The following is a 56,124-nucleotide window of genomic DNA, read 5'->3' on the forward strand; positions in this document are numbered from 1 at the left end:
TTTAAAAATAGAATCTTATCAAAGATCACAGCAATGACCATTATTCAATATATCAATAGGTTTGAATTCAACAGAAATATAAACAACCTAAAAATTAATATTAACTAAATGCACAACGGGTTATAATAATATTTTCTTAGTGAATAATTGTACTCGTAAATATTATCAAGTAAACAGCTAGATAATATTGTTCAAGAAGGTTTGTTCTAAAAAAATAAAAACTAATTCAATAAAAAAGATTCTAGTTTTTTATAATCATCTTTACCATAGTAGATGTTTTTTGGCAAAAGAGTAAAATTACTCAGTATTTCTTTTTGATTATCAATTAAAAACCTGACTCCCTCTTCAATTTCAGATTTAATTCTATAATCCACAGAAAAGCCAATACAATTTTTTTTTACAATTTCTTCTAAATAAGTATTTGAGCTGCATAATATTGGAACTTTGAACGCCATACATTCATAAAGTTTATTTGGTAAAGCAAGACGATTATTTAAAGATACCTGATTACTATCATAAACCAGATACATAATATCCAGTGATTTATATATTTTATGGATATCGGTAAAAGCATTGTAAGGGCCAAAATATTTTATATTATCATATTTTTTAGCATATTCCTCAACTAAGTTCTGATACAATCCTTTGCCATAAATATGAATTTCAATTTTTGGATCTTCCTTATATATCTCGAAGAGTTTAAAATACTCGTTTTTTCTTAGTAGCAATCCCACAATACCAATTACGGTTTTATTGTCTTTTGAGTAAATCTCAGATGTATTTGTTTCTACAAATGGATGCATTAATTTATTTTCTAACACAAAAACATCCTTTTTAAAAAAATCGTTAAAATGATAATTGAGGTATTTCTTAGAACTTACTATCAATTTGTCTAAATAATTTATATACAACCATTTTTCAAAACGACAAATCATCCGATCTTTTAAGTTAGATTTAAAAACATACTCTCGAAGATCAGAAATATCTGCAATGATCTTACAGTCTTTATTTTTTTTCAAAAAAAACCTTGAAAAAACAAAAAGAAACAAAATGTCAAAATTGTTAACTAGAACTATATCATAGCATGTCTTATGAATTCTCATTAATCCGTTGGTAGCTAATATGTATTTAATTAGACGCTTTAAAGGTTGAGAAGCATTTGGGATTATTCCCAAGTTAATTTTATTAAGTATTGATTTTTCAATAGAAGAATCAATATTAGGAAGTGTTTTTCTTTGAAAATAAACTAAATCTACCTTATTATTTTTTGCTAAAAAATTAATGTATTTTATAAATCTAGCATCTGGTTGATGAGATGTAAAAATTAAGATTTTCACTTCGTTTGGTTTTAAGATCTTGTATGATTTATTTCATCTTGATTATAAGTAGTCTTTTCAAAGATTTTGGCAAAATAACTGTCTAATCAAATAAATTAACCTGTTTCTTGCTATAATTTTACATTTGTTTAGTGAAGTTACCCTAAACTATATTTGAAAAGAGGGCCAACTTAAATAAAGTTAGGCCCTCGGTATATTTATTTACTTTTTAAGCTAATATTATACATTAGTTATAGATCACATCAACAAATTACTCTTTATAAAAATATTCATAAACAGCTGTTCCATTTTGAGAAGTTCTTTCTAACTTTGACGGTAGGCCAAATGAAGAAAATTCATAATCAAAAACGATTTCTTCTCCACTAGAATAAATGATCTTTTCTAAAAAAGGATTTCCTTTTCTGTTCATTACTTTTTCTATGTTAAAATCATGTACTAGTAAATAATTATTAATATCATCTCCCACATAAAAACCGTTATCTCCTTCACTATAAAAAAATTGCTTCTTATAATTATCATAATAAACGTATTCTAAATAAGATCCATCATTCTTATAACATTTTATAGGTTGTGAATTACTGTTATAAATTATAGAATCAGTTATGATGTCGTCTTCTACTCTTTTATAAATAATATGTTCTTCATTAAGATAATATTTTACTATACCTTTTAATGTTGGTTCATGATTATCACCAGTAAAATCACCTAATATAGAATCAATAATAACATCTCTATTAAAATAAAAATAGTTATGAGAATTATCAATACTCCCATCGCCAGTATCAAAAGAATCCTCAAATCTTATTATTTTATTATCTATATCATAATCGAAATAATAAGTTCTACCATCATTTGGTCGACGATTAGATTTCAACAAACCATTATCACCATAAGAATAAGAATGTGTACTTATTACACCTAGATTACTACTTTTATAAACTATACTATCCATACGTGGAATATTTTGATTATAAAACCTAAACCATTTACGAGGATTGGATATAGGTACATCCCAAGTTATTTTTTCAATCGAGGTGTAATTCGTAACTGGTGCATCATCGCTAGAACAACCTATAAATATGAAGATTAAGAAAAGTAAACCTATTATTGTTTTCATTATTATCTTTTTAAGATCATTTGTTATACACAAGTGTATGTAATATTATCACAATATGTTACTCTAAAAAGACTCTATTTAGCTTATTTTAACAATTCTTTAATCTCAGAACGGTTGGGATAATTTATCAAAACGGCTTTATACTTGCCTTTAAAAACAAATATACTCCCTGCAGCTACACCTATAACTTTATATTTTTTAATAATCTCTTTGATATGGGTCAGTTCTCCTGCACCTCCCAAAACAGTCATAGGAATATTGATGGCAGATCTCACCAAGTCTATCAATTTTAAATCGTATCCTTTCATCATTCCATCATTATCGATAGAATTAATCACGATCTCGCCTACTCCTAATTTTTCAAATTGTAACGCCAATTCTTTTGGATCTTTACCCGTGGTTTTTGTTCCGTTATGTGTATACACTTGATATTTTCCGAAAAGGCCTTTCTTCTTAACATCTAAGACTACTATTACACTTTGTACACCAACGGCCTTTGCAATATCAATAACCAGATTCGGATCATCTATTACTGCAGAGCTCAAAGCCACCTTTTCTGCCCCTAAATGAATAATTTTTTTGGCTTGTTCTACTGTTTTTACTCCTCCTCCATAGCAAAGCGGCATTCTAGATTCATTGGCCAAATTCTGAATCATTTGAAAATCAGGTTCTCGACCTTCTTTTGTAGCGTCAATATCGAGAACAATTAATTCATCTACTTCTTTTTCATTAAATATCTTTACAGCATTTATGGGGTCTCCCACATATTTTGAATCTTTAAACTGAACTGTCTTTACCAACCCTTTATTTCTGACTAATAAACAGGGGATTATTCGAGATCTTAACATAGTTTATAAGTTAGCAAAGTTTTTAAATAGCTGGATTCCGTTACTATGGCTTTTCTCCGGATGAAATTGCATCCCAAAAACATTATCATGATTAACAGCTGATGAGAATTCATCTCCATATTGAGTACTGGCAAGTCTATCTTCTATTGAATTGCAAGAAAAATAATACGTATGTAAAAAATAGAACCCATAATCAAAATCTATACCTTCAAAAATTTTATTTTCTTCAGTAGGCTCTATACTATTCCACCCCAAATGCGGCAGATATGGTTTTTGAGTAAATTTACTACTATCAAATTTTTTCACTTCTCCATCAATATACCCTAACCCAGCTAATTGTCCTTCTTCGCTTTTTTTTGCCAAAATCTGCATCCCAACACAAATTCCCATCACAGGAATCTTTTCTTCTAAGACCAAACGATCCAATTCTTTTTTAAAACCAGATTTAATTAACTGATCCATGGTTTCATCAAAAGCGCCAACTCCAGGTAAAATTAATTTAGTAGCATCTAGAAGCTCCTCTGGAGTATTAGCCACAAGACATTCTATATTTAATTGCTTATAGATATTTAATATAGCCTGGATATTACCTGACCCATAATTAACTATTTTAATCATCTTTTACCTCCTCTTTCTAATCCAATTAGACGCATCACTTTTGCTCCAATATTATAAATACTTTCTTGTGATTTATAATCTTTATATGTTTTATTAGGAGCATCCATATAACCTTGTAGTTCTTCTATAGATATTCCTAATTTGTTTGCTATAAATTCAAAATCTTGTTTAATTGTTTCTGGATCATAAGCTGGATTCTTTAACTCTTCCAAAGCATCTTCTCTTGTCATTTGCCCAGTAAGTATTAAACTAGAAAACTGAACTTTACGTGTATCATACCCAAATTTTTTGGGTAACCAGTATGCTTCATAAAATCTAGTAAAACGAGATTCGAAATGTTTCTGTGGATATTTCTGATATCCAAATTTATCGACTAACTCTTGCATAGCATCATCCTTATGATAAGGAATGTAGTCTAAGGGCCTTATTAACTTTATTCCTTTTAAATATGGAAGATATACCTTATGCCATAAAATATTAGTTACTGGATAATCTTTTAATTTACCAGTACCATGCTTTTTAAAGATATCTTTTAATTGAATGGAATCTGATTGATAATACATCCACTCTAATGGGTTTCTAACACATTCTGTCGAATAATTTCCTCCTGTTAAAATATGTTTGATCTTATGCTTCGAAGCAAACTTATACATTGTTGCAAAAAAAGCATGATCCTGAGGAGTATCTATATGTGGAACACCTGATTTAAAATAAGCTAACTGTAAATCCTTTATTTCTTCCCAATTGATTACTTCGGTATATAAATCCAACCCTAATCCATCAACCAAGCGTTCTATGTTATTGACTGCAATTTGAGAATTCCAACCGGCATCAACGTGAAAAACCAAAGGGCGAAGGCCATATTTTTCTTTCATCATATACAAAAGATAAGAACTATCAATACCACCGCTCATACCCATCAAACAATCAAAATCTTTTCCTTCTCCCTCTTTTTTAATTTTAGAGACGATTTCTTTTAGTGCATTATGACCTCTTTCATCGGTATGCCAATTGGGTAAAATGTCTTTATAATAGGTGTTGCAATGGTCACAAACTCCCTTTTCGTCAAAAAGAATTTTTGAATCTGTAGTATCCATCACACAGTTTGTGCAGATTTGATATTCTATTTCTGTCATTACCCTTATTTTATTTTTTTCAATATCTTTTGTTACATTAGGCAAAAATCAACAAATTAATATATTCTAACAAAGATATTTTATATATTATTTATTCAATTAATTCTGAATTCAATTGATTGTTATTCAAAACATTAATCCACTGGAAAACCATATAAAAAAACATCATTCCTGTCACACTTATAAATAATGCTCCGGAAAAAAAACTAGTGATCAAAATATTCATTAATAAACATACTGATAATCTATTTGATCTATTATAAAAGTACTTTTTAAAAAGTAACCAAAAAACAAATACGCCTATTAGACCAAAAAACATAAATACATCAAAAAATTCAAATTCAATTTTATGTTTTTCGTACTCTCCTATACCAAAAAGATAATTAAGTGTATTCCATTCATGAATCATATAATCTATAAAATCAGTCAGCATTGTGCTTCTTTTAGAAGTTAACGTTCCTAATAAACCATAGCGATTATATACATTCTCCCAAAAAGGGAACATTTTAAAAATAAGTCTCCCTATATTATTTTTAAAAAAAATAAGTCCTATTATTGCCGAAATCACGCTAAAAAATAAGATCTTTTTTTTCTTCATCACAAATATTACATGAGTGATTGATAATAAAAACAAAAATAGCAATATCGATTTTTTTCCTATTAATAACGATATTGAACTTATTATAATTAGTTTTATTAAATACCTCTTCTTTTTATTTAATACGTATTCATAATATAAAATTGAAATACAAAAAATATAGTAATATGCTGCTTCTCCATTTTTGGAAAATATACCATCATATCCAAAGCGAAGAGAATAAGGATATGATCTAAAAAATTCGATCTCGAAAAGGTATCCGATCAGTATTAAAACAGAATTAACATATATTACATTTTTAAATATTTTTACAAAATCTTGAAAATCTTGAAAATTAATTTTTGCAGATTTTATAAAGACAATAAATAAATAGATAAATATATATCTGTTAAAGTAGTAAATATTTGTTATAACGACAGTGTAATCAAAATAGCTTTTGCTTATTATATTACTAATTAAAAAAGCAAAAAACAGAATCAATCCTAACAATAACGCATAATGTTTTTCTTTTTTTTTAATAATATAATAAAGCATTATACATTCAAAAATTAATTTAATAATTCCAGCAAACCTATTTAAAGATGCATCAAAATAAATGAAAATCTTGGTAATAAGATCTGATATAAAAAACATTAGCACAAAAAGCATTAATACTTTTTGTGCTAATGTTTTATTTCTATTAATTATTTTTGAAAAACTAAGATCACCTATCATAATTCTTTATCAAAAATTATTTTTTGAATCTATAGTAATATCAATTATTACTCAGTTTATGGATCAATATTTGTATCCATTTAATTTTTCTTGTCAGTAGCATTTAATACATAAGTAAAATCGGCTAAACCATCATAATAAATCAATTCATAACCATTTGATCGTAACATATTATCTATTCTTTCAAAATCAAATTTTGCTCGTTTAGAGGGTACGTTTAAGCCATCAAACTCTACACAAACTTGTTTTGGAAAAATTTTGTCATCAAGCATCTTTTTAATTACCTCGATTTCGGCTCCTTCTATGTCAAGTTTTAATAGTTCTATTTGATTGATTTTATATTTATTTATAATATCACTTAAAGTTAAAGCATTAACCTTAATGTGTTCATACTCATCACCTTGTTTATAATCGTTTTGAAAATTAACCAATGAATGCGATACATTAGCTTTATTTACTGGTAAATAAAAATTTAATGTAGTATTCTCTGTCCATAAAGCAAACTTTTCTAAAACCAATTGATCCTTGTTAACCCCAGTAAGATCATACATTTCTAGTAGGTGGTCATTTTCCTTATTTACTTGATCAACACCACTGTTACCATTTTCAATTTGTTCAATAATTTTATCATAATGATCAATTGCTCTTGGCGTAGGATCTAACATGATAATAGTTGCATTATATTTTTTAGCAAATTCAATATCAAATGAAATATCTTCACCAACACCACAACTTATTATTGTTGAATTCTTAAGGGTTGGTCTATCAATAAATACCTTTTCTCCATAGTCGGTACCTAATTTTATTGTTGTATGCTTATTATTTAGCACAATTTTTGGTCGGTAGTACTTATATTTTATTTTACCAACTATTGCCCTAAACACACCGTTTATTCCTTTGTTTTTAATTCTTAATACAATGTTTTTCAAGTTCATAATTAGTTAGTTATTCATTGATATAGTTAAAATAAAATTAAGCTCTAATTAAATTTATAATTTGGTAATACAGTATTATATAAAATAAAATAATGGTAGTAATAATGTTCTTTTTTAAAAAAACAAATTTTAAAAAATTAAATGATTTGTGATTTTTAAACATTAGATTGAAATTTTCTTCGAGATTTGGGTCATTTTTCAACATATTAATCCTCATTTTAAAGATATATTTAGGATAATATTCATACATCATAATCTTTTCAACGTCCTCATTATTTTTACTCGAAACTTTTTTATCTAAATATTTTCTATACAATTCAAAAAACTCTTTCATGTATATATCACTGAAATTTGTTTTTTGATCAAAATCTGAATTATCCTTTTTGCATGCTATAATTTTTTCATTTATGATTGAAAAATTATTTCCTTTAAGCAATACATTAAAAACTACATGAAGATGCGCAAAATTTCCTGTAAAACTTCCACTGGATTCAATATATTCTGATTTGATAACATAAGAAGATAAAAGTCTAAACTGTAAAATTGTCTTCTTCAAAAAAACCTCTAAACTATAATCTTTGGCTGTTGATCTAAACTTTTTTGTGTTTTCTGGCGGAAGCTTATCAAAACCAAAAGCTTTACAAAAAAGCAAATCTGTTTTTTTATCTTCAATGGAATCTAAAATTAAATCCAAACCGTGTTCTATAATAAAATCGTCATCACCTATTAGCATTGTATATTTCCCAATAGTTCTTTTGAAACACAACTCAAAATTTCTCTCCCACCCTAAATTTTCCGAATTTTTATAATACCGAATTGGTAACCCTTGGTTTATATATTTTTCTACAACCTCAGAGGTTTGATCAGTACTTGCATTATCACAAATTAAAATATCAATTTTTTCAGTATACTGATTTTTCAATCTTTTTAGATTTTCATCAAGAAAAGTACATCTATTAAATGTTGGAATTGCAATTGTTAAGATTTTATCTTGCAAAGGTGCTTTTATATCATCCATATTTACTAATATAAAATTTAAATGATTTGTTTTAAATACTCGGTAATCCCGTTAATTGGTTCTCTAAAAGAGGCAGTGTTCAAATCATCATTTTTTAAGTAATCATTCTGAAATTTATCCTTGTAATCTATATTCTTTAAGCCAATTTTTAACAATTGGTTCATTTCAAAAAAACTAAATATTTGAGTAGCTAAATCCTTTAACCTCATCCCATTTCCATAAGTCATTTCAAAAACCCCATTAGTATCTTTAATTAAAAGATCATAAATCGAAGCAGTTACATCATCATAGTGATGATATTCTCGAATTTGCTCTCCAGATGTCATCTGAAATTCTGTTTTATTCTTAATTGCAGAAAAAATTTGTCCTAAAAACATAAACTCATTAGGGTAATCTTTACCATACAAAGTATGCAGTCTAAAATGAGTTATCCTATGTTTATCCTGAACTAGCTCTTCAATTCTACTTGATAGCTTTATTTTACTATTAACATAATTATTATTAGAAGAACCCATCTTCTCAAATATAGTTCCGAAAGTTACAATTCTAGCATTGTATTTTTTAAGAGCTTCAATAATGTTTAATGGCAAATCATAATTTATTTTTAGTATTTGTTCATTTGAAATATTTGGATTTAAAATTGCCGCTGGAATGAATATTATAGAATTTTCAGAAATTTCTTTTTCAAAAAAATCATGTATTAATTCTTGCGCATCAACCCCAACCCAATATTTATACGTTTCCCTATATATATCAATTATATTATGATTTACATATTTTTCTTTTATAGATTGCGATAATTTTGATGAGGCTCCAACAATAAATATATTTCTCTTCAATTTCGAATTATCAATTTTCATTAACCAACTTTATAGCTTAATATTTTTTTCACAAAGCCCTTTCTCTAAACTTATACAACCAGAACTTATTTTAAATTTGTTCTATATTTTTCTTGAGATATAGTTTTATTGCTGACGTTTTTAGTCTGCTAAAAAATATTCTTCTATTTGTTTAAAAGAAATCTCTCTTGCATCTTCACCATTCATAAAAGCCTTATTCCATTGAACTGTCTTTTCTAAGGTTGTAGAGATATCCCATCTTGGGAACCATTTTAATTCGTTTTTTGCTTTTGAACAATCTAACTTTAAATAATTTGCTTCATGGAAGTCATTACTAGGAGTAATAGAATATGAGGCTTGATCACCCCACATACCACATAGTTCACTAACAATCCATTCTACATTTCTTGAATTTGATTCATCTGGTCCAAAATTCCAGGCGTCACAATATTTTTTTTCGCCTCTAGATGCTTTCTCAATTAAAGTTAAATACCCGTACAAACATTCTAAAACATGTTGCCAAGGTCTTATTGCTTTAGGGTTTCTAATTTCTATTTTTTTATTATCAATAATAGACCTTATAAAGTCTGGTATTAATCTATCATCTGACCAATCTCCGCCACCAATAACATTTCCAGCTCTAGCTGATGCTAGTGCCATTTTATGGCTCTCAAAATTTTCAGGATTAAAGAAGGAGCTTCTATACGATGATGTAACTAATTCTGAACACGCCTTACTGCTTGAATAAGGATCCTTACCTCCCATCGCTTCATTTTCTCTATAACCCCAATGCCACTCTCTATTTTCATAGCACTTATCTGTAGTTACATTAACAGTAACTTTAACACCACCGACCTCTCTAATAACTTCGAGTAGATTAATGGTTCCCATCACATTTACTTCATAGGTTTCCATTGGTTTTCTATATGATTCTCTAACCAATGGTTGTGCGGCCATGTGTATTACGATATCCGGTTTTATTTTATTTACTACATCAAATAATTTTGAATGATCTCGAATATCTCCTATATACGATGTTACTAGTTCATTAATTTTAGCACTTTCAAATAAATTTGGTTTTGTATAAGGGTCCAATGCGTATCCATACACATCTGCTCCTAATTTACTAAGAATTAAACTCATCCAAGACCCCTTAAATCCAGTATGTCCTGTGATTAGAATTTTTTTTCCTTTGTAATAGCCTTTAAAAAGGTCCTGATATGTTACCATTTTTTCCAAGGAGCATTATTTGTTGAAACCATCTTTTCTAATTGATTTTTATCTCTTAACGTATCCATTGGTTTCCAAAAACCTTTATGTTTATAAGCAAATAACTCTCCGTCCTTTGCCAAATTTTCAAGAGGTTTTCTTTCAAAAATAGATTCATCATCATCTATGTAATCAAGAACTTCTGGGTTACAAACAAAAAAGCCTCCATTTATCCATGCTCCATCTCCTTTTGGTTTTTCTAAAAATTGTGTAACCTCATTATTATCTTTAATAATTAAAGCACCAAACCTACCTTCTGGTTGAACTGAAGTCATGGTAATAGCTCCCGAGTGGGATTTATGGTAGGAAACTAATTCTTTAATATTTACATCAGACACACCATCACCGTATGTTAACATAAAAGGTTCGTTTCCTATATAATCTTTAGCTCTTAAAACTCGACCTCCAGTTAAGGTGTTTAGTCCTGTGTCTAATAATGTTATTTTCCATGGCTCTGCATTAATTTTATGTATCTCAGTCTTATTCTCTGATAAATCAACTGTAATATCAGATTGATGAATAAAATAGTTCATAAAATATTCCTTAACGATATACCCTTTATATCCTAATAGAATAACAAAATCATTATAGCCATGATGAGAATAACTTTTCATAATATGCCATAAAATTGGCTTCCCTCCAATTTCAACCATTGGTTTAGGTTTAAGATGGGTTTCTTCAGAAATCCTTGTTCCTAAACCTCCTGCTAATATTAGTACTTTCATTCTAAAAGCTTTTTTAAGTTTTATCTGTATTGTAAAAAAATATTTTTGTTATTTTTCAATGGCTTTTGCCATGTTTTTTGCCATGTTTTCAATAGTACAAAAATTTGTATAATATTCATATGCAAATTCTCCTAATTTTCTAGTATACTCAATATCATTACTTGTTTTAAGTAAGATTTGTTCTAATGATTTTACATTATCATCGCAAAAAAAACCATTTTTTTCATGCTTAATATTTGTTTTCTCGCCTCCACTTATGGCATTTCTTTTAGTAACAAAAGGAACACCAAACCCAAAACTTTGGAGTACTGCTAAACCTGCTTGACCATAGGACACAGAAACTATAGCCTTTTTGTAAAAATCAATTAACTTATCTGTATCATCTACTCTTCCGACAAAAACAACTCTTTTATCCAAATGCAAATCACTTACTAAGTTTTTTAAATACCCTTCCTCTTCTCCATCGCCCACAAAAACCAAGCTAATATCTTTTGCTATATTGTTTTTTATATTATCAAAAGCCTTTATTAAAACATCATTTTGTTTTCTTTTGTTTAGACTTCCCACAAACAATATCATGTTTTTATTTTCATGTAAATAACATTTTTCTCGCTTTCCTACATCAAAAGTATTATTTGCTACAAATAGTTTATTCTTATCAACACCAAGCTTAACAAAGCTTTCTTTTGCATCTTCTGTGTACAGAATGCTACTGTATTTTTTATTGGTTAAATATAATCTTATTTTATTAGCTATTTTATTGTCTGTAACCCATGCTCCCCACCAGATAAACTTTGTTCTTCTTTTATGAATATACATTGTGATTAAATTATTTATCCAACGAATATCAAACATTGAAATAATTGCATCATAATGATCTTTTCTAACTTCAGAAAGAACTTTTGGTTGAATATAAAAAGGCCCTATCTTTCTCTTTTTACATATGATTTCATTGTAACGATCATCTTCAGTAACAGTATGTGTTCCGGAATGCAAAATTGTTACCTCATAATCTTTAGATAGTTCGTTATACAATGCTTTTCTATAATGTAAAATGGTGTTTTGTAGTATTAGAACCTTTTTCACTTATTTATTTTTTTGCTTACAAGAATTACAGAGTCAATAATTTGGCAAAGATAATTATTCGTATGTTTAATAATAGGGTTTATTAATTCAACTTTAAGATTCTTTTTTTGAATAAATATAATATCATAATTAATGCTGTAATTATATATCCAACCAACCAAGATATTGATAAAGAACTCGCCTCTTTATAAAAAGAGAACATTATCCAAGCAATCAAAAGCAAAATCGATTGTCGAATAAGTTTAAATATAAAAATCATTCCCGTTTTTGACTTTGAGATATAAACATGTTCTAGCACACCTATAACACTCATTGGTATACAAGAAAAAACTAAGATAGTCAACACCTTTTCTCCTCCCTCAAAACTTTCTCCATACAATCTGAAAACAAAGGAAGAGAAAACAGAAATCAAAATAGAAAATACTAGTGTTATCCCAATATTGAATATCAAATTGAGTTTTAATATCTTATTATAATTTTTGACATCATTCTCTTGATTAGATAAAAAAGAAAGAAGTACATTAGAAATAGCTCCTGGTAGAAAAAGAATCATTTGGGCCCATTGATTAGCTGAGTTAAATATTCCTACTTCTCCATAATTTGTTTTATACAGCAAAAGATAAATTAATAGCCAATTAGTAACGGAATATACCCCTTCACTTAATGCCAATGGATAACTGAATTTTAGCATTTTCTTTATATAATCAATTGACACTTTACTATCTCTTTGATCAATTCCTAGTTTAAGAACTTCTTTATTAATTAATTTTCTATTCAGAAACCAATTAAAGATAAGACCAAGTGTTAATCCAACAAGAGCACCATTCAAACCTCCAAAATACGTTGTTATAATCATTACCGGAAATGAAAACAGGCCAACGATAACATTAACTCTTGCCATTTTTTTAAATGCTTCTAAACCGCCCAAAACGCCAATTTGGTATACATTCATTGCATTAAAAAATAGAAAAACCCCAGATATTCTCAAAGGAATTATTAAATTCTCAGATTCAAGAATATATTTAGAAATTAATGGGGAAAAAATAATAATCAGTATTCCCAAAAAAGAACCTGTAAACAAGGTTATTTTATTTGCCGCCAAAATGACCTTTCCTATTTCAGGCAAATTATTTTTCTTTTTATCGGCTATGTATTTAGTTACTGTTAAGCCTAGTCCAAAAGTCGCCATTAGGCTAAATACAGATAATGTAGTTTTGATAACAGATAACTCTCCAAAACTAAAATTTCCTAAAAATCTAGCAATAAATATAGAAGACAACAGGGATAAGCCTTTTACAACAACATTTCCAAAAACCGCCCAAAAAGCTCCCTTTACAAACCTGTTTATAATAGAATCATCAAAACGAAACTTTGATATTATGGATTTAATTTTCAATGTAAGTTCTTAAAACGTTATTTTTTAGTATCATAATTCAAGAGTTTGAAAATTTTTAAATTTCCTTTTCTATCAGAGAATGTTATTTTAGAATCTAATAAGGTTGAATGAAGAATATAACTTTTGCTTTTCACCTTAATAGAACTACTTGTATTACTATCTATTTCCACAATCTTTAGAGTACCATCATAACTAGAAGTCAGTATTCTATTTTTAGAAACTTTAGAAATTGATGAAATAATATTATCATGAATTTTTATTGAATTTATAAAAGACAAGTCCTTTAGGTTTAAGAATAGAATATTTCCGTCAATATCACCAACAACTATTTTATCATCCAAAATTTTTATAGAACTTAGATTATTTGCCTTTATTCTTATTTCTTTTCTCTTTTCTCTTTTATTAATATTCCAAACTATTACTTTGTTATCATTACCAATTGTAACTACATATTTTCCATCCAGAGTAATATCAAAAGACCTTATAATGTCATTATGACTTCCCAAAAGAGTGGGTTTGCAAAATTCATCTTTTATATCCATCAGCATTATCTTACCGTCATGACCAACACTTATCAGCAATGACGTATTGGGCACAAATTTAACTTTATTAACATCATCAACATGCAGCTTTATAGTTTTAAGTAAATTTCTATTATTAATATCCCAAATATCTACATCTCCAGAATAAGAAGCAGTGGCTAAAAAATGTTCATTACTATCAAAATCCATAGATTTAATTCCACCATTTTTTCTTGAAAAAATAAGAGTTCTCTTTTGAGGATTTAATAAGTTCTCCAGGTATATAGTTTGATTATTATAACTCAATCTTGCAAAATAGTGATTCTTACTATAGCTGAATGTTCTAATACTAAAATTTTCTTTATATTTTTTTATTAATTCAACCTCTATACTTTCTTGAGAAAAAAGAAAAGTAGATAAGCAGATAAGTAATATAGTTAGTTTATATTTTTCCAACTCAAACCCTTATTAATTAAACAAAAAAAGAAGCAAAAAAAGACAATTCCGTGTTGTCTAACTAAAATTGATTCAAATGACATAGCAGAAATTAAGCATATAATAAAGACCACTATACTTTTATTATATGTTTTTTTATACTGAATAAACAATTTTCTAATTAACAAAAATAGAATAGAGAACAGAAGTAAGCCACCTGTTAATAACGATTCCAAAAATTGATTGTGAGCATTATAGCCTTCATCAATTCCTTCGTCAAATCCATTAATATAATATGAACGCTCCAACTCAATTTGTTTATCTCCTATACCATGTCCAAAATAAGGAGACTCCAATACTGCATATAAGGTAGATTTCCATATTTCAAATCGAACTCCTAATGATTCTAAACTATTTCTATTAATCAACTTTTCAAATACATCATTTATTGTAAAGATCAAATCAAATCTTATAAAAAAAATTATAAAAAGTATTGCAATAACACTAGCATAAATTATTAGACTTCTATTTTTTCTTAATTTAAAAAACCTTAAAACAAAAGAGAATAAATAGAAAAGAATGGTTACACATAAAGATAATATTGCTGATCTACTTTTTAGGAAAAAAACAGATAAAACAAAAATCAATAATAAAGTAGTTTTGACAACAGTTTTTAATATGTAATACTTTCCTTTAACATTAAAATATTCTATTAATAGTACAAAAGAAAAGACTAAATACATCGCAAAATAAGTTGGATGAATATCAATTATTTCTGTAAAATAAAAAGACCCTTTTGTAAGAGGTAAAGGATCCTTTGTATAAATAGCAAATAAATAACAGATGAATAGTGCAACAATATTTGATATTACAAAACTATATATTACCGATTTTAAAACCTTAATAGTTATTTCCTTTGATAACTGCATAAATATTAAAGGAAATAGAATGAATGCTAACAGACTTCCTATCTTTTTAAAACCAACATATGCGTTTTCTGAATATAATATTGATATTGAAAGAAAAAGAAAATATAAAATTAATAATCCTCCTTCTTGCCAAATAAACGAAAAACCTCTTCTTTCAATTATAGAAAAAAAAAGAGTAAATATTGCCAAAACCATTATTGAAATGGAATTAACATTGAAAACAAAAGCAAATGGAATAGTTGCAGATACTACAGAAAATAATATATATATAATTTTATCCAATTTCATCAACCTTTATTTAGCAAGATTTTGGTTGTTAACTTTATAAATACCGAAAATACTGTTGCCAGAATTATAAATACAGTGAACATATCTAATCCTGATCCTCTAAATAGTACTAGAGTTGTTTGATAAAAATATAATAAAGGAATGAAGTTTATTATATCTCCATCTACGATTAGTGATCTTATATTTAAATAGACTGAATTAAGAATTATAAAAAATAGAAAGCCTACAAAAATTCCAAAAAAATGGAAATTCCAAAACATTTCAGATTGAAAACTGATAGGCCAAGAACCTCCTTTACTTCTATAATTTGATGAAACAGTAACTGTATAATGATGGATAATACTCCTTGGTTTAAAAGAAACCATTCTCCTTGGTATAAAAATAAAAAATGGTTTTATTAATGTTTCTCCATATGTTATTTTTTCTGGGTCTTTGAGTATAGTTTGAATCGCATTATTCGAATGAAAATAAGTATATGAAATTTCTAGATTATTCATAAATGCAGGGATGAATTCCTTGGATTGAATATAATCAAAGACATAACCATTTGCCTCCAAAAAACTTTTAGGTTTATATCCTCCATATCCTCTAAAAATTGACATCGCTAAGATTAATTGTAATAACAAAAGGATAGAAAAAGACAATAGTGCTACTTTTTTCAAGTTTAACTTCACTTTAAAATTTCTTGATTCGAGAAGTAAAATCGGTAATAATAGAAATATAGAATTTCTCTTATTCTCCCAAGATATTGCAGAAAAGAAGGCTATAATAATCAAATACCCAATTAATCTTTTTGTTAAACTAGGAAATCTAGAAAAACATACAATAATAATTAAAATCCCTAATGTTTTTGGAATTATAGAAAAATCTCCATCCCCTCCTAAAAAATGCAAGCTAAGATCGAAATAAGAAAACGCTAAGACTATCGTCAATCCAATAAGAATTAGTACTCCGTTAGAATACTTTTTGAAATCGCATATCAGTTTAAATCTTGAAAAAAATTTAATCTGCCTAGACAGAAAAAAACTAGCTATAATTGCAAAATTGATAAGGTTAAAGTAGCCTATTACCAACCCATAATTTTCCCAGCTTTGATAAGGAATTAATACATAATCAAACACCAAACCCTGTTTAAAAACTATACTACCAAACAAGAAATTTAGATTTATATATGATACAGCTATAAAAGATGGAGAAAGAAGAAAAATATTTCGTTTTTCTTCTTTTAGACAAAAAAGAATACCAAAAATTAATATCTGGATCGTAGCGTAGTTATAAAAAGAATAGGAAAGTGCAAAACTATGACTTAAAAACAAAGGCACAATACTTACCAAAAGATAAATCCCTAATAAACTTAAAACGTTTTTATTTAATAAGTATGTTTTCAAATTTGTTTTTTTCTTAAATATAGTATCATCTACATTAATGGCGGTTACTACTATTGTAGCATAATTTAGTCAAATGTTTTATTAAAATTAACATCTTTAATAACCAAATATTTTAAATCATTTGTTGTTTGATTGTGAATCTCAATTTTAATAGTTTTAAAAGAGTTCATCTTAGTTTTTAAAGAACGTAATGCAATATAAATATTATTCCCAGATGACATTGGTATACTGTGATCCCCTATGGATGTGTATTTTCTTTTTAAGTCTTTCTTCGTTTCTAAAAATTGAACATGACTATCAATAGGATAAAAATAATATCCTATCCCAAATTCAGAAATCAAATCAGGATTTAATCCTTTATTCATTTTTACAACTACAGAATACTCATCCTTTCTAATATTAAAAACTTTAACCTCTTTTATTTTTAAACTATCATTAATCAAAAAATTTCCTTTGAAAATGGTTTGTCCTTGATTTGCAATAGCATTTGAATATATGTAATCCTCTGGCTCATTATATTTAGTAATTGTTTTCTCACCCGTTATACCTTTATTTTTAAGATCTTTAACCAGCGATTCAGACACCTTTGTAGCCCCCTTGTAATTAAGATGTTTTGGATCCCAAAAACATGTCATGTCTAAACCTAAATCATCAAACTTCTGATTGTAATCAATATAAATTAGATCATTTGCCTTACAAACTTCATTTGTATTCTTATATGCTTGTAAATAATAATCTTTGTTATATTTATAGAAAAGCGTAGGAGCTCTTGTAACAATTATTCTTATTTTGTTAAGCTTACATAACTCTACAAATTTCTTGAAATACTTTAAATTTTCATCGTCAAAAGAATGTGTTAAAGGAAGTCTTTTTATTCCTTCTTTTACTTCTTCTGAAGTTACTTTTGTTTTCACAAGCTTATACCCTAAAAACCTATTTTTGATATGAGTATATTCTAGATTTTTTTCTATTAATTCTATATTACCCCAATTATTATGATTTCTTACAAAAGGAAGCAATGCATTTATTTTATTCTTAAAAGATTTAAATTGTTGATTGGTAGCTTTTAGTTTTCCTAAAGATAGTTTTTGACCATCTAGATTTTCAAATTTAAACCCCAATCTATTTTCTTCAGACAAATCAGGTATGTCTAAAGTATATGCTTCTAAAACAATAGTCTTTGGGGATTGATATTTCAAGATTTCTAATAAATTATAATAACTTTGTTTAATGTTCTGTAACGCAGTTGCAAGATTATATGACTTTATTTTTAAAGAACCGTTTATTACTAATGGATTAAAACTACTGTAACTTAAAGAACTTCCCATAAAAACGAGATCTAAAGTGTTTTTAGGTTCTTTATAAAAATCATTCCACACTCCAACTCCTCTTCTGGTTTCAGAAAAAATTGGTCCTAAATGATTTGCGAAAAAACAAATGATAATCGTAAAGAAAACACACTTAAAAAAGATTTTTCTTATCATACTCAAAATTGAAAATAAATAAACTGAGAGTCATCATATTCTCCATAAACGCCAAAAATCAAAATTGCTAAAACAGCAAGAATATATGTTCCCCATCTAAAAACAAACCCTTGTTTTTGTAATACTTTATATAAATTTTTTCTATTATGTATGAATTCAATAATTACCAATATGAAAATACAGATAAAAGTCGTTTTTATATTAAAAAAATCGATCTCAGAATTTTTAAAATCGAAACTATATTCTTTAATAATTAATGCCTTCTTAAAAATTAACAATGCATCATTAAAGGAATTAGCTCTAAAAAAAACCCAAGAAACACAAACAATAAAAAAAGTAACAAATACAAAAAATAGTTTATTAGCAAAGTTCATAACTCCAAGTCCTAATTTCAGAAAAAAGATTTTTCTGAAATTGGAAGATAGTTTTTCTAAGACTATAATTACTCCATGGATAATTCCCCAAGAAACAAAGGTCCATGCAGCGCCATGCCATATTCCACTAATTAAAAACACCAGAAAAAGGTTAAAATACATTCTTTTATTACCTTTTTTACTCCCTCCTAAAGGAATATATACATAATCTCTGAACCACGTGGATAATGATATATGCCAACGCCTCCAAAATTCTGTGAGCGATTTGGAAAAATATGGTGTCTTAAAATTCTTCATTAAATCAAAGCCCATTGTCCTAGATATACCAATTGCAATGTCAGAATATGCAGAAAAATCGCAATAAATCTGAAAAGCAAAAAGTATTGTGGCATATACATAATAAAGACTATTATAGTTTTCAACGTTATTATATACTTCATTTACAACTATTGCAGCTCTATCCGCAATAATCATCTTCTTTATTAAACCCCAACAAATAAGTAATAAACCACTTTTGAATTTACTGTAATCAAAGTAATGCTTTTCTGAAAATTGAGGAAGTAAATTAGAAGCTCTTTCAATTGGACCTGCTACTAATTGCGGAAAAAAAGAAACAAAGGCAAAAAAGTTTATTACATTTTTTGTGGGTTTTATTTTATCTCGATAAATATCAATTGTATAACTTAAAGTTTGAAATGTATAAAAACTAATTCCAACCGGCAGAACGATATGTAAAGTAGAAACTTCAAGATTTGTCCCAAAAAGCTTAAAGGCGTCTACAAAAGATATTACAAAAAAATTAAAATACTTAAAAAAAAACAAAAACCCTAGATTAACAAATATACTAGTCGAAACTAATATTTTTTTCTGCTTTTCTAGCTTAGTTTTTGAAATAGCAAGGCCCAAAATATAATCTATTAAAGAACTAAAAACTATAAGTCCAAGAAATCTCCAATCCCACCAAGCATAGAAAAAATAACTAGAAAACAATAAAAATAGGTTTCTAACTTTTAAGTTAGATGAAAGTGTCCAATAAGTAATAATAACTATCGGGAAAAAAATTGCAAAATCTAACGAATTAAAGAGCATATTTTTAGTAAAATTTTAAAGAAGCTTTACTATATAATCAGTTCTAACTATTATTGATTTATATTAGGCTACTTTATAATTCCACAAAAATCCAATACGACTTTACTTTTGTCAGACGTTATTGTTTTAAACTCTTTATGGGCCACTAAGTATACTATAATATCAGCATTTTCTGCTGCTTCCATATAATTTGTTAGCTTAAAAACCTTATGTTCAGAGATATTAGGTTCAACAATAAAATATTCTTCATTATTAGCATTCTGTAATACTTTTTGCGCTATATATTTTGCAGGTGATTCTCTTAAATCATCAATATTTGGTTTAAATGCTAACCCCATCAATGCGATACTTGGTTTTCGTCCATGCTCAATCTCAAACTCGAGTTTAGCCGTTTTTACTTTTTCTGCACACCAAAATGACTTATAATTATTTATTTCTCTAGCTTTTCCTATAATCTGAGACTCCATTGGGTAGTCTGCTACTATAAAATATGGATCAACCGCTATACAATGTCCTCCTACTCCACATCCAGGTTGTAAAATATTTACTCTGGGATGCTTATTTGCTAATTCTATCAATTCCCAAACATTAATGTCTGCTTTGTCACAAATAAGTGATAATTCATTTGCAAATGCAATCTGAACATCTCTGGAAGAATTCTCTACCAACTTACACATTTCTGCAGTTCTTGCATTGGTTTCGTGTAAATCTCCTTGAATAAACTGTCTATAAAAGGCTAATGCTTTTGTAGTTGATTTCTCATCAACACCTCCAATAACCCTATCATTATGCACTAACTCATACATCACATTTCCTGGAAGAACACGCTCTGGACAATATGCTATATTTAATTTACCTTTTAAATTCGGACGCTCTTCATAAATCAAATTCATCATTTTCTCAGTAGTACCAATAGGAGAGGTAGATTCGATAATATATAAATCATCATCTTTTAATAATGGAATTACTCCTCTGGTAGCGGCTTCCACAAACGAAATATCAGGTTCGTTTTTTCCTTTAAACGGAGTTGGAACTACGATTAAATATGTATCAGCAACAACTGGAGATGTTGCTGCTTTCAAATATCCTTCTTTTACAGCATTTGCAACCGCTTCATCCAGATCAGGCTCTACAATGTGAATCTTACCTTCGTTTATAGTTTCTACAACTTTAGGATTAATGTCAACCCCATGAACATATGTATTATTTTTTGCAATTAACGCAGCTGTTGGGAGACCAATATACCCCAAACCAATCATCACTACACTTGGTTTATTATCCATTATTAATTTTTTGAAATATATTCTACTATTCTTTTACATGCTTTTCCATCTCCATATGGGTTATGAAGTTTACTCATACCTTCATATGAATTTTTATCCTGTAAAAGCTTCTTTGCTTCTGATATTATGCTATTCTTATTTGTTCCTACTAAAATTACCGTTCCCGCTTCAACTGCTTCTGGTCTTTCAGTAGTGTCTCTCATAACTAAAACTGGTTTTCCCAAACTTGGAGCCTCTTCCTGTACGCCTCCACTGTCAGTAATAATTAAATATGATTGATTCATCAACCATACAAACGCCGGGTAAGAAAGTGGTGCAATTAATTTAATGTTATCCACTTTATCCAAAAGTTCATATACTGGCTTTTGAACATTTGGATTTAAATGTACAGGGTAAATAATTTGTGTTTCTGGATGATCCGCAGCAATTTGTTTTAAAGCTTCACAAATATTAATAAATCCTTGACCATGATTTTCTCTTCTATGCCCTGTAACGAGAATCAGTTTTTTATCAACCTCAACAATCTTTTTAAGTTGTTCTACTTCCTTATCTTCAAATCTATCTTTATTAACCTTCTCAACACTAAATTTTAGTGCATCTATAACTGTATTACCCGTTATCAATATTGAATCAGAAGATTTATTCTCATTAATCAAATTCTGTCTTGACGTTTCTGTAGGAGAAAAATGAATATCAGAAACTACTCCCGTAACACACCTATTCATTTCTTCTGGAAATGGAGATTTCATATTAAACGTTCTTAAACCAGCTTCAACATGACAAACTTTAGCACCAGAATAAAAGGCGGCTAAGCTAGAAGCCATTGTGGTTGTTGTGTCTCCATGAACATATACATAATCAGGTTGAAACTCTTCAAGAATTGGTTTCAGATCAATAATAATGTCTGCAGTGAGTGTATACAAGTTCTGGTTAGGTTTCATCAAATTAAGATCATAATCAGGAGTGATCTCAAAAAATGATAACACTTGATCTAACATTTCCCGATGTTGTGCCGTAATACAGACTCTTGTTTCAAAAATATCTGAATGTTTTTGAAACTCTTTAACTAATGGAGCCATCTTGATAGCTTCGGGTCTTGTTCCAAAAACAATTAAGTTTTTTTTCATCGAATACTTGAATATAAATTTATTAAAGAATTCTTCCAATCCAGAATATCTAAATTAAAAGCGCTATTTAATTTTTGCTTACTCAAAATACTATATTTTGGTCTTCGTGCAAAAGTAGGGTAATTATCGGTTTTTTTAAGTATTATAGTATCAAGTTTCCCTGATACTCTTAAAATTTCCTTAGCAAAATCATACCAAGTAGCTTCACTAAGGTTACTGAAATGATAAATACCATACTTTTGATTGTTATTAATAATCAAATCCAGGACAAACTTAGCAAGATCATTTGCATTCGTTGGCGTTCCCATCTCTGAAGTAACAATAGTTAATTGTTTTTCTGTTTCAGATTTTTTCAAAATCGTTTTAAAAAAATTATGTCCAAATTCAGAATACAACCACGAGGTTCTAATAATAAAATACTTTTCTGCAATTTGTTGAATGCTTTGTTCTCCTGCCAATTTTGATTTTCCATATTCATTAATAGGATTCGGAATATCCTCCTCTGTATATGGCATTTTTTTCTCCCCATCAAAAATATAATCCGTAGATATGTGAATCAGAGTACTTTTTTTTTCTTCACATATAAAAGCCAAGTTTTTTACCCCTTCTGCATTTACTAAGAATGCTTTATCAGGTTCCTTTTCTGCCTGTTCAACATTGGTATAGGCAGCACAATTAATTACAAAATCAAATGATTTATCCTCAAAGAAATCACTAACCCTATCTTTTTTTGTAATATCTAATATGGTAGAGTTAGCAAAAAACAATGTTAATTTTGGGTATTCATTTTTAATTTTATCTATACATTGCCCTAGTTGACCTCCAGATCCAGTTACTAAAACATTAATTATATTAGATGATGTATTCATTTATTATCCCTGTAATTGTGTTTTTATTATTTATCATAATTCATCAAATATTTATTTAATGAAATCATAACCAATGTCAAAAATAAAACACTCACTAATAAGATTGGTGTCAAAACAATTTTTTTACTAAAAAAGTCACTTACCAATGCTCCTTTGTTAGGGAATTCAGAAATGATATTAACAGTATTCTTTGTATTTGCTTTCTCCTTATTTAATTTAATTTTTTCATTCTTCAATTTTTGTGCTTGATTAAGCAATTCAATTTCTGAAGATTGATAAGGTTTATTTTCAGCCAAGTTAATACTTGTTGCACCATCAGGCTTTTTAGCTTCTAAAATTTTTATCTTTTTATAGAATTCTTGTAAATCATCAATCTCTTTTTTTTGTTGTTCTATAATTGAGTCTCCAAGAGCAATATTGTAATCATTAATCTCCTTCTGAAGTTTGAAATATTCATTGTTTTCTATAGATGTAACAATTGCTTTTTGACATTTTTTTGCAATTTCTGGGGATGTCGTTTCTATTTCAATCTTATGAAATTTAGCATTGATGTCATTAAAGTTTTTTAAATAATATTCATAATCCACTTGTTGTTGAGATATTGAATCTAATTCGCCAATAAATTCACTGAATTGTTTTATTCTCTGTGTTTCGTCAGAAAATGATTCTATAGTCACTTTATTAATATATAATGCTTCTTTTTCATCAATATGAAAAGCTTCTGCCAAAGCTTTATTTTCTTGCTGTATTGCCAATTGATTGTAAAATTCAATATTATTGTATAATTGTTGAACACTATTAAAATTAGGTTCTATAATCATCGAAGATCTATATGTTGGTTGAGCAATATGATCTAAATATCCTCCTATTGCTAAGCCTATAAATCCAACCGTAATAAATTTTAAAAAATGTCCTCTTATAAATTTGAGGAACAAAATTGATAGGTGAAAAATACTTTTAAATATGTCTCCAATAAGCTTAAAGAATCTATTAATCATAGTTCCTATAAGGTGAAATAATTGCCCCAAATCAATTTCTTCCGAAGTATGTTCTTTCATCGTCGTAGGTTAACTTTATTTTAGGAATTAAACCATTCCTTAATTGATAAATTTTTAAAAACCAAAACTGAAAATCCAATAGATTCAAAATACACAGAGATACTCTAAAAAGAGTTCTTAGCTTTTGAGAATTAATTGAAAAAAGTGACGATAGGGTAGGAAAAACGTCAACTATAAAATACAATTACTTGTATCTATTTTAACTGTTATTTAGTCTGTTTCTTTTCACTTAAAAAAGAAAGCGGCGGCAATTTAATGAAAGAAAAATGGTTCTGAAACGTTTTTATAAAACTTAACATTTCACTAACAAATACCAATTATTCTCTTAATAATTTAAGATTATGCATTTTTTAAATCTGTTAAAAACGGTAGACAACCATCTTTTTCTGACAATTGAATTATTGAGGAATCTAATCTCCAATCAATATTAAGATCCGGGTCATTATACATAATCCCAGATTCTGAAGATTTATGATAGTAATTATCACATTTATAAGCAAATATTGCACTTTCACTCAATGTTACAAATCCGTGAGCAAATCCTCTTGGAACAAATAATTGAAAATTATTTTGATCATTTAATAGTATTGCAAAGTGTTTTTTATAGGTTTTGGAATCTGGTCTTAGGTCCACAGCAACATCCAACACTTCACCCCTGATCACTCTAACCAATTTTGCCTGTGCATAGGCACCTGTCTGAAAATGTAATCCTCTAAGAGTTCCTTTTCTAGAAATCGACTGATTATCCTGAACAAAATTTACATTATATCCAGAGATTTCCTCGAATTTTTTTTTATTAAAGCTTTCAAAAAAAGACCCTCTGCTGTCCTTAAAAACATTAGGTTTAATTACAAAACACCCCTCAATAAAAGTTGATTGAATTTCCATATTTAATCTAATTGTAATAGGTATTTACCATAACCGCTTTTGATAAGAGGTTTTGCCAAACGATGAAGTTGTTCTTTATCAATAAAACCTTTTTTGTACGCAATTTCTTCTATAGCTCCAATTTTAAGGCCTTGTCTTTCTTCTATTACCTGAACAAATTGACTGGCTTGCATAAGAGAGTTAAATGTTCCTGTATCCAGCCATGCTGTACCTTTATCCAGAATACTTACTTTTAACTTCCCTTTCTGCAAATATGCATTGTTAATATCTGTAATTTCTAGTTCACCACGAGAACTAGGGGTTATAGCTTTGGCAATTTTTACAACTTCATTATCGTAGAAATAAATTCCTGGCACTGCATAATTAGATTTTGGAGCTTCAGGTTTTTCTTCTATAGAAGTGGCATTACCTTGGGCATCAAAATCAACAACACCATATCGTTCTGGATCTTGTACGTGATATGCATATATAATTCCTCCATCCGGATCATTATTTCTTTCTAATAATGCTTCTAAACCAGAACCATAGAATATATTGTCTCCCAGTATTAGAGCAACTTTATCCTGACCTATAAATTTTTCCCCAATAATAAAAGCTTCAGCTAATCCATTGGGGTGTTCTTGTATTGCATATTCGAATCGACATCCATAAGTAGTACCATCTCCTAATAATTTTTCGAATAACGGTAAATCTTGTGGAGTGGATATAATTAATATTTCTCTAATTCCTGCCGAAATTAATGTAGAGACCGGATAATAAATCATCGGCTTATCATAAACGGGCATCAACTGTTTACTAATTGCCAATGTAAGTGGATGTAAACGCGTTCCTGAACCTCCTGCTAGTATTATTCCTTTCATTATTGTATTTATTATCCTAAATGGATTTCTGTCTTCAATAAAAGTTGAAAGTCCAAAATAGTATTAGTTTTTATACTTTTTTAAATACCACTTAATAGTTTTCTCAATCCCCGTTTCAAAATTCTCCTCTGCTGCCCACTTTAATTCGTTTTCGATTTTAGATGCATCAATTGCGTACCTAAAGTCATGACCTGGACGATCGGTAACAAAAGTAATAAGATCTTTATAAGATGTTCCTTTACTTCTTGCTACGACTCTATCCAAAATTTTACAAATTGTAGTGGCTATATATAGATTTTCTCTTTCGTTTTTGCCTCCAATATTATAGGTTTCTCCTAATTTTCCAGTCTTTAATACCAAGTCTATGCCTTTACAATGATCTAAAACATATAACCAATCTCGTACATTTTTACCATCACCATAAATAGGAATATTTTCTTCATTAACTGCTTTTCTGATAATAGTTGGGATTAATTTTTCATCATGTTGTCTCGGTCCATAGTTGTTTGAACAGTTTGTCGTAACCACAGGCAATCCATAGGTATGAAAATAGCTTCTAACCAGCATATCTGAAGATGCTTTTGAAGCACTATATGGACTGTTAGGTGCATAGGGTGTGTTCTCATTAAAAAGACCCGTTTCACCTAATGTTCCATATACCTCATCTGTAGAAACATGCAAAAAACGAGCATGTTTATATTCTGGATCAAATTCATTTGGTGATTTCATCCAGGTTTGATAAGCGGCCTGCAATAGATTAAATGTTCCTACAATATTAGTTTCGATAAACGCTTTTGGACCAGTGATAGAATTATCAACATGGGATTCTGCGGCAAAATGGACAACGGTATCAATTTGATATTCCTTAAAAATTGTCTTAACTGTATCCCAGTCACAGATATCTCCTTCAATAAAAGCATAATCTGCCTCTTTTTTAATCTCAATATTTTTAAGATCTGCAGCATATGTTAGTTTATCAAGATTAACGATTTTTGATGTTGTATCTTTTGCGATAAGGTTTATATAATTTGACCCTATAAATCCTGCACCACCTGTTATTAAGATATTCCTCTTCATGTTATATTTAGATATACACTTCTAACAATTTCATTTCATTATTATCGCTTTCTATAGATATATTTTCAATCGTGCGAGGAATGAGTATTGTTTCACCAAATGAAATTTTTTCAGAATAGTCTATAGTACTTATTGTCCCGCTTCCTTCTACGCACATTAAAATTTTAAATGAATCTAAGCCATTATACTCTCTTTTTAGAGTGCCATCCACCTCTATTGCACCTGTCGTAAAATAAGTTCCAGAAATAAGATTATTCACCTTATTTTTATCCTTATCATACTCTAATTTAAAAGACCGATCTCCTTTAAAATCTAAGGCGTCCAATGCTAGATCAGTATGTAATTCCCTTTCATTTCCTTCACTGTCTTTTCGATCCCAATCATAAACTCTATAAGTAATATCAGATGTTTGTTGAATCTCTGCAATCAAAGATCCACCTCCTATGGCATGTATTCTTCCTGCTTTTATAAAATAGCTATCTCCTTTTGTAATAGTTTCGAAATTGAGTAATTCTGTAATTTTTCCATCTTTTAGAAACGTTTCATACTCTTCTTTGTTAGTGTCTTTGTTAAATCCAACAATTAACTTAGCATCAGCATCGGCCTGAACTACATACCACATTTCTGTTTTACCAAAAGAATCATGTCTTTTTTTTGCTAATGTATCATCTGGATGGAGTTGGATCGATAAGTCTTCTCTAGCGTCGATAAACTTAATTAATAATGGAAATTGATCTCCAAACTCTTTATATACCTTTTCTCCTAATAGTTGCGTTGGATACTCTTTGATAAGATCATCTAATCTTCTCCCTGCATATACTCCATTTGAGATCACTGAAATATCGTTATTTACAGTAGAAATCTCCCAGCTTTCACCAATATTATCGTCTATTGCAGGCTTATTAAGAATTGTTTTTAGTTTATTTCCCCCCCAAATTTTTTCTTTTAGAATAGGGTGAAATTTTAACGGGTATAGCATAAATATATTTTTTACAAAACTGTAATTATTCTTCTTCCTCAACAAAATTCTTTATAGTTCTTGATAGATATTTTAAAAAGAAAAATAACGAAACTAATAGAAAGAATAGTACTGGAACAGTAAATAACATATTATTTACCATTTTTTTCTTCCTTGAAATCACATCTCCATAATCTACAAATGAGAATATTTCCTTATCCAAAACCAAAGCCTGTTCTTGCTCGTTAATCAACTCCATTAAAAGTTCTTTCTTCTGTAATAACGAAGCAACAGAAAGCATAGGGATTTCTTGACTTGGAGAATATAAAACAACAGCTTCTCTTTCTACTTTCAAAGGAGTTTTTTTAATATTTTCCAGATAGGTATCAATAAATTCTAATGATGTTTTGTTTCTTTCTAGATCAATTTTATTTTGCTTAATAAAGAGGTTTGACACATCCCTATAATATTGATTTGATTTGATATACTTCAAAATAGAGGATACTAATTTCTCATTCTCAACGCTAACACTATTAAATTCAATACTTATTTTATGGTGTTTATAAAAATCTCTGAATTTCTCTTCTTCTATCTGATCCTCATCATATGCATTCATTATATCTTTAAAAAATTCTCTATTCTCATATCTTTTTTCAAGATTATCTAATACATCTGTTCCTTTTATAATAGGCTCTATTTTAATGTTTTTAATGTTTTTGGCATTATCAACAGTAATTCCCAATTTATCAACAAAAACATCATCTCTTAAATTGATTTTTAACTCATCGATAAAATCATATATGTATTTTGTACTATTATATTTAGGTTCAATTATTATCTCTTGTACAATATCAAATTTTGCATCTTTCCTTTGCTCTAAAAAATATCCAGCAATACCTCCCAAAATCAACAAAACTAGAAATAAAATTGCTTTTTTCTTATAAAATGTAATTACCGAAATGATCAACCTAAGAAAGTTCCTAAAACCTCCTTTTATCATGCTAAAAATCTGCATCATATCTATTTCGTCACTGTAATTTTCATTACTCATAATTGTTATCCTTCTTTAAATATTTGTTCTATTATTTTTTCAGTAATGAGGTATGTAGGTTTTACACCTGTTGTTCCTAATCCTCCTGAAGCTAATGTACTTCCTGTTTCTAATGGATTATCAGAGGCATAATATGCATATCGCACTTTAACTTTTGGGCTTATACTTCCTCTAAGTTTTGAAGCAGATTGTATTGCTTTTTGATAATGAGCTCCTTCCATTTCTAATCCGATCACATTCCAGGTTGAGTCATGAAAAAACTTTAATATATCTCTGTTCTGTAATGATGTTCCTAAAACGGTAATCATAGCTCCATCATAAATATCAATACCATGACCTTCTAATTCTTTCTTTTTTAGCTGATTTTTAAACGGGTAATTATCTGCTGTCCCTTCAAAAACGTGAGCAGAAGGTATCATAATATCTCCTTTTCCTCCTTCAAGAATACCAGCTTTACCCATAATAGAAACAGACTTGACATCCAGATGTACTTTATCACCTTCAATATTTATATAAGGTTTTAATAATTCATCCATAGTTTCATACGCTTGTTCTCCAAACGCATAGTCCATAACAACAATTACAGGTTTATTCTCATTTTCTAAATCAGCAATATGGTTTTTGTATTCACCTTCTGGGGATTGAATAGTATCAAAAATCTGAACATTAATATTTGCTCCACTTTGATCTTCGATATATGTCATTCCTTTCTGTAAAGCTAATTTCTCTACTCTAGCTCTTAATTTATCATTTTTGCTTTCGCTTAATGATTCATAAATATCAAATGTACTCTTGTTTTTTAATTCGGTCTTTAGAGCAATTGGTGCATACAATGCATTCATTACACTGTGCATGTTTGCACTTATAACATGAATCGGACGTTGAAGTAATTTAAGTTCTTCTAATTTCTTTTTTATTGAATTGGCCCAAATCTCTCCATGAATATGGTGTCCTAGCCTTTCTCTTAATACTGGGCTAAAAGTGACTATTCGCTTATTGTCTTCTATCGATTCTTCTATCGCTAATTTACCTAACCAGTAAATAATCTCTAAAAAACGTTCTTTGCTTTCAGGACAAGAAAAATCATTATAAACAGAAGAAACTTCTTCAAAAGTTCTTCCTAAAATATTTGCTGTATGTGTAAGTGCTACTTCTCTTTCGGCTTTAGTTAAGTCTTTTTTTGATAGCACCGCTTTTTCTAACTTTTGCCAATCTCTGGTTACTTTTCCTTGTTCATTAATCACGACTCGATTCATAATCTTATGTGACTCTATAAACAGGAATGTAAGATGCGTAAGTATATCATAAATTTCAGACCTTCCTCTGGTAATTTCAATATTCATCTGCTCCTCATCAATACGATAGCAATTTCTTCTTCTTTTTGGAGGAACAATTGCCTTAAAATGAGAGTTTTTATACCCTTCTTCACTAGTAAGATTAATATATCGACATTCTTCAATACCAAAGGGTAAACGATCTATTACATAAAGAAGTCCATTAAGTTCTACTTTTTCTTCTGCTACAGAACCATAAATTTCGGGGCGTAGAATAAGAAGTGCTTCTCTTAATGTATCTCCAGAAACACCCATAGGCTTATAGAAACCTCTATTAAAAAGATGACGCATAGTAATGTACATGCGTTCGATCGCGCTTGAGCTTTCCTGAGCCCTTGTCCTACCTTGTAATATTAGATTTGCCATAAATTTTTCCTAGCAAATATAAGTATACTAACCGAACATTGAAATGTCATGTATAATTATGTTTCTTTTTCGTTCAAATAATGATTTAAACTATTTATCAATCATAGCGGTAAGTTTGTCTGCAATATTTCTATCATTAGACAATCTGGGAAGCTTATTTTGTCCTCCTAATTTACCAACTGATCTCATGTAGTCTTTAAAACCATCTTTAGGGACTGGGGTTATTTTTAGAGTTCTTAATATCTTCCCTTCGATCAAATCATCATAGTACGAGTTTTGCCTTCTTAGTGAATTTTCTATTTCTAATGCCAGTGCCTCGATATCAACTGGAGTTTCTTTAAACTCTATAAACCATTCATGGTATGGTAATTCAGAATTATCTGGATTAACCTGTGGTGCAACGGTAAAGTCATTAATCATTGCTCCTATGGTGTCTGCACCTTCTTTAAGGGCTTGATCTACTTCTTTTCCGATTACATGCTCTCCAAAAGCCGAAATAAAATGTTTTATTCTTCCAGAAACGATTAGCCTGTAGGGTGTCGTACAGGTAAACATTACAGTATCTCCAATATTATAAGACCATAATCCTGCAGTAGTAGAAACAAGCATTACATAATTAACACCTTTTTCGACCTCACCAATAGTTAATCTTTTAGGTTTCTCTTCAAAAAACTCTTCTGCCTTTACAAATTCATAAAACATCCCAGAATCTAACTGCAGTAGCATACCTTTTTCATTTTGCTTATCCTGAAAAGCAAAGAATCCTTCTGATGCAGGGTATAGTTCGATACCTGCAACTTTTCTTCCTATCAATTTTTCAAATGTAGCTTTATAGGGTTCAAAATTAACTCCGCCATATATGAATAATTCAAATCCTTTAAACAGGTCTCCTATAGTTTTATTCGTTTTCTGCTGTAGTTTTTCAAAATACATTTGTACCCATGGTGGTATACCACTAATCACAGTCATATTTTGATGTATTGTTTCTTCAACAATTGCATCTACCTTTTCTTCCCAATCTTCGATACAATTTGTTTCCCAGCTTGGTAATCTATTTTTTTGTAAGTACTTAGGTACATAATGTGCCACGATCCCAGAAAGTCTACCCAGCATTACTCCATTTTTTTCTTCCATCTCTGGGCTTCCCTGAAGAAATATCATTTTACCATCAACAAAATCAACTTTTCCGGTCTCTTCTATATAGCATAAAATTGCATTACGTGCTGCTCTAATATGAGTAGGCATCGAATCTTTGGTTAATGGAATATACTTGGCTCCACTTGTAGTTCCTGATGTTTTTGCAAAATATAAAGGTTTCCCCGGCCAAAGCACATCTTTTTCTCCATCTACAACTCGATTAACATATGATTTTAATTGCTCATAATCTCGTATAGGAACATTCTTTACAAAATCCGAATGTGTTTTAATATTCTGAAAATTATGATCCTTACCAAACGCAGTATTCCCAGCCACTTTTATTAAATCTTTAAAAACCTTCTCTTGGGTTTTTATCGGATTTGATGACCATTTATTAATTTTCTTGCGAATGCGCTTAGCAAATATTTTAGCTCCTAATGATTTTAAGGACATAGATAATTATTGTTCAAAATCAATAAAATTAGACGGATCAGTAGGGTATCCATCTCTCCATAATTCAAAATGTAAGTGAGGCCCTGTTGATAGTTCTCCTGTAGAACCAGCAGTAGCAATTACTTCACCGGCTTTAACTTGTTCTCCTTGTTGTTTTGTCAACGAGGCGTTATGTTTATATACTGTAAGCAAATTGTTACCGTGCTTAAGTATAATCACATGGCCCGTTTCTGCCGTCCATTCAGCAAAAATTACAGTACCAGAAGATGCTGCTTTTACTGGAGTATCTTTTAGAACTGCAACATCCACTCCATAGTGTTTTTCTGTCGCATTATACTCAGAAGTGATATTACCTTTTACCGGCGGAAATAGTGAAAAGTCTAAACTCGATTTTTCACTTTCGAACAGGCTATATCTATCTTCTTTAGACACTTCTTCACGAAGTTTAATATCTTGCTCAGAAGGTTTTAAATCAATTTCTTGTGGGTTTATTTTTTGAGACTGTATTGCAGAATCAATATCAAATTCTACCGTTTTTACATCTCCTGTCAATACTTTTTTAATTGATTTATAGTATTCTTGATTTATCATGATTCTGGATTCCAAAGAATCGGTGGTAGCAACTAATTGAGTTGCTCTTAAGTTTAATGAAGTAGAAGAATACCCGGGAATATATTCTCGAAGTGGTGTAAAAGCGATTAAAAAAGTTGTTCCTGCTACCAGAACTATTGACGTTATGGTAACCATTACAAAAACATTAAGTCTGTTAAGCTTAAAAGATATACGTTCCTCAAAGGTATCCTCATTAAGGATAACTAAGCGATACTTATTAAGCAGCTTTTTAGTAATCTTCTTCTGTTCTTTGTTCTTTTTTGCCATGGATTACATCTTCCGTAAAGAATGTTATCAAATAGGTATTATTCGCAAATATACATAATCTACAAATATCAAAATATAAGCTTTTTGATATATAAATGTTTCTTAAATAACGTATCATCAAGAACGTTTTCTCTGCTCCAAAAATTATCTAAAACACAATACAATTTAAGGAATCATCATTCTTTAATGGTTAAAGATTATATAAATTGCATCAGTTTCATCATTTCTTGCTAACTTTGTCATCTAATAGTTAAGATCATGATATTATCTAGTATAGTTTTAGGAATGATAGGTCCATGGCAAATTGCTTTAATCGTAGGAATCGTACTCCTTTTATTTGGAGGAAAAAAAATTCCCGAATTAATGAGAGGCCTAGGGAGTGGTATAAAAGAATTTAAGGATGCTTCGAAAGAAGAAGAGGAAGAAGATCCAAAAATTGATGAGAAAAAATAATTTTTCTCATCATCAAATACATACAAAAAAACCAACTCTTTTTGAGTTGGTTTTTTTGTACACACTAATCATTATCATTTATGCAACGTTGAAAAACATAAAGTCCTTATTATAGCTACATGCCAATAAATTAAGTGTTTACAAATAATTTTATATGTTTGTATCTAACACTAAACAACAATCGAATGAAAAAAATAGGTTCGTACATAGCTATTGCAGGAGCTATATCAATTCTTTTAAATTTTTTTAATTACAATCTTAAAATTCTCATATGGATTGATTCCTGGGGACTAACAACAGGATGGATAATCAGAGTTGGAATACTTGTTTTGGGATTGATTTTATTTTTTATGGGCTCTAAACAAACGAGCGAAGAACAACCTGAATAAAATATCAAGCCTTATAGATATTAGATATTTCTATAAGGCTTTTTTTAATCCACAAGAGATAACTGTATCCTCTTTCTATTCATATCTACATCTACTACAGTAACCATTAGATGTTGATGTAATTGCACAACGGCATTTACATCGCTTATATATTCATTCGCCAGTTTTGAAATATGAATTAATCCACTTTCTTTAACTCCTATATCTACAAAACATCCAAAATTTGTAATATTATTTACAATTCCTGGTAGTTTCATTCCTGCTTTTATATCTGCTATAGTTTTTACGTTTGGATCAAATTCAAAAACTGTAACTTTCTTTCTGGGATCTACACCAGGTTTCTCTAATTCTTTAACAATATCGGTTAACGTAGGAAGCCCCACTTCGTCGGTGATATAGCCCTGAAGTTTGATTTTTGAAATAGCTTCTTTATTTCCTATTAACTCAGTTACAGGGACCCCAGCGTCCTTAGCCATTTTAGAAACCAATTGATATCGTTCGGGATGAACTGCAGAGTTATCTAGTGGGTTTTTAGGGCTTGTAATTCTTAAGAATGCAGCAGCTTGTTCATAAGCTTTTCCTCCTAATCTAGGCACTTTTTTTAATTCTTCGCGAGACTGTAATGCGCCATTTTCTGATCGATAAGCCACAATATTTTCTGCTAGTTTTTCTCCAATCCCAGAAACATAACTTAATAATGGAACACTAGCTGTATTTACATTAATTCCTACACTATTCACACAACTCATTACTACAGTATCCAATTCATTTTTAAGCTTGGTTTGATCTACATCGTGCTGGTATTGTCCCACTCCAATAGATTTTGCATCAATTTTCACTAATTCTGCTAGTGGGTCTGCCAGTCGTCTGCCAATAGAAACCGCTCCACGTACAGTCACATCATAATTAGGAAATTCTGCTCGTGCTATTTTGGAGGCAGAGTATATAGAGGCGCCACTTTCATTTACCATAAAAACTTGTATAGGGTTTTCGAATGGTATTTTTTTAATAAAAGCTTCAGTTTCTCTTGCGGCAGTACCATTTCCTATTGCAATTGCTTCTATCTTATACGCATTTACAAGGGATCGTATCTTTTTAATTGCTCCTGTGACTTCTCTTTGTGGAGGATGAGGATAGATATTCTCGTTATGCAATAAATCTCCTTGCTTGTCAAGACAAACGAGTTTACAACCTGATTTAAAACCGGGATCTAATGCTAATATCTTCTTCTGCCCTAAAGGTGATGCCAGTAATAACTGTTTTAAGTTTTGTGCAAAAACTTTAATCGCATTATCATCTGCTTTTTCTTTTGATTGATTTAATATTTCTGTAGAAATTGCAGGAGCTAATAGACGTTTATACGCATCAGAAATTGCTAAAAATACATGATCGGTACAAGCTTCAACATTGGTTCTAATCATCACATCATCTATAATATCCAATGCATCATTTTCGGGAACGGTAATTTTTACTCTTACAATTTTTTCGTTTTCAGCCCTTAGAATTGCTAATAATCGATGTGACGGACATTTATGAAGTGGTTCCTCCCAATCAAAATACTGTTGATATTTCTGAGCTTCTTCTTCGTCTTTTTTTGCCTTGATCACGGTAGAAGCTATGGTCGCTTTACGTTGGTATAATCTTCGTAATCTATTTCGAATTTTTTCGTCTTCATTAATCCATTCTGCAATAATATCTCTAGCTCCCTGTAGTGCCAATTCTTCTGTAGAAATTTCATCGTTTAAGTATTGTGATGCTACAAAAAGAATTTCTTCTTCTTTCTGTTCTATAACAATCTTTGCTAACGGTTCTAAACCTTGTTCTTTGGCAACAGAAGCCTTAGTTTTTCTTTTTTTCTTATACGGTAAATACAGATCTTCTACTTGAGTAAGTGTATCTGCCAATAGAATTCTCTTCTCTAATTCTGGAGTTAAAGCTTCTTGTTCCCGAATTGCGGTAAGAACACTTTCTTTTCTTTTTTGAAGTACTTCAAAAGCCGTTTTATATTTTACTATTTCGCCAATAGCTACTTCATCCAAATCACCTGTCATTTCCTTACGATATCTGGAAATGAAGGGAATGGTAGCTCCATCATCTAAAAGAGAAATGGTTTTGGCAATTTGTTTTTCTGAAATAGGGATTTGTTTAGCAACAAAAGAAACAACACTCATAAAAATCATTTTTTAGCATCGCTAAATATATTATAAACCACAAAGAATTCAAAGGTGAATTAAATTCTTAACCTTACTCCTTATAAGCACTTAATTTGCATCAGGATAGAGGCCAAATTTATTCTAGTTCTATCATTTCCATTTTGGAAATCAAACTTCCATCGGTACCCATTCCTTCAATAAAAAGTCTAATGTTTTTTGTAAATGTATCTGGTATTTTAAGCGTAGCAACTCCTTTTGAGTCGAAATTTATATACGGTTGCCAATGAATTGTACCAAAATCTCTAAAAAAGGGATCCTGATAACTGGTATAGATGGGGTTGTAAAACTCTTTAATCGGTTGAAATCCTTTTTTAGTAGTATACTCAGAAAGTTTTGTTGCTAGTCCACTTGATACAGAGTTCGTATTTGAAAATGTTTTTTTGCTATAAATTCTAATCACACCGTTACCGCCAACACCTCCTCCTATTCCTGAACCAAATCTATCGTAATATACATTTTCTACATCTCTGGTACGAATACTAAGTAAAACACTAATGTCTATAAGTTGTATATCATCTACATACACTACAGGTGCATTTGGATTTGAAGGAATTCCTGAAAACTCATCTGGTGGTAATCCCGAGGTTGTTCTTGTATCCGTATTAAGATTTAACCTTATTCCCACAACCTGAGTTAAATAATCTGTTATGTTGATGAAAATATCCCTTTCTTTTTCACTAATTTGTATGGGTTTTCCTTTTAAGAAATCAAAATCAACTTCTTCTTGCCTTTTTCTCCCTTGTATAATTACCTCATCTAATAATTCTGCATCATCAAAAAAATATTCTGGAATCAAAACATCTAATGCTCCTCTTTCGTTTATATTTATATTAGAAGCAGTTAAAACCAGTGGTTTTTTTAATCGATTAGATTGTATTTGAATATATGTTCCTTCCTTTACAAATTTGCCATTAGATTTTACTGCAGAAATACTAATCACTTCACCCTTCTCAGGATAAAAGTTTTTAATTGTAAATGATCCTTCGCTGTCAACATCAATTAATCTGGAAGTATTTTTTTTGGTTGGATATAGATATACTTGTTTGATATCTTTATTCTTTGTGTTCTGAAGTTTTCCTTTTAATGTCAAGCCATTATTAAAATCATACATTTTCTTTGGCTTTTGATTAAAAATCGTATTCCAATTATACCTGCTCCACCCCTGGGTAATCAATAACAAATCCAAATCATATGCTTTTCTCCTGGTACTCTTATTAGGAAAATAATATTTTGGGTTTTCAACAAATCCTTTAATGTATGGATTAAGCAGCATGGCTGAGTGTATATTATCCTGATGCGTATATGATTTTGTTCCTCCCGGCAATACAGAAACACTCAGATTATATACGATATTATCTCTTTGAGGGGCTTTTACATTAAGTAAAAGAGAATCATTGATCGTTTTAAGGTACGTCACTTCTATATCTGTATACGTTTCTTCTATACGATTAAAAAGTAAACGCTCTAAAATAGGAGTATTATCTTTGAATAGTGTAATTGTATTCACTCCAGAATATAATTCTTCTCTTTGTATAGATATGGCTTTGCTTATTTGACCAGGAGAGAAGTTGATTGCTATCCTTTTTGAAGCATTGTTCTTATGAATCAATAAATAATAATTGTTATCTTTTAATGCATCTACCGTATTTGCATTTGTATTAAATTCTATGATTACATTATCTTCATAAAGATTATTAATACGTATTGCTATCCCTTTACTCTCTGCTTGAGGGAAAGGTACTTTTATTTCACTTTTATTATCTAATACTAAAACAGCAGTATATTTTATACCAGAGCGTGGTTTAAACTTAAATTTACCGATACCAAATTGATTAGATTTAAAAGATCCAACAACAATACCTTGGTCATCAAGTATACTACCATTATCAAAAGAAACTCCATACCCTCGATTATTAATCAATTTGAAGCCTATAGTATTTTCTGTATCAGAAACCATATACCCCCCTTCTGGTAGTAATTGAAAATCATATCCTTCTTCTTGCTGATTTGTGGTTTCATTTATAGACTTATTTACAATACTTATTTTTTGAACATAAGAGTCATCCTCTATAAAATTATTCATCCAATTTGTAGAAGCTCTTAAGTAATAGTTTCCGCTTGCCCAGGTAGAATCTATTTTTATATTTCCTTGTGTACTGCCATAATATCCCAAAAACAAACCGCTATATACTTCGTTTCCTTTATCGTCAAAGAGTTCTACATTTAGGTTTGTTGTAAATCGTGACGGAAGGTTATTTTTTCGATCATATGTATATTCTTTAAACCATATTTCTTCTCCATGAAGATATGTGCTTTTATTAAGGTGAACGTATACCGTTTCTCTTGGAATATCAAAGTATTGTGCGTTAGCTTCTTCTGGAGAAATCTGAAGGGTTTCTTGTGCTGACAATGATACTACAAACAAGAAAGAGATTACGGTAAACAACTGTCTCTTCATAATGATGATTGTGTGAAATAAACGGTACTTATTACCCAATAAGTATCAATTATCCTTTAAACCAACCGATCCAATATAATCTTAACAACACAATCTGTTTTGTTGAAATAAACAGTCACAAATTTTGACAACATATATGATGTATCCGGCATTCTAAATTCAAACAAGATACTTTAAGGGTTTACTCAAACTTTATAGATTTCATTATAGCCTCCAACTCAAACATATTGTCTCTTTTATTGATTGAAGGAGCAAATACGAAGCCTTCTAATACTACTAATCTATTATTTACTTTATCTTCTATTGCATAATTAACAAATGGGCCCGCCATAAACCTATCCTTAATCTCCCATGTTCCTTTGGTTTCAAAAGTGAATCTACCATCCAGGGTTGTCTCATATAAATATGGAGCATATGCTTCTTCCGTAATAAAATGACCCACCTCTGAAGTTGGTATTTTTATGGCGCCTATAGAATCTCTCATTTTTATAATACTAGAAACGGTGTTTGAATCTTTAGTTACAATTCCTAATGGAAGTTCGTATAGCATTAAATTCATACTTCCATTAGTCAAATCTTTACGTATCCAGAAAAAATCTTCTTCTTCTATTGCAATACGATAAGCTGTAGGAATCTTAAGTGTAATTCCTAGTTTTTCCTTTAATTGAGGGATTTTCTCAAGTGATTTCTGTATTCTACTCTGTTTTTCTAGAGTTTCTGTGGATTTAAATCTTGAAACGATCGTTTCTTGATGTTCTCTAATCAATGAAATAATATCAGCATCACTCGAACCAGAAATCACAACACCCAGTTGAGGAGTTGCAAATTTATTGTTCAATACTCCGTACTTTCTTTCTTCTTCTTTTCCTTTTTTGATCCATAAAAAGGTACGATTTTTTCTTGCTAAACCAGAAAATGCAGCCATTGGCATTTGTCTCATCGAAAACAAAGGTTCCTGTTGAGGTAATCCAGGTACTTCTGCACCCAAATATTTACGTATTGTATCCCCAACATTACTTTTCCATAAATCATTCTCAATAACAACAGAGAGTTCATTTATTTTTCCTACAGAGTGAGCCATGGCTCCCTGATTCTTTGTTTTTTTGTCTTTTTTGGTCTCTGTACAACTAATGATACAAAGCAGGCAAATAATTGCAAGCGATAATTTCCTCATAAAGTGATGATATTTGCGGTTATGATTTCGAAAGTTTCAATGTCATACCTGGTTTTATACCACTACCGCTAATATCGTTCCAATTTTTAAGATTTTCTACAGAAATACCTTTAAATTTTTGTGAAATACTCCATAAGGTGTCTCCAGTCTTTACTGTATAGGATTCTGAACTGCTGCTTACTGCCTTTGCTGTAGTCTTAGAAGTTGTTGTTTTGGTTCGACTTACAACTGGTCTTCGAGGGTAAACGGTAAGACGTTGACCAATTCTTAGATTATTGCTACGTAAACCATTCCATTTTTTTAACTGGCTTACTCTAACTCCGTATCTCCTTGCGATTTTTCCTAAATAATCACCACTACGAACTCTGTATCGAATTCTATCACTAGCTTCAGAGTATTTTGGAAGCGGTTTTTCACGTTTATCAAAGTCAGCTTTGGCTAATGCATAGATTTGATCTTCATTAGATACAAAAGGGCCTATTTTATCCAAAGGTAAACGTAATACATAATCTTCATCTTTGATATACGGGATAATATCTAACTTATATGAAGGGTTTAAAAACTGTAATTCTTCGATATCAATATTTACATATTCAGAAACCTGATCCAGGGTAATCATATGTTTTACTTTAATTGTATCGGTTTCAAAATAGGTTACTTCTGGTTTTCTTGGTTTAAAACCGTGTTTGTCTGCATATTCAAAAATATACATGGTAGCTAAAAAGGCCGGTAGGTAACCTGCGGTCTCTCTAGGAAGGTTATGTCTAATATTCCAGTAATTTTTATATCCTCCACTACGTCTAATTGCTTTGGTAACATTACCTGGTCCAGAGTTATATGATGCTAAAGCAAGATCCCAATCTCCAAAAACTTTATATAGATTAGCAAGATATTTACATGCAGCTTTGGTCGACATAATAGGGTCCATACGTTCATCTACATAAGAGCTAACTTCTAAACCAAACATTTTACCTGTACCAAACATAAATTGCCATAAACCTGTTGCTCCAACTCTCGATTTTGCTCTTGGTTTTAAAGCCGATTCTACAATAGCCAGGTATTTTATTTCTAATGGAATATTTTGATTGTCTAATTCCTGTTCAAAAAGAGGAAAATAAAATTCGCTCAAGGCCATTAAACGTCCTAAATGCTCATGACGGTTTTTTAAATATCTTTTAATTACACTTTCTAAAGAAGGATTATATTCTACATTAAAAGGGGTCCTGGCATTTAATTCTGCCAATCTCGCTTTTAATGTATCTGTAGGCAGGTCTACATATTCTACTGGCTCATATGCTAACTCTGTAACTGATTTATAAATAGTATCAAAAAGACTTGAGTTATACAATTCTTGTTTCCAGATAGAATCCAACTCTGACATTTTGGGGTGATCCTTCGCTGCGTAGATTACACTATCCTTTGCACTGGTCGATGTTAGGGTAGTTATTTGCATCTCTCCACTCGTTTTGATCACTTTGGTGGTATCTACCACTCTAATTGTATCTTGTTTCAAAGTCAGATTTTCTTTCAGCAAAATCTCCTTAGCGTTTTCAGATTTTGACTGTTCCTGAGGTGGTGTTTCTTGTCCAAATATTGAAACTGAAACCAATAGAAAAGAAAGAAATAATGTGCGATAGTTGTTCATTTTACAAATTCGTTTATTGAAATTGTTTAAAGTTTATAGTTCTTAGAAATTTTGGGGCTATCAATATTGTTACTCATCTTAATTAATGACTATAATAAACATTAATTAACATGTTATCAACAATTACTGCAGCGAAAATCGTATTTTTTTTCTAAACCGCAAAAAATCAGAGCGTTAAAAACACAAAAAAACCGGTTAAAATGTCCGGTTTTTCATAATTTTTTCAAAAAATAAGTGTTTTCTTACACGTTTAGTGGGTTTTTCTTATTTTTCTATTGCAGCTATTCCTGGCAATGTTTTTCCTTCTAAACTTTCTAACATTGCTCCTCCTCCTGTAGAAACATAGCTTACTTTATCGCCAAAACCAAACTGTTTTACAGCAGCAACAGAATCACCACCTCCTACAAGAGAGAATGCTCCTTTTTCTGTAGCTTCTGCTATAGAATGTCCTAAGGCAATTGTTCCCTTGGCAAAATTTTCCATCTCAAAAACACCTAATGGTCCATTCCATAAAATAGTTTTCGATTGTAATATTACCTCATGAAAATTCTTCATCGTTTCTGGACCTGCATCAAGCCCTTGCCATCCGTTAGGTATCATATCCACATCCATTACTGCAGTATTTGCATTGTTGTCAAAGGCATCTGCTCCTAATACATCTACAGGTAAATGAACCTGAACTCCTTTTTCTTTTGCTTTTTTTAGAATTTCTAGAGCAAGCTCTTGCTTGTCATCCTCACATATAGAATCTCCTATTTGCCCTCCTTTTGCTTTAATAAATGTATATGTCATTCCACCGCCAACGATAAGGTGATCTACTTTATCCAGGATATTTTCGATAATTGTAATCTTTGAAGATACTTTTGAACCTCCTAGAACAGCAGTTACCGGTTTTTCTCCACTTCTTAACACTTTATCAATACTTTCTATCTCTTTTGCCAATAAGCTACCAAAGCATTTGTTTTCTGGAAAAAACTGTGCTACGATAGTAGTTGACGCATGTGCTCTATGAGCAGTCCCAAACGCATCATTAACATAAATATCGCCCAACTTAGATAATTGTTCTGCAAAACCAACATCTCCTTGTGTTTCGTTTGGATGAAATCTTAAATTTTCTAGCAATAATACTTCTCCAGAGTTTAGTGCAGAAACTGCATCCTCTGCTTCTTGTCCAACACAATTCGCTACGTACTTAACCTGAACCCCTAAAACATCTGCTACCTCATCTACGATATGTCGCAAAGAAAATTCGTCTTGTACTCCTTTAGGTCTCCCCAGATGAGACATAAGAATTGCGCTACCACCATCTTCCAATACTTTAATTATTGTAGGTTTTGCTGCTTGAATCCTTGTATCGTCTGTTACTTCAAATTTTTCATTAAGGGGTACATTAAAATCTACTCGAATTAATGCTTTTTTATCTTCAAAATTAAAATCGTTGATTGTCTTCATCTTACTGGATTGGTATTAAGCAAACGAAAATAATTCTATTTCGTTAAAAACATCAAAATCTAACAGAAAAATTACGCTAAACCGAATACAAACTTTCACTTTTATCATTTTTTTACAAAAAGGGCTTTTTAAATAAAAAAATCGTATTGTTTTTGGCTATTAAACTTAAAGCAGATTTGAAAACTCTACTTATTGAAAAACTACAATGTTGAGAATAGTTATTTTATTTCAAATGCTGAAGATATCTTAATATTTCCAGCATTTGAAACTTTGTTAAAACCTCAAACTACTTATTTTCAGTTTACATTCTTTTTAAACATGTTCTAATTTTGAATTCATACTTGTCAAATCGTACTTCTTTTTTTCTTATCCACTATATTTGCCTATGCTTTTCTCTAAAATATTAGGATTAAAACATGTCAAAAGCTATTTGACTACAAGTGCTGATCGCAGCAGGATTCCTCATGCACAACTTTTTGTAGGCCCTAATGGTAGTGGCACTCTACCCATGGCTATTGCATATGCACAATATGTATTATGTCAAAATCAGAATGGAGAAAATACAGAGGGTAACCCTGCATGTAATATAAAATTTGATCATCTTGCACACCCAGATCTTCATTTTGTATATCCAGTAGCTGTAAATGATAAGGTAAAAAAGCACCCCGTATCAGATCATTTTGCCGAAGAATGGAGAAGTTTTGTAAACGAGAATCCTTATGGAAGTATTTTTGATTGGTATCTTTCTTTGGGAATAGAAAAAAAGCAAGGGCAAATAGGTGTTGATGAAGCTTTGGAAGTTGTAAAGAAACTTTCGCTAAAAAGCTACGAAGGAGGATATAAGATTATGCTTATCTGGATGGCGGATAAAATGAACATTGCTGCTTCTAATAAACTCCTTAAATTAATAGAGGAGCCTCCAGAAAAAACAATATTTATTCTCATTACCGAAGATGAAGAACAACTGATACAGACCATTCGATCAAGATGTCAGGTAGTACACTTTCCTCCTTTGGGAGAACAAGTGATCAAAGATGCTCTTCTGGAAAATGAAAATATCTCTGATAGTGATGCTCTAAAAATCGCACACCAAGCTAATGGAGACTATAGTAAAGCATTACATCTACTACATCACGATGGTGGAGATGATCAGTTTGAAGAGTGGTTTATACAATGGGTTCGTACTGCTTTTAAAGCCAAAGGAAACAAATCTGCAGTTAATGACCTCATCACTTGGAGTGAGTCTATCGCAGGAACCGGAAGAGAAACACAAAAGAAATTTCTGAAGTATTGTATTGATTTTTTTAGGCAAGCTATGCTTTTAAATTATGGTGCAGAAGATCTTGTATTCTTAGAACCCAATACCAGCGGTTTTAAATTAAAGAATTTTGCTCCTTTTATACATGGATCAAATATAATGGATATCTGTAATGAGTTACAGGATGCTGCATATCATATAGAGCGAAATGGGAATGCAAAAATTATTCTCACAGACCTCTCTATAAAACTTACTCGATTGCTTCACAAAAAAGCTAGCTAACACAAATAATGTAAAGTATTAAACATGGATAATTTTGTTTCGAATATTGTTGCTATAACTATTTTATTATTTCTATTGATCACTTTTTTACAATCTGGAGTGGATAAAATTCTGGATTGGAAAGGAAATTTAGGTTGGTTAAAAGAACATTTTGCAAAAACATTTATGGGCAATATGGTTCCTCTTCTATTATCTGTTGTTTTAGTTATTGAAGTTGTGACTGCACTTTGTTGTATTATAGGAATTTATTATCTCGTTGCTGATAACGAGAATTGTTTTGCTCTTTTGGCTATGTTTTTAGCCTGCATAACGCTTTTAATGCTTCTTTTTGGACAAAGGGTAGCAAAAGACTACGCTGGAGCTTTAACTATCACTTGTTACTTTATAGTAGCTGTTTTTGGGTTGTATATTGTTTCTTTATAAAAAGAATTGTCTTAAAAAATCCGTCAAATTGAATGGTTTTTCGAAGTAACCTCTCGACTCCGCTCGAGGTGACAGAAGAAAAACTGTATCGAAATTAGGCTTTTTGAGTCGAAAACAACTATTCTCGATACAATCTTCCTTTGTCGGATCACTCGAATTAATATAGTTTTCTAACATTGAATTCACGTTAAAAAACTATATTGAATTACTTTATAATTTCGAAAGCCAAAATGGCTTTTATACTTAACTTCGATCCTTTACCCGCCGTAAGACTATTTTGATTATTGTCATTTACTTGTACCAGATCGCTATTATTAGCTTTTAATGTAAACTGTATGTCTCCTATCTTTTGCCAAGTAAATTTCTCCCAATCTTTAGGTTCTCCTTTATGAGATGCAATAACAGGAATCCCATCTTGATTTAATCGTGCAGAAAAAAGTTTGTTTGTAGCCATTGATTTGATAGCTACTATATTCTCTCTGACACTCAATATTGCAAAACGTTCTTGCTCTCCCACGGTATCTGCAGATGCTGTTATATTTTCTCCTTGAACAGAAAGATACTTTCCTACACCAGATTTTATGGCTACAATTTGCCCTAATGGCACACCTATTTTTTTACCTTTAGCAATATCTCTTAAACGTCTTGCTCGATCTTTAGGGGTTTCTATATTTCCAGAAGGCGTTGATGTATTAACACTCTTTACTTTTTCTAAAGGATGTGGCTTTTTACTAGAAGAAACATGATCACTAGAGAAACGAAGCCAATTAAGGTTATATAAGTTTTTACCATTTCCTTTAAAAAGACAATATATATCTTTTATTCCTTTAGTTTTTCCTGTTATTGGAGCAGAAACTACTTTCCAACTTTTCCATCCACCTGTATTTGGTATTTTAATACTTGTTAATACTGGACCTGTCAGAGAGTCTATACGTATTTCTAATATTCCTTCTTGAGATGCTGCACTACTCACCATAGCTTTCATGGTTTTTAATTTTCCTTTTCCGAAATCAACACCTTCATACTTTAGCCACCCACCATCATTAATATATCCTACTTGGTTTCCAGGAGGTTGATCTCCTTCTGTTGGGGTAATACGTGCATTATCAATACCACTATGTTTATCAATTTGAATAATGTCACCAGCTTTAACAATCGAGTTTTCTTTTGTATTGGAAACTGCAATATTCTTTGGTTTTTTTTGTGGACTATCAACAATAGTATATCCTTTTTCTAATGGGTGTTCTTTAAGACTATTAGGTACTGAACTTGAGGTGATCCGAATCCAATTTACATTATATAAATTAGCACCATCTCCTTTGAATGTGCAAACAATATTCTTTACTCCTTTGGTTTGCTTACTAAATGGAACACTCATTAATTTCCATTTATTCCAACCTCCGGTGTTTTGAATATCTATAGAAGCCAAAATAGGACCGTCTTTAGTATCTAGACGTAGCTCTAGAGTTCCTCCGCGTTCTCCTGCTGATACCATGGCTTTAAAATCCTTTAAGTTACCTTTTCCAAAATCTACACGATCATATTTAATCCACCCTTTATCGTTAATATGTCCAACTTGAAATCCTTTTGGTTGTGGTTTTTGTGTTGGGCTTATTCGTGCTTTTTCTATACCATTATGCTCATCAATCTGAATGATATCCCCAATTTTAGTAATTCCTTCTCCACGCTTTTTAGGAACTTTTGCCAAATCTTCGGCTGAAAGCTTATTTTTTACTGATGGTGCTGGTGCTTCTTCTGTCTCATAGGCTAATATTTTATCACTTTCTGGTACATCCTTGGCTGAGAACTTGATCCAATTTACATTAAAGAGATAAGGGTCTTTTCCTTTAAAAACACAAACAATATCTTTAATACCCTTGGTTGTTCCGGTAAACTTGGCAGCAAATGTTTTCCATGTTTTCCAACTACCCGTGTTTTCTATGGTCACCGTAGCAAGCAACGGACCGTCTTGAATACCTGTTCTAAGCTCTAGGGTACCACCATCACTACCACTGGCAGCACGTACTTTTAGTTCTTGTAAGGTTCCATCACCAAAATTAACTCTATTAAATTTTACCCATGCATTATTTTCTATATAATGAAGTTGAAATCCCCGCGGTTGATTTCCTTCAACGCTACTAACTTTTGCTTTTTCGATACCACTATGCCTGTCTATCTGGATAATATCTCCTGCTTTAGGAGTTCCTATACCTCGCAATGTTGGTTTTACCGGAATTATAGTTCCATCTTCGTTAAATTCCATCTTATCCGCGCACATAGAACGTAATCGATTATTACCACTAACCGACCAATCATGATAAAACAGATACCACTCGCCTTTATACTCTACAAAAGAATGATGATTTGTGCCATTTCCAATATTCTCCATAGCAATCCCTTTATATTCAAAAGGTCCCATAGGATTATCAGCGGTTGCATACTCTATTTGGTAATTATTTTTACCGATTCTAGCGTATGTAAAATAATAAGTATCATTACGTTTAAATAGAAAAGAAGCTTCTCTATATCCTTCATATATAATACCTTCTACATCTTTTGGTTGGCCTTTAATTTCAACCATGTTATCTTTAAGTTCTACTACTTTAAGAGCACCTTTACCATTACCTCCTCCATAGTACAAATACGCCTTGCCGTCATCATCAATAAACAACCCCGGGTCAATCCCCTGTATACCCTTAATATAATGGTCTACTTGTTTAAAAGGACCTGTAGGGTTTTTAGAAGTCGCTACTCCTATTCGTCTAAACGCACTTTTATCTGCCGGGACACCTGGATAGTAGTAGTAATACGTGCCATCTTTATAAATACAATCAGGAGCCCACATCCCATATTGATCTTTTGCTCCCCAAGGCACTTCATTTTGATCCATAATCACTCCATGGTCTTTCCAATTTACCATATCTTCTGTAGAAAACATATGATAGTCTGGCATACAAAACCCATTAGAACCTTGCAATTCATTACAAACATCAACATCATGAGAAGGGTATACATAAAGTCTTCCATCAAAAACACGGGCAGTAGGGTCTGCAGTGTATATATGAGTTACAATTGGATTTTGTCCTAATGCCAAATTACAATAGATGAAAAAACATAATGTAATACGCAGCATTTTAAAAAAGGATAATTTCATAATGCATTTTTTTATAAAAATAACATCTTTCGAAACATCTGTTTAAAATGAATATGCTAATCTATATAATAAATGGTTAATTGAAGATCTATCAATGTAGTGGCTAGTATTGTATAAGAGCAGTTTAAAGATATATAAGCAAACCTTGTTGAAGTTATATTTTTTGATTTGGTATAAAAACAATGTTTTTCAAGAATGAAGCACTTCTTAAATTGATATAAATGATTTTGTAAAGTAGTTTCCACCAAAAATTAAAAAGAGCACCAAAAAAAGGTGCTCTTCTCGTTTTTAATATGATTGATTTTATTTTTTAACCACTCTAACAATAACTTCTTTATTGTCTTTGGTTTCAATCTTTGCAAAATAGATTCCATTGCGAAGATCAGAAATACTGTATGAATTCTGAGTAGTTTCTAAAACAAGCTTACCCATCACATCAAAAACTCTTATGTTTTTGACATCAGCATTTACATTTACTATATCTTCTGATGGATTAGGATACATCATAAAACTATCTGCCATATTGGGCAGGTTATTTTCTGCTTTAAAATAGTAGATTTCTGTATTGTTTGTTGTTCTATTTGCAAATGTGATCACAATACGATACTCTCCTTCTTCTTTAACATTGAATTTTCCTCCAGTATTGATATCAAACCAACCAGAGCTACAACTAGAATCTGTTGTAGGGCAATCATTCTCTAGCGTAATGGCACATGAAATATCATCTAGTTTCTGCCAAACAATAGACGCTCCTTCATTAAATGAAACTTCTAATGCTTCTCCATTTTGATCTTCTATAGAAATAACAGGATAACTTTGTCCCGTAATTGCACAAAAAAGAATTTCATCTGCATATTCTAAAAGAGGCACCTCTTCTATTGCTTCAATAGTGACCTCTTGTGTCACTTCACAACCATTACTGTCTCCTACAATAACAGAATAATTACCTGGAATCAAATTTGTAAAAACATTAGTTGACACGGGCGAAGCATTATTTATAGAATAGCTATACGGTGGTACTCCTCCTATGGTGTTTATTGCAATTTCACCCAAATCCTGATGGCTTGTTGGTTGTGTAACAGTAATATCGACTATGAGCTCATCTGCCTCTTCTAAAACTATACTTGTCTGGAAAACACATAATGTTGGTAAACCTCCTGCTTTGCGTGCATTTACGGTGTACGTTCCTGCTTCAGTTAATCCTGTAAATTCTGGTGAAGCCTGATATGGTAAAGCAACTCCGCTTCCAGGAACTAATTGATATTCGTACTGATTTGAAGAATTTTGTACTCTTATGATTCCTGGATTACCACATGCTATTTCCTGAACTACAACAAGATCAATATCAAAATTATTTTGAAATACATTAAAATAAAATGGAAGCATACATCCACTATCAAAAGTAGCTCTAATTCTATATTCACCAGCTTGCTCTACTGTATAATTGCCAATATCTGTACTTACCTGTATCCAATCTCCTTCACAAGCCCCAAAGTCAACAACTGGTGTAGGACAATTAGGGTCTCTCGTTACAGAAGGACATGCAGCTGGATCTAATCGTTCCCAAATCACTGTTGTACCAGCTGGGAAATTTATTGGGACATTAAGCGTAGTACCTGCACCGCATAAAACTATCTCAGGTAATGGGTCACCTGTAATAGGGCAAGTTCGTATGTTACCATTAACAATAGGGTTAGATCCCAAACTAGATATTAAACCTACCACTGGGTTGATAACAGTAGTAAAACCATCTACAACAAAAATTTGTTGAGCATCCTGACAACCTGGAGCTCCAGTTTTCAAAACAGTATACGTTCCCGGAAGGGTTACTGTAATAGTTTGAGTATTTGGAAACACAACTGATGGATCTTCTTCATAGGTCCAGGTATAATTGGCAAAACCATTATCAGCTATAAGGTCTAAGGAGCCAGTGCAAATAAAAGCTACTTCGCTATCTGTAAAGCAAACACCTTCATTAATCAAAGTATTAACAGAACTACTAATATCAAATCCGCAAGCATCTTGATCCAAAATACTTTCTCCTATATTTGTAACACCAGAATCAATACCTGTATATGTGTATGTAGCTAAGTTGTTAATTTCATTAGAGCATGCATCTCTTAAATCTGCACATGTAGGGACAACCTGCACTCCAAAACGAACTGTATGAACTCCTCCATTTTGAACTAAAAGGTTATCAGCAACTGTAATATTGATTTCTCGACTCGTTCCGTTAAAAGTAGCAACAATACCCGGGTTGCTCGTAGTAATGCTACCTATTGTAAAATCGACATTATCAGGAAGTACATCTCGAACTGTAGTTGCAGTAATATCTTCATTACCTCTATTTTCTATCATTAACTCATAAAATAACTGATCTGCAAAATTTACAGATTCCCCTGTGATATCAATTCCATTAGCATCCAATACGCGTTCGGTTACTATAAGTTCTGGTTCTATAACTTCTACCTGGATAGAATTAAAAAATATACTATATCCATCTCCGGCCGATGAAGTAAAAAAAGTTGAAGAGGTTTGATTATTGCCTATAACAGTATTATTTGGGTTGGGAATATCAAAAATATCAAGGTCAAAGCCTAAAGTATTCTCAGAACTAGGAGTTCGATTGGTTACATAACTACCATCCACAGATATTGAGCTATCAAAAAAGTTTCCATTTGGATTTGCAGGAGCAGTAAATATATCTTGTCTTATCAAATCTGGTCTTTCTATTTGAAATATATCTCCGGCAAACGGTCTATCTCCTTCTAAAGTTGCAACTGCATATCTTGCACGTACGGGACTTGGAGCAGGTGCTGTCTGAAAACCACTATATGTAAAGCTTTTTAAGCATCCAGGGTCTACTATACTACAAGGTTGATTATTAATATATCCTTGCTGACTACTTATGTATTTTTTGGATAATGAATTATCTTCATATGCAATTACCAAAACCCATCCTCCTGATATACCATTAGTATTAAAACCAGAAAAACCAGTTGAGGCCCTTATATTAGCAACTGTATAGGTCCCGTCTGGTGTAGGTAAATCTTTTATAATATTAGTTACATCGGTATAACATACATATGGAATATCAAATACTGCTGTATTACTAGGGTTGGTAGGAGTATTACGATATCCATCAAAGATTACCTGTGTATCGGCAGATGGGATATCAATATAATCAACAACTCCTGGCGGCTTAAATTTTAATGTTCTAAAATCAGGCCTATTATCAGGGAAAGGCAAGTTATCATATAATACATTGTCACTATTAGTAGCACTTCGATCTACAAAATAAGTAGCTGCCCAATACAGACCAGCATAAGCAACTTTTGCACAAGACCCACTGCTAGTAAATACTGCACTACTGGAGCTAAAAGTACTTTGATCATTATCAACATCGATATAATCAAATATTTTCTGATTGTTTGATGTATTTCCGTTGTAATTATCACTTGGTGTATATATAACACCGTCTAATACTTGGTTAAGACCAACAATAGTGTTTCCTATCGTTTTTAATTCTCCGTTTATCGTTATTGTGCTATTTTGAACCGGTGAAAAAGGTACTTGGGAGAAAGATTGAATACAGAAAAAAATAAAGGCAGCCCATATGACTCCTTTAAAATGTAAAGGTTTTTTCATTTGTGTGTTTGATTAAATTGGTTAATATTAATTATGGTTTATTACCAATAAATATAGGATAAAAACACTATGTAAATCCCTAAAGCAGGTCACAAAAATTAGTTAATTTTTTCTACCAAATTGATTAGGTTTTACACTTTGTTTTCTGATAAATACAAGCTTAGTTCGATATAAGAAAATTATGTCAAAAAAATACATTTTTAATAAAAAGAAGAGATTGGTTTATATGATATAATCAAAAAAGTCCCGCTCAATTTTTGAGCGGGACTACTTTTTATTTTTAAAATATTATATCTACCTATATAATGTAAAATGGCCTGTAAACTCCCTATTATCTACGTCATTTAAGATAATGGTATACCAATAATCTCCTGAAGGAAGTTGCTTGCCTTGATACTGTCCTGTCCAGCCTTTTTGGTCACCTTTAAACTCAGCCAACACACGACCAAATCTATCAAAGATAGTTACTTCTATATTTTCAAAGAAGAAAGGGTCGTCTGTATTAGGGGTAATTTGTCTCGGATACCAAAAACGTTCCTCTATACTACTATTGGGGTCATCCGGAGTAAAATAGTTAGGAATACGAATATTGATATATGTCAAATTCTGCACTACAAGCACCTCACAACCATCTGCGTCTACAACTCGTAAAACATAATCTGCAGTCTCCCGTATTGCAAAGATATTTCCATCTAACTCTGTAAAGTCTGAAGGTTCTAATTCACTTAATGTCACCCCTTCTTCTAAAATTGTAAAAGAAAATGCATAGAATGGATCGTTTTCAAATTGTCTTCCTCCAGATGCCAAAATTCTATATTCATTAGGATCCTTTGGATTATTAGTCATCTCTGCAAAGGGTATAGCCAGTGGTATATACTCTATAATCTCTATAGTGCCTATGGTACGCACACATAGACTTGACTCCATAATACCTTCATACTCTCCAGGAGCTACTTCAAAAGTTCCTGTTAAATTGGTATTACTAGGAGGGTTAGGAGTGCCATTGATGCCATTTAATGTATAAATAATATCTAAGCCTTCAGATTCAACAATAATATTAAAATCTATAAAATACTGCTCCTCATTAGTAATTACAGGATTCATAGGGTCTGTATAATCAAAGATAGGGCATACCAATCTTGGTTCTAGTGTTGCATCAAGATTAACTCCTGGTTCAATCTCAATATTAAAAGCACCCTGACAATCTGGATTATTTCTAGAATCTCTAATAAATACTGTAGTTGTACCTCCCGGTAAATTATCAATAAGCAAAGCGGTCGGATCAGCAACAGGTAAATAGGTAACTCCGTCAATACTCCAGAAATAACTTGGATCTGCTGGGTCGACTGGTGGCAAACCTCCAGTAATCGAAATGGTAGCTGTACCATTCATATCCCCGACACACTCCTCGGGAGTAGTTGAGTCAACCGTTGCCAAAATAGGATCAGGTTCAACAATGATAATATCTAATATTTCTTTAGGACAACCATTATTGTCTTCTACTTCTACTCGATATGTGTCTGCTGGTAAATCTATAAAGGTATGTTCGCCTAAAGGAAGTTCTGAATCATCCTCTATAAACGTAAATACCGCATCTCCTGCACTATTATATAATGAGAAAAAATATGGAGGTGTACCTCCTGTTGTTCCGGGAGGAGTAATTACTTCAACAAATACACGAATACTACCATCAGTTTCTCCGTTACACGAAATTGGAGTTGTATCATTATTAATCAGAAATTCCAAAGGTTGAGTTATTTCAAAAGGTAGTACTTTATCAACACAATCACCACTTGTCACCGTATAGGTATATGTTCCTGCTAATAAATCTCCAAAGAAACTAGTGGTCTGTGTATCGGTTGGAGTAGGTCCTGGTAAATTTACAGGGTTGCCTAAATAATCTGTACCATTAACTCGATATCCATAACTACCTAATCCTCCAGTTGTCACAGCATCTACAGAACCTGTTGCTTCACTAAAACAAACAATACTAAAATTACTAGTATCTAGTGTAACCACAAATGGGTCAGGATTTCTAACTTGGATTCTTGTCGAAGCGGGAGATTCGCATAAGTTCCCATCACGAACATAGAAATCATAATCCCCCTCTGGTAATCCAGCAAAGGTGTCGCCTGGCTGCCATACTATTGGTGAAACAACACCTGTAGTTGCATCAGTAAAAACATAACCATACGTATATCCTCCTGGAACTCCACCGCCGCCGGTAACTAATATATTATTAGGATTAGCTGTTAAACAGCTTATTCCCGTTGGAGTTACATCAACAGTAACTGCAGGTGGAGCATCTATAACCACTGGGTTCTGAATTGCCTCACAAGCCAAGTTATCAGAAACGGTAACAATATAGTTTCCTGGTTTTAAGTCACTCCATTGAAATGTATTTGTTCCATTATTTACTGCAGCAGACACTGATCCGTCTGGGAATGTCAAAGAGAAGAAATATGTACCTACTCCCTGACCACCTGTAGCAACAGCAACAATAACACCATCTTCACTATCTGCACAATCTAATGTGATTGCTGTAATAGGATTAAGGCCAAGCGGTACTGGTGGTTGAATATTAATACTATCTGTCTGCTCGCACCCTGTAGCATCTCTGACTCTTACTACATAGTCTATTCCTACAGGAGCAACGCCCCCATCTAAAGCAAAACCTCCAAATCTAGGATCACTACCAAAGGCAACTAATATACCTCCTCCAGCGTCTTCTAACTGATATTCTAACGTTCCCGTACCTCCTCTGGCAACTACTTCTATTAGTGCATCATCACCCGGAGTACAACTCTCATCTCTAATTTGATTTGCTGTCACCAAAATAGCAGGAGGTTGTGTAATAGCAACAACATTAGACGTAGCATCACAGAACGGTGTTTGTGTAGCAGTTACTACTACGGTTATGTCTCCTGCTGCCAATCCTGGAATAACAAGTCCGGTAGCTGGATCTGTAGCTGTATTACCACCTCCTGAAACCGTAGTAACAGGTACAGTACTACTATTAGTAGCAACATAATCATAAGTACCTGTATAATTGGTAACTGTTAAGTTTACTGATCCGTCTGGTGGTGTTGTATTAAAACATGTAATATCATTGCCTAACGTTATTGCAGCATCGATCGTATCAAATTGAGCAATAGGATAAGGAGCAGTATCTATAGTACATGTAGTCGTCTGATCTAAAATCTGGAATACATAATTACCAACACTTGGCAAAGTAAATATTGCTCTGGTTTCTATCTCAGGAGTACCTACATCATCTAATGCTCCTGCAGCTACAACTATTGGTGGTGCAGGTAAAATACCTGTTCCACTTAGGGCTGTAAAGGTAAATGGCCCTGTTCCTCCTGTAATCGATACAATCACAGTTTCTGGATTAGTACAGGAAATAACGCCATTATTAACAGCACTCGTATCTCTAGTAATCGTTGGATCTGTCATGATCGCAAATGGTGGAACAATAACATCAAAAGTCGTGAATACACAATTATTCTCATCCGTTACACTAATACTATACGTACCAGCAACAGGAGCCGTTATATTATATTGAACATCTGCAGCTACCAGATCAGCATCTGTAACATCTGTCTCTGATCCTGAAGAGGATGGACCAGTATAAGCAACATCATAGGGTGCCGTACCTCCACTAATGGTTAAGGTAATCAATGGGAAAACATCATCATTTGTAGCATTACATGCATAGGCTGTTTGTGCAGAAACTACATTTAATGCAGCCGTAGGGCCTAATATCGTTATCGGCTCTAATGTCACTGGACAACCTCTTGATGAAGTTACTACAACTTCATATTGACCTGCAGTAATCGGAGCAATCGTATTATTAAATAGTGGACTCGCCTGAGGACCAGCTACTGAAGCTCCAGCAGCAATAGGGGACGGATCATAAACAAATAATTCATACGTATATGGTGTGTCATCATCTGCTGATGGATCTAAACTTATTAAAATACTACCATCATTGCCTCCAAAACAAGATACCGGAGTAACTGCCGCTGAAGGTATTGGATCTACAAAAGTAGGAACCGTAATATCAAAAGTATCGGTACAACCAGGTGCCA

Annotated in this window: 43 protein-coding genes and 1 pseudogene; 6 read left to right on the plus strand and 38 right to left on the minus strand. The window is 31.2% G+C overall.

Going from position 1 to position 56,124, the window contains the following annotated elements; all coding sequences use genetic code 11:
• A pseudogene (locus tag FOF46_RS32620) lies at nt 1–108 on the plus strand (IS982 family transposase); the annotation flags it as partial.
• A gap of 113 nt (nt 109–221) precedes the next feature.
• Here the strand turns inward: FOF46_RS32620 and FOF46_RS19955 are convergent.
• The 15 genes from FOF46_RS19955 to FOF46_RS31680 all read right to left on the minus strand — a co-directional run bounded on the left by FOF46_RS19955 (nt 222) and on the right by FOF46_RS31680 (nt 15,521).
• A complete protein-coding gene (locus FOF46_RS19955) occupies nt 222–1,337 on the minus strand; it encodes a glycosyltransferase (RefSeq protein WP_143917659.1) in 1,116 nt (371 codons plus the stop codon).
• Between the two features lie 250 nt (nt 1,338–1,587).
• Nucleotides 1,588–2,454, minus strand: a complete 867-nt coding sequence (locus FOF46_RS19960) for a hypothetical protein (protein WP_143917660.1) — start codon at nt 2,452–2,454, stop codon at nt 1,588–1,590.
• An 83-nt stretch (nt 2,455–2,537) separates the two neighbouring features.
• Complete coding sequence (locus tag FOF46_RS19965) at nt 2,538–3,302, minus strand: AglZ/HisF2 family acetamidino modification protein (protein ID WP_143917661.1); 765 nt, start codon at nt 3,300–3,302, stop codon at nt 2,538–2,540.
• A gap of 3 nt (nt 3,303–3,305) precedes the next feature.
• Complete coding sequence (hisH, locus tag FOF46_RS19970) at nt 3,306–3,920, minus strand: imidazole glycerol phosphate synthase subunit HisH (RefSeq protein WP_109436196.1); 615 nt, start codon at nt 3,918–3,920, stop codon at nt 3,306–3,308.
• On the minus strand, nt 3,917–5,056 hold the full coding sequence (locus FOF46_RS19975; RefSeq protein WP_143917662.1) for an N-acetyl sugar amidotransferase: 1,140 nt from the start codon (nt 5,054–5,056) through the stop codon (nt 3,917–3,919). The genes hisH and FOF46_RS19975 overlap by 4 nt, the downstream gene beginning before the upstream one ends.
• 91 nt (nt 5,057–5,147) lie before the next feature.
• The gene (locus tag FOF46_RS19980; protein ID WP_143917663.1) at nt 5,148–5,654 is read right to left on the minus strand and encodes a hypothetical protein; all 507 of its coding nucleotides are present in this window, start codon (nt 5,652–5,654) and stop codon (nt 5,148–5,150) included.
• A gap of 794 nt (nt 5,655–6,448) precedes the next feature.
• Nucleotides 6,449–7,303 carry an FkbM family methyltransferase gene (locus FOF46_RS19985; protein WP_109436198.1) on the minus strand — a complete coding sequence of 285 codons (855 nt, stop codon included), beginning with the start codon at nt 7,301–7,303 and terminating at the stop codon, nt 6,449–6,451.
• A 37-nt stretch (nt 7,304–7,340) separates the two neighbouring features.
• Nucleotides 7,341–8,321 (minus strand): glycosyltransferase family 2 protein, encoded by a 981-nt coding sequence (locus FOF46_RS19990; RefSeq protein WP_109436199.1) that lies wholly within the window; start codon nt 8,319–8,321, stop codon nt 7,341–7,343.
• A 17-nt stretch (nt 8,322–8,338) separates the two neighbouring features.
• Nucleotides 8,339–9,181 (minus strand): NAD-dependent epimerase/dehydratase family protein, encoded by an 843-nt coding sequence (locus FOF46_RS19995; protein WP_109436200.1) that lies wholly within the window; start codon nt 9,179–9,181, stop codon nt 8,339–8,341.
• Between the two features lie 120 nt (nt 9,182–9,301).
• Nucleotides 9,302–10,390, minus strand: a complete 1,089-nt coding sequence (gene rfbG, locus FOF46_RS20000; RefSeq protein ID WP_109436201.1) for a CDP-glucose 4,6-dehydratase — start codon at nt 10,388–10,390, stop codon at nt 9,302–9,304.
• Nucleotides 10,384–11,154 (minus strand): glucose-1-phosphate cytidylyltransferase, encoded by a 771-nt coding sequence (gene rfbF, locus FOF46_RS20005; protein ID WP_109436202.1) that lies wholly within the window; start codon nt 11,152–11,154, stop codon nt 10,384–10,386. The genes rfbG and rfbF overlap by 7 nt, the downstream gene beginning before the upstream one ends.
• A gap of 48 nt (nt 11,155–11,202) precedes the next feature.
• Complete coding sequence (locus tag FOF46_RS20010; protein ID WP_109436203.1) at nt 11,203–12,240, minus strand: glycosyltransferase family 4 protein; 1,038 nt, start codon at nt 12,238–12,240, stop codon at nt 11,203–11,205.
• Nucleotides 12,241–12,322: 82 nt separating this feature from the next.
• On the minus strand, nt 12,323–13,636 hold the full coding sequence (locus FOF46_RS20015) for an oligosaccharide flippase family protein (protein ID WP_109436204.1): 1,314 nt from the start codon (nt 13,634–13,636) through the stop codon (nt 12,323–12,325).
• A 17-nt stretch (nt 13,637–13,653) separates the two neighbouring features.
• Nucleotides 13,654–14,613 carry a WD40 repeat domain-containing protein gene (locus FOF46_RS20020; RefSeq protein WP_143917664.1) on the minus strand — a complete coding sequence of 320 codons (960 nt, stop codon included), beginning with the start codon at nt 14,611–14,613 and terminating at the stop codon, nt 13,654–13,656.
• A complete protein-coding gene (locus tag FOF46_RS31680) occupies nt 14,595–15,521 on the minus strand; it encodes an O-antigen ligase family protein (RefSeq protein WP_334212208.1) in 927 nt (308 codons plus the stop codon). The genes FOF46_RS20020 and FOF46_RS31680 overlap by 19 nt, the downstream gene beginning before the upstream one ends.
• Between FOF46_RS31680 and FOF46_RS31685 the strand changes: the two genes are divergently transcribed.
• On the plus strand, nt 15,436–15,849 hold the full coding sequence (locus FOF46_RS31685; protein ID WP_167571897.1) for a hypothetical protein: 414 nt from the start codon (nt 15,436–15,438) through the stop codon (nt 15,847–15,849). The two genes, FOF46_RS31680 and FOF46_RS31685, sit on opposite strands and share 86 nt — an antisense overlap.
• Here FOF46_RS31685 and FOF46_RS20030 read toward each other — a convergent pair.
• From FOF46_RS20030 to FOF46_RS20100, 15 genes are all read right to left on the minus strand, one after another.
• Nucleotides 15,809–17,197 carry a hypothetical protein gene (locus FOF46_RS20030; RefSeq protein WP_143917666.1) on the minus strand — a complete coding sequence of 463 codons (1,389 nt, stop codon included), beginning with the start codon at nt 17,195–17,197 and terminating at the stop codon, nt 15,809–15,811. The genes FOF46_RS31685 and FOF46_RS20030 overlap by 41 nt on opposite strands.
• Nucleotides 17,198–17,262: 65 nt before the next feature.
• Nucleotides 17,263–18,681, minus strand: coding sequence for a hypothetical protein (locus FOF46_RS20035; protein WP_109436208.1), 1,419 nt, complete (start codon nt 18,679–18,681; stop codon nt 17,263–17,265).
• Between the two features lie 2 nt (nt 18,682–18,683).
• Nucleotides 18,684–20,144, minus strand: coding sequence for an MBOAT family O-acyltransferase (locus FOF46_RS20040; RefSeq protein ID WP_109436209.1), 1,461 nt, complete (start codon nt 20,142–20,144; stop codon nt 18,684–18,686).
• A 68-nt stretch (nt 20,145–20,212) separates the two neighbouring features.
• On the minus strand, nt 20,213–21,427 hold the full coding sequence (gene wecC / locus FOF46_RS20045; RefSeq protein WP_143917667.1) for a UDP-N-acetyl-D-mannosamine dehydrogenase: 1,215 nt from the start codon (nt 21,425–21,427) through the stop codon (nt 20,213–20,215).
• A gap of 2 nt (nt 21,428–21,429) precedes the next feature.
• Nucleotides 21,430–22,554 (minus strand): non-hydrolyzing UDP-N-acetylglucosamine 2-epimerase, encoded by a 1,125-nt coding sequence (gene wecB, locus FOF46_RS20050; RefSeq protein ID WP_109436211.1) that lies wholly within the window; start codon nt 22,552–22,554, stop codon nt 21,430–21,432.
• Complete coding sequence (gene rfbD, locus FOF46_RS20055) at nt 22,551–23,423, minus strand: dTDP-4-dehydrorhamnose reductase (RefSeq protein WP_208746800.1); 873 nt, start codon at nt 23,421–23,423, stop codon at nt 22,551–22,553. Before rfbD ends, wecB begins: the two co-directional genes overlap by 4 nt.
• A 26-nt stretch (nt 23,424–23,449) precedes the next feature.
• A complete protein-coding gene (locus FOF46_RS20060; protein WP_109436212.1) occupies nt 23,450–24,481 on the minus strand; it encodes a hypothetical protein in 1,032 nt (343 codons plus the stop codon).
• Nucleotides 24,482–24,820: 339 nt separating this feature from the next.
• The gene (rfbC, locus tag FOF46_RS20065) at nt 24,821–25,369 is read right to left on the minus strand and encodes a dTDP-4-dehydrorhamnose 3,5-epimerase (protein ID WP_143917668.1); all 549 of its coding nucleotides are present in this window, start codon (nt 25,367–25,369) and stop codon (nt 24,821–24,823) included.
• 2 nt (nt 25,370–25,371) lie between these two features.
• Nucleotides 25,372–26,229, minus strand: a complete 858-nt coding sequence (gene rfbA / locus FOF46_RS20070; RefSeq protein ID WP_109436214.1) for a glucose-1-phosphate thymidylyltransferase RfbA — start codon at nt 26,227–26,229, stop codon at nt 25,372–25,374.
• Nucleotides 26,230–26,292: 63 nt separating this feature from the next.
• Nucleotides 26,293–27,306 (minus strand): dTDP-glucose 4,6-dehydratase, encoded by a 1,014-nt coding sequence (rfbB, locus tag FOF46_RS20075; protein WP_143917669.1) that lies wholly within the window; start codon nt 27,304–27,306, stop codon nt 26,293–26,295.
• A 7-nt stretch (nt 27,307–27,313) separates the two neighbouring features.
• Entirely contained in the window at nt 27,314–28,285 is a 972-nt protein-coding gene (locus FOF46_RS20080) for a type I phosphomannose isomerase catalytic subunit (RefSeq protein ID WP_143917670.1), read from the minus strand.
• A gap of 25 nt (nt 28,286–28,310) precedes the next feature.
• Nucleotides 28,311–29,315 carry a hypothetical protein gene (locus tag FOF46_RS20085; RefSeq protein ID WP_143917671.1) on the minus strand — a complete coding sequence of 335 codons (1,005 nt, stop codon included), beginning with the start codon at nt 29,313–29,315 and terminating at the stop codon, nt 28,311–28,313.
• 5 nt (nt 29,316–29,320) lie between these two features.
• Nucleotides 29,321–31,015: a DUF6909 family protein gene (locus FOF46_RS20090; RefSeq protein WP_109436218.1), complete on the minus strand. Its 1,695-nt coding sequence runs from the start codon at nt 31,013–31,015 to the stop codon at nt 29,321–29,323.
• Between the two features lie 90 nt (nt 31,016–31,105).
• Entirely contained in the window at nt 31,106–32,605 is a 1,500-nt protein-coding gene (locus FOF46_RS20095; protein WP_109436219.1) for a GH3 auxin-responsive promoter family protein, read from the minus strand.
• Between the two features lie 6 nt (nt 32,606–32,611).
• Nucleotides 32,612–33,484: a M23 family metallopeptidase gene (locus FOF46_RS20100; protein WP_109436220.1), complete on the minus strand. Its 873-nt coding sequence runs from the start codon at nt 33,482–33,484 to the stop codon at nt 32,612–32,614.
• A 258-nt stretch (nt 33,485–33,742) separates the two neighbouring features.
• On the opposite strand from FOF46_RS20100, the gene FOF46_RS20105 reads away from it, so the two are divergent.
• Nucleotides 33,743–33,937: a Sec-independent protein translocase subunit TatA/TatB gene (locus FOF46_RS20105; protein ID WP_109436221.1), complete on the plus strand. Its 195-nt coding sequence runs from the start codon at nt 33,743–33,745 to the stop codon at nt 33,935–33,937.
• A 185-nt stretch (nt 33,938–34,122) separates the two neighbouring features.
• The gene (locus FOF46_RS20110; protein WP_109436222.1) at nt 34,123–34,326 is read left to right on the plus strand and encodes a hypothetical protein; all 204 of its coding nucleotides are present in this window, start codon (nt 34,123–34,125) and stop codon (nt 34,324–34,326) included.
• Nucleotides 34,327–34,370: 44 nt separating this feature from the next.
• Here FOF46_RS20110 and FOF46_RS20115 read toward each other — a convergent pair whose 3' ends face one another.
• From FOF46_RS20115 to FOF46_RS20135, 5 genes are all read right to left on the minus strand, one after another.
• Nucleotides 34,371–36,497, minus strand: coding sequence for a Tex family protein (locus FOF46_RS20115; protein WP_143917672.1), 2,127 nt, complete (start codon nt 36,495–36,497; stop codon nt 34,371–34,373).
• A 118-nt stretch (nt 36,498–36,615) separates the two neighbouring features.
• On the minus strand, nt 36,616–38,997 hold the full coding sequence (locus FOF46_RS20120; RefSeq protein ID WP_143917673.1) for a hypothetical protein: 2,382 nt from the start codon (nt 38,995–38,997) through the stop codon (nt 36,616–36,618).
• Nucleotides 38,998–39,178: 181 nt separating this feature from the next.
• Nucleotides 39,179–40,171: a DUF4837 family protein gene (locus FOF46_RS20125; RefSeq protein WP_143917674.1), complete on the minus strand. Its 993-nt coding sequence runs from the start codon at nt 40,169–40,171 to the stop codon at nt 39,179–39,181.
• 19 nt (nt 40,172–40,190) lie between these two features.
• Nucleotides 40,191–41,816: a lytic transglycosylase domain-containing protein gene (locus FOF46_RS20130; RefSeq protein ID WP_143917675.1), complete on the minus strand. Its 1,626-nt coding sequence runs from the start codon at nt 41,814–41,816 to the stop codon at nt 40,191–40,193.
• Nucleotides 41,817–42,080: 264 nt separating this feature from the next.
• The gene (locus tag FOF46_RS20135) at nt 42,081–43,268 is read right to left on the minus strand and encodes a phosphoglycerate kinase (protein ID WP_143917676.1); all 1,188 of its coding nucleotides are present in this window, start codon (nt 43,266–43,268) and stop codon (nt 42,081–42,083) included.
• 385 nt (nt 43,269–43,653) lie between these two features.
• On the opposite strand from FOF46_RS20135, the gene FOF46_RS20140 reads away from it, so the two are divergent.
• Nucleotides 43,654–44,808 (plus strand): DNA polymerase III subunit, encoded by a 1,155-nt coding sequence (locus FOF46_RS20140; protein ID WP_109436227.1) that lies wholly within the window; start codon nt 43,654–43,656, stop codon nt 44,806–44,808.
• A gap of 24 nt (nt 44,809–44,832) precedes the next feature.
• The gene (locus FOF46_RS20145) at nt 44,833–45,231 is read left to right on the plus strand and encodes a DoxX family protein (protein WP_109436228.1); all 399 of its coding nucleotides are present in this window, start codon (nt 44,833–44,835) and stop codon (nt 45,229–45,231) included.
• 205 nt (nt 45,232–45,436) lie between these two features.
• On the opposite strand, the gene FOF46_RS20150 is transcribed toward FOF46_RS20145, so the two are convergent.
• The 3 genes from FOF46_RS20150 to FOF46_RS20160 all read right to left on the minus strand — a co-directional run.
• Nucleotides 45,437–48,385 (minus strand): carbohydrate-binding protein, encoded by a 2,949-nt coding sequence (locus tag FOF46_RS20150; protein WP_143917677.1) that lies wholly within the window; start codon nt 48,383–48,385, stop codon nt 45,437–45,439.
• 303 nt (nt 48,386–48,688) lie between these two features.
• Nucleotides 48,689–52,033, minus strand: a complete 3,345-nt coding sequence (locus tag FOF46_RS20155) for a T9SS type A sorting domain-containing protein (RefSeq protein WP_143917678.1) — start codon at nt 52,031–52,033, stop codon at nt 48,689–48,691.
• 294 nt (nt 52,034–52,327) lie between these two features.
• Nucleotides 52,328–56,124, minus strand: a 3,797-nt coding sequence (locus FOF46_RS20160) for a T9SS type B sorting domain-containing protein (protein ID WP_143917679.1), incomplete at its 5' end; no start/stop codon positions are given.

It is taken from the genome of Aquimarina algiphila (genome assembly GCF_007489275.1).
GTDB classification, from domain to species: domain Bacteria; phylum Bacteroidota; class Bacteroidia; order Flavobacteriales; family Flavobacteriaceae; genus Aquimarina; species Aquimarina algiphila.

Bases quoted from the DNA above. Each gene is read 5' to 3' on its own strand.
- FOF46_RS19995 (WP_109436200.1), bottom strand. From the start codon at position 9,181: ATGAAAATTGATAATTCGAAATTGAAGAGAAATATATTTATTGTTGGA.
- rfbA (WP_109436214.1), bottom strand. From the start codon at position 26,229: ATGAAAGGAATAATACTAGCAGGAGGTTCAGGAACGCGTTTACATCCA.
- FOF46_RS20115 (WP_143917672.1), bottom strand. From the start codon at position 36,497: ATGAGTGTTGTTTCTTTTGTTGCTAAACAAATCCCTATTTCAGAAAAA.
- FOF46_RS20140 (WP_109436227.1), top strand. From the start codon at position 43,654: ATGCTTTTCTCTAAAATATTAGGATTAAAACATGTCAAAAGCTATTTG.
- wecC (WP_143917667.1), bottom strand. From the start codon at position 21,427: ATGGATAATAAACCAAGTGTAGTGATGATTGGTTTGGGGTATATTGGT.
- FOF46_RS19965 (WP_143917661.1), bottom strand. From the start codon at position 3,302: ATGTTAAGATCTCGAATAATCCCCTGTTTATTAGTCAGAAATAAAGGG.
- FOF46_RS20035 (WP_109436208.1), bottom strand. From the start codon at position 18,681: ATGATAAGAAAAATCTTTTTTAAGTGTGTTTTCTTTACGATTATCATT.
- FOF46_RS20155 (WP_143917678.1), bottom strand. From the start codon at position 52,033: ATGAAAAAACCTTTACATTTTAAAGGAGTCATATGGGCTGCCTTTATT.
- FOF46_RS20125 (WP_143917674.1), bottom strand. From the start codon at position 40,171: ATGAGGAAATTATCGCTTGCAATTATTTGCCTGCTTTGTATCATTAGT.
- FOF46_RS20150 (WP_143917677.1), bottom strand. From the start codon at position 48,385: ATGAAATTATCCTTTTTTAAAATGCTGCGTATTACATTATGTTTTTTC.
- FOF46_RS19975 (WP_143917662.1), bottom strand. From the start codon at position 5,056: ATGACAGAAATAGAATATCAAATCTGCACAAACTGTGTGATGGATACT.
- FOF46_RS20135 (WP_143917676.1), bottom strand. From the start codon at position 43,268: ATGAAGACAATCAACGATTTTAATTTTGAAGATAAAAAAGCATTAATT.
- rfbB (WP_143917669.1), bottom strand. From the start codon at position 27,306: ATGAAGAGGAATATCTTAATAACAGGTGGTGCAGGATTTATAGGGTCA.
- hisH (WP_109436196.1), bottom strand. From the start codon at position 3,920: ATGATTAAAATAGTTAATTATGGGTCAGGTAATATCCAGGCTATATTA.
- wecB (WP_109436211.1), bottom strand. From the start codon at position 22,554: ATGAAAAAAAACTTAATTGTTTTTGGAACAAGACCCGAAGCTATCAAG.
- FOF46_RS19990 (WP_109436199.1), bottom strand. From the start codon at position 8,321: ATGGATGATATAAAAGCACCTTTGCAAGATAAAATCTTAACAATTGCA.
- FOF46_RS19960 (WP_143917660.1), bottom strand. From the start codon at position 2,454: ATGAAAACAATAATAGGTTTACTTTTCTTAATCTTCATATTTATAGGT.
- rfbC (WP_143917668.1), bottom strand. From the start codon at position 25,369: ATGGAAATTCAATCAACTTTTATTGAGGGGTGTTTTGTAATTAAACCT.
- rfbD (WP_208746800.1), bottom strand. From the start codon at position 23,423: ATGAATACATCATCTAATATAATTAATGTTTTAGTAACTGGATCTGGA.
- FOF46_RS20120 (WP_143917673.1), bottom strand. From the start codon at position 38,997: ATGAAGAGACAGTTGTTTACCGTAATCTCTTTCTTGTTTGTAGTATCA.
- FOF46_RS20085 (WP_143917671.1), bottom strand. From the start codon at position 29,315: ATGAGTAATGAAAATTACAGTGACGAAATAGATATGATGCAGATTTTT.
- FOF46_RS20145 (WP_109436228.1), top strand. From the start codon at position 44,833: ATGGATAATTTTGTTTCGAATATTGTTGCTATAACTATTTTATTATTT.
- FOF46_RS20080 (WP_143917670.1), bottom strand. From the start codon at position 28,285: ATGCTATACCCGTTAAAATTTCACCCTATTCTAAAAGAAAAAATTTGG.
- rfbF (WP_109436202.1), bottom strand. From the start codon at position 11,154: ATGAAAGTACTAATATTAGCAGGAGGTTTAGGAACAAGGATTTCTGAA.
- FOF46_RS20090 (WP_109436218.1), bottom strand. From the start codon at position 31,015: ATGGCAAATCTAATATTACAAGGTAGGACAAGGGCTCAGGAAAGCTCA.
- FOF46_RS20130 (WP_143917675.1), bottom strand. From the start codon at position 41,816: ATGAACAACTATCGCACATTATTTCTTTCTTTTCTATTGGTTTCAGTT.
- FOF46_RS31680 (WP_334212208.1), bottom strand. From the start codon at position 15,521: ATGCAGTTATCAAAGGAAATAACTATTAAGGTTTTAAAATCGGTAATA.
- FOF46_RS20105 (WP_109436221.1), top strand. From the start codon at position 33,743: ATGATATTATCTAGTATAGTTTTAGGAATGATAGGTCCATGGCAAATT.
- FOF46_RS31685 (WP_167571897.1), top strand. From the start codon at position 15,436: ATGAATAGTGCAACAATATTTGATATTACAAAACTATATATTACCGAT.
- rfbG (WP_109436201.1), bottom strand. From the start codon at position 10,390: ATGGTAACATATCAGGACCTTTTTAAAGGCTATTACAAAGGAAAAAAA.
- FOF46_RS19980 (WP_143917663.1), bottom strand. From the start codon at position 5,654: ATGAAGAAAAAAAAGATCTTATTTTTTAGCGTGATTTCGGCAATAATA.
- FOF46_RS20060 (WP_109436212.1), bottom strand. From the start codon at position 24,481: ATGAAAGAACATACTTCGGAAGAAATTGATTTGGGGCAATTATTTCAC.
- FOF46_RS20100 (WP_109436220.1), bottom strand. From the start codon at position 33,484: ATGGCAAAAAAGAACAAAGAACAGAAGAAGATTACTAAAAAGCTGCTT.
- FOF46_RS20040 (WP_109436209.1), bottom strand. From the start codon at position 20,144: ATGCTCTTTAATTCGTTAGATTTTGCAATTTTTTTCCCGATAGTTATT.
- FOF46_RS19985 (WP_109436198.1), bottom strand. From the start codon at position 7,303: ATGAACTTGAAAAACATTGTATTAAGAATTAAAAACAAAGGAATAAAC.
- FOF46_RS20110 (WP_109436222.1), top strand. From the start codon at position 34,123: ATGAAAAAAATAGGTTCGTACATAGCTATTGCAGGAGCTATATCAATT.
- FOF46_RS20095 (WP_109436219.1), bottom strand. From the start codon at position 32,605: ATGTCCTTAAAATCATTAGGAGCTAAAATATTTGCTAAGCGCATTCGC.